Source organism: Erwinia sp. HR93 (assembly GCF_034555055.1).
Classification (GTDB): Bacteria; Pseudomonadota; Gammaproteobacteria; order Enterobacterales; family Enterobacteriaceae; genus Apirhabdus; species Apirhabdus apintestini.
The window spans coordinates 3,797,688-3,855,358 of the sequence record NZ_JAXUDP010000001.1 but is presented as its reverse complement, the minus strand read 5'-3'; the positions used below and the strand labels follow the sequence as shown (position 1 = coordinate 3,855,358).

General features: G+C 53.0%; 47 protein-coding genes, 7 tRNA genes, 2 other RNA genes and 5 pseudogenes (1 of these 61 only partly in view). 36 read left to right on the top strand and 25 right to left on the bottom strand.

Annotated features, from left to right (window positions below):
• The first annotated feature begins 210 nt into the window (after positions 1–210).
• The 8 genes and pseudogenes from SFA31_RS17940 to pdxK all read left to right on the top strand — a co-directional run bounded on the left by SFA31_RS17940 (position 211) and on the right by pdxK (position 7,980).
• Positions 211–1,110: a Dyp-type peroxidase gene (locus SFA31_RS17940; protein ID WP_322839204.1), complete on the top strand. Its 900-nt coding sequence runs from the start codon at positions 211–213 to the stop codon at positions 1,108–1,110.
• A gap of 193 nt (positions 1,111–1,303) precedes the next feature.
• A pseudogene (locus tag SFA31_RS17935) lies at positions 1,304–1,438 on the top strand (transposase); the annotation flags it as partial.
• Between the two features lie 535 nt (positions 1,439–1,973).
• Positions 1,974–3,014: pseudogene (gene cysP / locus SFA31_RS17930) on the top strand (thiosulfate ABC transporter substrate-binding protein CysP).
• A pseudogene (cysT, locus tag SFA31_RS17925) lies at positions 3,014–3,846 on the top strand (sulfate/thiosulfate ABC transporter permease CysT). Before cysP ends, cysT begins: the two co-directional pseudogenes overlap by 1 nt.
• Entirely contained in the window at positions 3,846–4,718 is an 873-nt protein-coding gene (gene cysW, locus SFA31_RS17920) for a sulfate/thiosulfate ABC transporter permease CysW (protein WP_322839203.1), read from the top strand. The pseudogene cysT and the gene cysW overlap by 1 nt, the downstream one beginning before the upstream one ends.
• A complete protein-coding gene (cysA, locus tag SFA31_RS17915) occupies positions 4,708–5,793 on the top strand; it encodes a sulfate/thiosulfate ABC transporter ATP-binding protein CysA (protein WP_322839202.1) in 1,086 nt (361 codons plus the stop codon). Before cysW ends, cysA begins: the two co-directional genes overlap by 11 nt.
• 112 nt (positions 5,794–5,905) lie before the next feature.
• Positions 5,906–6,817 (top strand): cysteine synthase CysM, encoded by a 912-nt coding sequence (cysM, locus tag SFA31_RS17910; protein WP_322839411.1) that lies wholly within the window; start codon positions 5,906–5,908, stop codon positions 6,815–6,817.
• A 296-nt stretch (positions 6,818–7,113) separates the two neighbouring features.
• A complete protein-coding gene (gene pdxK / locus SFA31_RS17905) occupies positions 7,114–7,980 on the top strand; it encodes a pyridoxine/pyridoxal/pyridoxamine kinase (RefSeq protein ID WP_322839201.1) in 867 nt (288 codons plus the stop codon).
• A gap of 163 nt (positions 7,981–8,143) precedes the next feature.
• On the opposite strand, the gene crr is transcribed toward pdxK, so the two are convergent.
• The 5 genes from crr to cysZ all read right to left on the bottom strand — a co-directional run bounded on the left by crr (position 8,144) and on the right by cysZ (position 13,160).
• Positions 8,144–8,647: a PTS glucose transporter subunit IIA gene (gene crr, locus SFA31_RS17900; protein WP_322839200.1), complete on the bottom strand. Its 504-nt coding sequence runs from the start codon at positions 8,645–8,647 to the stop codon at positions 8,144–8,146.
• Between the two features lie 43 nt (positions 8,648–8,690).
• Positions 8,691–10,418: a phosphoenolpyruvate-protein phosphotransferase PtsI gene (ptsI, locus tag SFA31_RS17895; RefSeq protein ID WP_322839199.1), complete on the bottom strand. Its 1,728-nt coding sequence runs from the start codon at positions 10,416–10,418 to the stop codon at positions 8,691–8,693.
• 48 nt (positions 10,419–10,466) lie between these two features.
• Positions 10,467–10,724, bottom strand: a complete 258-nt coding sequence (gene ptsH, locus SFA31_RS17890) for a phosphocarrier protein Hpr (protein ID WP_058912663.1) — start codon at positions 10,722–10,724, stop codon at positions 10,467–10,469.
• A 374-nt stretch (positions 10,725–11,098) separates the two neighbouring features.
• Positions 11,099–12,070, bottom strand: a complete 972-nt coding sequence (gene cysK, locus SFA31_RS17885) for a cysteine synthase A (protein ID WP_322839198.1) — start codon at positions 12,068–12,070, stop codon at positions 11,099–11,101.
• Positions 12,071–12,389: 319 nt separating this feature from the next.
• Complete coding sequence (gene cysZ / locus SFA31_RS17880) at positions 12,390–13,160, bottom strand: sulfate transporter CysZ (protein WP_322839197.1); 771 nt, start codon at positions 13,158–13,160, stop codon at positions 12,390–12,392.
• Between the two features lie 232 nt (positions 13,161–13,392).
• On the opposite strand from cysZ, the gene zipA reads away from it, so the two are divergent.
• The 3 genes from zipA (at position 13,393) to SFA31_RS17865 (ending at position 16,698) form a co-directional block, all read left to right on the top strand.
• Complete coding sequence (zipA, locus tag SFA31_RS17875) at positions 13,393–14,388, top strand: cell division protein ZipA (protein ID WP_322839196.1); 996 nt, start codon at positions 13,393–13,395, stop codon at positions 14,386–14,388.
• A 74-nt stretch (positions 14,389–14,462) separates the two neighbouring features.
• A complete protein-coding gene (gene ligA / locus SFA31_RS17870) occupies positions 14,463–16,490 on the top strand; it encodes an NAD-dependent DNA ligase LigA (RefSeq protein ID WP_322839195.1) in 2,028 nt (675 codons plus the stop codon).
• On the top strand, positions 16,483–16,698 hold the full coding sequence (locus SFA31_RS17865) for a DUF3820 family protein (RefSeq protein WP_322839194.1): 216 nt from the start codon (positions 16,483–16,485) through the stop codon (positions 16,696–16,698). Before ligA ends, SFA31_RS17865 begins: the two co-directional genes overlap by 8 nt.
• 186 nt (positions 16,699–16,884) lie before the next feature.
• On the opposite strand, the gene SFA31_RS17860 is transcribed toward SFA31_RS17865, so the two are convergent.
• The 7 genes from SFA31_RS17860 to SFA31_RS17830 form a co-directional block, all read right to left on the bottom strand.
• Positions 16,885–17,865 carry a bile acid:sodium symporter family protein gene (locus tag SFA31_RS17860; protein ID WP_322839193.1) on the bottom strand — a complete coding sequence of 327 codons (981 nt, stop codon included), beginning with the start codon at positions 17,863–17,865 and terminating at the stop codon, positions 16,885–16,887.
• 604 nt (positions 17,866–18,469) lie between these two features.
• Positions 18,470–18,603, bottom strand: a non-coding RNA gene (locus tag SFA31_RS17855) — RtT sRNA.
• A 22-nt stretch (positions 18,604–18,625) separates the two neighbouring features.
• A non-coding RNA gene (locus tag SFA31_RS17850) (RtT sRNA) lies at positions 18,626–18,759 on the bottom strand.
• 22 nt (positions 18,760–18,781) lie between these two features.
• Positions 18,782–18,857, bottom strand: a tRNA-Lys gene (locus SFA31_RS17845).
• Positions 18,858–18,861: 4 nt separating this feature from the next.
• Positions 18,862–18,937 (bottom strand) — tRNA-Val (locus tag SFA31_RS17840).
• A 39-nt stretch (positions 18,938–18,976) separates the two neighbouring features.
• A tRNA-Val gene (locus tag SFA31_RS17835) sits at positions 18,977–19,052 on the bottom strand.
• A gap of 163 nt (positions 19,053–19,215) precedes the next feature.
• Positions 19,216–19,291: transfer RNA gene (locus SFA31_RS17830), tRNA-Val, on the bottom strand.
• A gap of 452 nt (positions 19,292–19,743) precedes the next feature.
• Here SFA31_RS17830 and gltX point away from each other — a divergent pair.
• A complete protein-coding gene (gltX, locus tag SFA31_RS17825) occupies positions 19,744–21,156 on the top strand; it encodes a glutamate--tRNA ligase (protein WP_322839192.1) in 1,413 nt (470 codons plus the stop codon).
• 74 nt (positions 21,157–21,230) lie between these two features.
• Here the strand turns inward: gltX and SFA31_RS17820 are convergent, their stop codons facing one another.
• Entirely contained in the window at positions 21,231–21,587 is a 357-nt protein-coding gene (locus tag SFA31_RS17820; protein ID WP_322839410.1) for a YfeC-like transcriptional regulator, read from the bottom strand.
• Positions 21,588–21,810: 223 nt separating this feature from the next.
• On the opposite strand from SFA31_RS17820, the gene SFA31_RS17815 reads away from it, so the two are divergent.
• The 3 genes from SFA31_RS17815 (at position 21,811) to SFA31_RS17805 (ending at position 24,373) form a co-directional block, all read left to right on the top strand.
• Positions 21,811–21,886, top strand: a tRNA-Ala gene (locus tag SFA31_RS17815).
• A 44-nt stretch (positions 21,887–21,930) separates the two neighbouring features.
• Positions 21,931–22,006: transfer RNA gene (locus SFA31_RS17810), tRNA-Ala, on the top strand.
• Between the two features lie 177 nt (positions 22,007–22,183).
• A complete protein-coding gene (locus tag SFA31_RS17805) occupies positions 22,184–24,373 on the top strand; it encodes an EAL domain-containing protein (protein ID WP_322839191.1) in 2,190 nt (729 codons plus the stop codon).
• A 253-nt stretch (positions 24,374–24,626) separates the two neighbouring features.
• Here SFA31_RS17805 and SFA31_RS17800 read toward each other — a convergent pair whose 3' ends face one another.
• Complete coding sequence (locus tag SFA31_RS17800) at positions 24,627–25,829, bottom strand: NupC/NupG family nucleoside CNT transporter (RefSeq protein ID WP_322839190.1); 1,203 nt, start codon at positions 25,827–25,829, stop codon at positions 24,627–24,629.
• Between the two features lie 357 nt (positions 25,830–26,186).
• Between SFA31_RS17800 and SFA31_RS17795 the strand changes: the two genes are divergently transcribed.
• The gene (locus tag SFA31_RS17795) at positions 26,187–27,422 is read left to right on the top strand and encodes an Nramp family divalent metal transporter (protein WP_322839189.1); all 1,236 of its coding nucleotides are present in this window, start codon (positions 26,187–26,189) and stop codon (positions 27,420–27,422) included.
• Between the two features lie 188 nt (positions 27,423–27,610).
• On the opposite strand, the gene SFA31_RS17790 is transcribed toward SFA31_RS17795, so the two are convergent.
• Both SFA31_RS17790 and SFA31_RS17785 read right to left on the bottom strand, forming a co-directional pair.
• Positions 27,611–27,937: a DUF2502 domain-containing protein gene (locus SFA31_RS17790; RefSeq protein WP_322839188.1), complete on the bottom strand. Its 327-nt coding sequence runs from the start codon at positions 27,935–27,937 to the stop codon at positions 27,611–27,613.
• A gap of 124 nt (positions 27,938–28,061) precedes the next feature.
• Positions 28,062–29,057 (bottom strand): aldo/keto reductase, encoded by a 996-nt coding sequence (locus tag SFA31_RS17785; RefSeq protein WP_322839187.1) that lies wholly within the window; start codon positions 29,055–29,057, stop codon positions 28,062–28,064.
• A gap of 181 nt (positions 29,058–29,238) precedes the next feature.
• Here SFA31_RS17785 and SFA31_RS17780 point away from each other — a divergent pair, with 181 nt between their 5' ends.
• Positions 29,239–30,876 (top strand): alpha-keto acid decarboxylase family protein, encoded by a 1,638-nt coding sequence (locus SFA31_RS17780; RefSeq protein ID WP_322839186.1) that lies wholly within the window; start codon positions 29,239–29,241, stop codon positions 30,874–30,876.
• 443 nt (positions 30,877–31,319) lie between these two features.
• Positions 31,320–32,285, top strand: coding sequence for a glucokinase (gene glk / locus SFA31_RS17775; RefSeq protein WP_322839185.1), 966 nt, complete (start codon positions 31,320–31,322; stop codon positions 32,283–32,285).
• Positions 32,286–32,312: 27 nt separating this feature from the next.
• Here the strand turns inward: glk and SFA31_RS17770 are convergent, their stop codons facing one another.
• From SFA31_RS17770 to SFA31_RS17745, 7 genes and pseudogenes are all read right to left on the bottom strand, one after another.
• A complete protein-coding gene (locus SFA31_RS17770) occupies positions 32,313–33,047 on the bottom strand; it encodes a LytTR family DNA-binding domain-containing protein (RefSeq protein ID WP_322839184.1) in 735 nt (244 codons plus the stop codon).
• Positions 33,028–34,743 carry a sensor histidine kinase gene (locus SFA31_RS17765; RefSeq protein WP_322839183.1) on the bottom strand — a complete coding sequence of 572 codons (1,716 nt, stop codon included), beginning with the start codon at positions 34,741–34,743 and terminating at the stop codon, positions 33,028–33,030. Before SFA31_RS17765 ends, SFA31_RS17770 begins: the two co-directional genes overlap by 20 nt.
• A 385-nt stretch (positions 34,744–35,128) precedes the next feature.
• A complete protein-coding gene (ypdK, locus tag SFA31_RS19120) occupies positions 35,129–35,203 on the bottom strand; it encodes a membrane protein YpdK (protein ID WP_416208362.1) in 75 nt (24 codons plus the stop codon).
• A 590-nt stretch (positions 35,204–35,793) separates the two neighbouring features.
• Entirely contained in the window at positions 35,794–36,486 is a 693-nt protein-coding gene (locus SFA31_RS17760) for a DUF1120 domain-containing protein (protein WP_322839182.1), read from the bottom strand.
• 308 nt (positions 36,487–36,794) lie between these two features.
• Positions 36,795–37,010, bottom strand: a pseudogene (locus SFA31_RS17755) (Arm DNA-binding domain-containing protein); the annotation flags it as partial.
• 149 nt (positions 37,011–37,159) lie between these two features.
• Positions 37,160–37,234, bottom strand: a tRNA-Arg gene (locus SFA31_RS17750).
• A gap of 84 nt (positions 37,235–37,318) precedes the next feature.
• A pseudogene (locus SFA31_RS17745) lies at positions 37,319–38,125 on the bottom strand (formate/nitrite transporter family protein); the annotation flags it as partial.
• Between the two features lie 213 nt (positions 38,126–38,338).
• Here SFA31_RS17745 and ccmA point away from each other — a divergent pair.
• From ccmA to mlaA, 10 genes are all read left to right on the top strand, one after another.
• Positions 38,339–38,959 (top strand): cytochrome c biogenesis heme-transporting ATPase CcmA, encoded by a 621-nt coding sequence (gene ccmA / locus SFA31_RS17740; RefSeq protein ID WP_322839181.1) that lies wholly within the window; start codon positions 38,339–38,341, stop codon positions 38,957–38,959.
• Positions 38,959–39,615: a heme exporter protein CcmB gene (ccmB, locus tag SFA31_RS17735; RefSeq protein ID WP_322839180.1), complete on the top strand. Its 657-nt coding sequence runs from the start codon at positions 38,959–38,961 to the stop codon at positions 39,613–39,615. The genes ccmA and ccmB overlap by 1 nt, the downstream gene beginning before the upstream one ends.
• 184 nt (positions 39,616–39,799) lie before the next feature.
• Entirely contained in the window at positions 39,800–40,540 is a 741-nt protein-coding gene (locus tag SFA31_RS17730) for a heme ABC transporter permease (RefSeq protein ID WP_322839179.1), read from the top strand.
• Positions 40,537–40,752, top strand: a complete 216-nt coding sequence (gene ccmD, locus SFA31_RS17725; RefSeq protein ID WP_322839178.1) for a heme exporter protein CcmD — start codon at positions 40,537–40,539, stop codon at positions 40,750–40,752. The genes SFA31_RS17730 and ccmD overlap by 4 nt, the downstream gene beginning before the upstream one ends.
• On the top strand, positions 40,753–41,229 hold the full coding sequence (gene ccmE, locus SFA31_RS17720; RefSeq protein ID WP_322839177.1) for a cytochrome c maturation protein CcmE: 477 nt from the start codon (positions 40,753–40,755) through the stop codon (positions 41,227–41,229).
• On the top strand, positions 41,229–43,178 hold the full coding sequence (locus SFA31_RS17715; protein WP_322839176.1) for a heme lyase CcmF/NrfE family subunit: 1,950 nt from the start codon (positions 41,229–41,231) through the stop codon (positions 43,176–43,178). The genes ccmE and SFA31_RS17715 overlap by 1 nt, the downstream gene beginning before the upstream one ends.
• Complete coding sequence (locus tag SFA31_RS17710; RefSeq protein ID WP_322839175.1) at positions 43,178–43,735, top strand: DsbE family thiol:disulfide interchange protein; 558 nt, start codon at positions 43,178–43,180, stop codon at positions 43,733–43,735. Before SFA31_RS17715 ends, SFA31_RS17710 begins: the two co-directional genes overlap by 1 nt.
• A complete protein-coding gene (locus SFA31_RS17705; RefSeq protein ID WP_322839174.1) occupies positions 43,732–44,199 on the top strand; it encodes a cytochrome c-type biogenesis protein in 468 nt (155 codons plus the stop codon). The genes SFA31_RS17710 and SFA31_RS17705 overlap by 4 nt, the downstream gene beginning before the upstream one ends.
• Positions 44,196–45,404 carry a c-type cytochrome biogenesis protein CcmI gene (ccmI, locus tag SFA31_RS17700; protein ID WP_322839173.1) on the top strand — a complete coding sequence of 403 codons (1,209 nt, stop codon included), beginning with the start codon at positions 44,196–44,198 and terminating at the stop codon, positions 45,402–45,404. Before SFA31_RS17705 ends, ccmI begins: the two co-directional genes overlap by 4 nt.
• 207 nt (positions 45,405–45,611) lie before the next feature.
• Positions 45,612–46,370, top strand: a complete 759-nt coding sequence (gene mlaA, locus SFA31_RS17695; protein WP_322839172.1) for a phospholipid-binding lipoprotein MlaA — start codon at positions 45,612–45,614, stop codon at positions 46,368–46,370.
• 459 nt (positions 46,371–46,829) lie between these two features.
• Here mlaA and fadL read toward each other — a convergent pair whose 3' ends face one another.
• The gene (gene fadL / locus SFA31_RS17690) at positions 46,830–48,152 is read right to left on the bottom strand and encodes a long-chain fatty acid transporter FadL (RefSeq protein WP_322839171.1); all 1,323 of its coding nucleotides are present in this window, start codon (positions 48,150–48,152) and stop codon (positions 46,830–46,832) included.
• 371 nt (positions 48,153–48,523) lie between these two features.
• Here fadL and SFA31_RS17685 point away from each other — a divergent pair, with 371 nt between their 5' ends.
• From SFA31_RS17685 to sixA, 4 genes are all read left to right on the top strand, one after another.
• Positions 48,524–48,808 carry a YfcZ/YiiS family protein gene (locus tag SFA31_RS17685; protein ID WP_322839170.1) on the top strand — a complete coding sequence of 95 codons (285 nt, stop codon included), beginning with the start codon at positions 48,524–48,526 and terminating at the stop codon, positions 48,806–48,808.
• Positions 48,809–49,133: 325 nt separating this feature from the next.
• Complete coding sequence (gene fadI / locus SFA31_RS17680) at positions 49,134–50,444, top strand: acetyl-CoA C-acyltransferase FadI (protein ID WP_322839169.1); 1,311 nt, start codon at positions 49,134–49,136, stop codon at positions 50,442–50,444.
• Positions 50,445–52,631 (top strand): fatty acid oxidation complex subunit alpha FadJ, encoded by a 2,187-nt coding sequence (fadJ, locus tag SFA31_RS17675; protein ID WP_322839168.1) that lies wholly within the window; start codon positions 50,445–50,447, stop codon positions 52,629–52,631. It begins immediately after the preceding gene.
• A 286-nt stretch (positions 52,632–52,917) separates the two neighbouring features.
• Positions 52,918–53,406, top strand: a complete 489-nt coding sequence (gene sixA / locus SFA31_RS17670) for a phosphohistidine phosphatase SixA (RefSeq protein WP_322839167.1) — start codon at positions 52,918–52,920, stop codon at positions 53,404–53,406.
• Positions 53,407–53,751: 345 nt separating this feature from the next.
• Here the strand turns inward: sixA and smrB are convergent, their stop codons facing one another.
• The gene (gene smrB / locus SFA31_RS17665) at positions 53,752–54,303 is read right to left on the bottom strand and encodes an endonuclease SmrB (RefSeq protein WP_322839166.1); all 552 of its coding nucleotides are present in this window, start codon (positions 54,301–54,303) and stop codon (positions 53,752–53,754) included.
• A gap of 172 nt (positions 54,304–54,475) precedes the next feature.
• Between smrB and prmB the strand changes: the two genes are divergently transcribed.
• The 4 genes from prmB to SFA31_RS17645 form a co-directional block, all read left to right on the top strand.
• Positions 54,476–55,408, top strand: a complete 933-nt coding sequence (prmB, locus tag SFA31_RS17660) for a 50S ribosomal protein L3 N(5)-glutamine methyltransferase (protein ID WP_322839165.1) — start codon at positions 54,476–54,478, stop codon at positions 55,406–55,408.
• Between the two features lie 70 nt (positions 55,409–55,478).
• Entirely contained in the window at positions 55,479–56,564 is a 1,086-nt protein-coding gene (gene aroC, locus SFA31_RS17655) for a chorismate synthase (RefSeq protein ID WP_322839164.1), read from the top strand.
• Positions 56,565–56,568: 4 nt separating this feature from the next.
• Positions 56,569–57,390, top strand: coding sequence for a penicillin-insensitive murein endopeptidase (gene mepA / locus SFA31_RS17650; RefSeq protein ID WP_322839163.1), 822 nt, complete (start codon positions 56,569–56,571; stop codon positions 57,388–57,390).
• Positions 57,391–57,420: 30 nt separating this feature from the next.
• Positions 57,421–57,671: the 5' portion of a sulfite exporter TauE/SafE family protein gene (locus SFA31_RS17645; protein ID WP_322839162.1), read on the top strand. 547 nt of this gene lie beyond the right edge of the window; 251 of the gene's 798 nt are visible here — the first part of the coding sequence; its start codon is at positions 57,421–57,423; its stop codon lies beyond the right edge, outside the window.

Below are 57,671 nucleotides of genomic sequence, written 5' to 3'. Positions count from 1 at the left end.
AGCGCTTGTTCACGCTTTATCGGCGAGCGGGCAATGTGTCGCTATCGAACCGACGAGATGTTACCAGTGATAAACCGGTGCCTTATCGCTAATAAAAAGAGTCGCCGAACTCGTTTTCTTCTTGCGCTGTAGCAAGTCGTCAGCCGCGAAAGTGGGTATGATAGCCTGATGTTTAAGCCACCGTGAGTGGTTGATGATTCAGGAGGAGTAATGTCCCGGGTGCAAAGCGGCATTTTGCCGGAACACTGCCGAGCCGCTATTTGGCTGGAGGCAAAACTAGAAGGTGATTTTACGGCGCTCAGTCAGGGCTGTAAGGCATTTTATCAACAATTAACCCGCCTGCAGGAAGCATGGCCTGACGCAAAACTGGGCGCGACAATCGCCTTTGCTGGTGCGCTTTGGCATGATTTACGCGGCGCGGAAAGCGCGCCAGAACTTAAAGCATTTACTCCGCTAGGAAAAGGGCTGGCTCCCGCGGTCCAGCGCGATGTGCTGATTCATATTCTTTCCCAGCGTCACGACGTTAATTTTAGTGCCGCTCAGGCCGCACTGGAGGCCTTTGGCGGTGCGCTGCGCATTGAAGAAGAGACTCACGGGTTCCGCTGGGTGGAAGAACGCGACCTGAGCGGCTTTGTTGATGGTACGGAAAACCCGAAAGGGGATGAAGTGCGTCGCGAAGTGGCGATAATCAACGGCGGCGTTGACGATGGCGGCAGCTATGTTTTCGTTCAGCGCTGGGAACATAATCTACAGCAGTTGAATCGAATGCCGGTGAACGAACAGGAAAAACTGTTTGGACGCACCAAGCAGGACAATGAAGAGATGCCCGGCGATCGGCGCCCGGATACCTCGCATCTTGGGCGCGTTGATTTGAAAGAAGACGGCAAAGGTCTGAAGATAGTGCGGCAAAGCCTGCCTTATGGCACCGCTAGCGGAACGCATGGTCTGTACTTCATCGCCTACTGCGCGCGTTTGCATAATATTGAACAGCAGCTTTTGAGTATGTTTGGCGAAACAGACGGTAAGCGCGACGCGATGCTGCGTTTCACGAAACCGGTCACCGGCGGCTATTATTTTGCGCCGTCGCTGGATACGCTGCTGGCGCTGTAATAGTCGCCAGCGCTAAGCGCTACAAAGTAGTGAAACATAACGCCCGGTATCAATTTCGATACCGGGCGTTTTTATTGTCACCCCTAAACCACCTTCCGGAGAGGCGGCGATCGTTCATGTGGGGCTTTGCCCACAGAATGTTCATGTTAAATACTGCCCCGGTTTGTTACCAGCGGATCAGGGCGTCAATAGCATGAGCAGACAAGGATGCGCTTGCCACGTATCCTGTTGCTGTCAGTATCATCTCGTATGGACCCCGAAGTACAGATACAAAATCCTCAACGGCAGTCCCGGTAACGGGCTTTACCGTAGTATTTACCTTTACTGCTAACTGAAACCACCTTCTGGGGGGATTGTCTGACCAGGCTTTGGATCTGCCTGTAAAAACTTACCTCTAAGCATCCAGAACAGCACGAGCAGGAAGAGAAGTCTTGTTACTTCATGAGGTGTGAAGAGGGCTCTTCACACCTGAGTTTAGCGCGCCTCTCTGGGGTGAAATCAAAGCCGCCCTCTATGAGGCGGATTGTTACTACAGGCCGCATCTTGCGGGCGCTATTGGTAACGCGTTCCCTCCTGGCTTATTTCTTAGCTTTAACTTAGCTCGCACCAGCGTGGCAGAAGGCGTCCGCTAATTCTCTGCCTGGATTATCTCTACGTTAGCTATCCATAACCCCCTTCAGGCTAGATGCGCCAGACACGCTGAGTTTAGATAGGCCAGCGGCGCGAAGCTCTGCGAAACAAGGCTGGACGCTTATTTCATTTTCAGCTTCTAAATCGCGAAACGGTATATAAAACCGTTATATGTTCTCGTCACGTTATAAATAAACTGGTTACAGAAACTTCATTCATTAAGAGGGCGCGTTATGGCCGTGACAGTGCGTCAAAACCTACCGCTGGCTGCCGTCATTTTTATGTTACAGGCTTCTCTGGCGCAGGCCACCACGCTGTTAAACAGTTCCTATGACGTTTCGCGAGAACTCTTCGCTGCGCTGAATCCGCCGTTTGAAGCGCAGTGGGCACGGTTGCATCCGGGCGATACGCTGACGATTAAGCAGTCTCACGCCGGTTCTTCGAAGCAGTCTCACGCCGGTTCTTCGAAGCAGGCGATGGCAATATTGCAGGGTTTAAAAGCTGATGTTGTGACCTATAACCAGGTGAGCGATGTCCAGATTTTGCATGACCGGGGGCATTTGATCCCAGCGGACTGGCAGCAGCGCTTGCCCAATCATAGCTCGCCGTTTTATTCGACGATGGCGTTTTTAGTGCGCAAAGGAAATCCGAAACGTATTCATCAGTGGCAAGACCTGGCGCGCCCGGATGTGAAAATCATTTTTCCGAATCCTAAAACTTCTGGCAACGGTCGCTATACCTAGCTGGCCGCCTGGGGGGCCGCGCAGCAGGCGAACGGCGGCGATAAATTGAAAACTGAACGCTTCATGGGGCAACTCCTGAAAAACGTGGAGGTTTCTGATACCGGCGGGCGCGGCGCGACGACCAGCTTTGTTGAACGCGGGCTGGGAGACGTATTAATCAGCTTTGAGTCTGAGGTGAATACCATTCGTCAGCGTTACGCGCAGGCCGGGTATGAGGTTGTGGTGCCGTCGGTCAATATTCTCGCTGAATTTCCTGTCACCTGGCTTGATAAAAATGTGAAGACGCGCAATACCGCGGCTGCGGCCAGCGCGTATCTGGAATATTTGTATACCCCGCAGGCGCAAAAAATTATCACCGATTACTACTACCGCGTACAAAACCCGACGCTGATGGCTCAGTATAAAGAGCGCTTCCCGCAAACCCGTCTGCTTCGCGTTGAGCAGCAGTTTGGCTCCTGGCCGCAGGTAATGAAGACTCATTTTGCCAGCGGTGGCGAGCTGGATAAATTGCAGGGGGCGGTGCATCAATGATATTCGCTTCAGCTTCTCGCCGCGTGCTGCCCGGTTTTACGCTAAGTATGGGCACTAGCCTGTTATTTATTTGCCTGATTTTACTGCTGCCGCTGAGCGCGCTGGCGATGCAGTTGGCTCAGATGAGTTTTGCGCAATATTGGGCGGTTGTGTCTCATCCGCAGATGATAGCGGCGTATAAAATTACGCTGCTTTCCGCCGCGCTGGCGGCGCTGTTCAACGGGGTATTCGGTCTGTTGATGGCGTGGATATTGACCCGCTATCGCTTTCCGGGCCGCGGGCTGCTGGATGCGCTGATGGATTTACCTTTTGCGCTGCCCACGGCGGTGGCGGGGCTTACTCTGGCGTCGCTGTTTTCGGTGAATGACTTTACGGCGCGCCGCTGGCGCTCCTGGGCATTAAGGTGACCTATACGTGGCTTGGGATCGCGGTCGCGATGGCGTTCACCAGCATTCCATTTGTGGTGCGCACCGTGCAGCCGGTGCTCGAAGAGCTGGGCGAGGAATATGAAGAGGCGGCTCAAACGCTGGGCGCGTCGCGTTTCCAGTGCTTCCGGCGCGTGATATTCCCGGAACTGGCGCCCGCGCTGCTGGCCGGCGTCGCGCTGTCGTTTACGCGCAGCATCGGGGAGTTCGGCGCAGTTATTTTTATTGCCGGGAATATTGCCTGGAAGACGGAAGTTACTTCACTGATGATTTTTATCCGGCTTCAGGAGTTTGATTATCCAGCGGCCAGCGCGGTGGCATCGGTGATACTGGCGCTGTCGCTGCTGTTATTGTTTGGTATTAATACGCTGCAAAGCCGCTTTGGGCGGCGGGTGGAGGGGCTGTAATGGCCGATATGACGCCGCTTTACCAAACGCGCGGGCGCATTGAGTGGGGAAAATGGCTGCTGATCGGCACGGGAGCGCTGGCGTCGTTTTTATTATTAGTGATGCCGCTGCTTGCCATTTTTAAAGAAGCCTTCGCGAAGGGCGTGGTGCCGCTGCTGGAGAATTTTAAAGACCCCGACATGCTGCATGCGGTTTGGCTAACCTTATTGATAGCGCTAATCACCGTTCCGGTGAATCTGGTCTTCGGCACGCTTCTGGCCTGGCTGGTAACGCGCTTTCAGTTTCCCGGGCGGCAGCTGCTGCTAACGTTATTGGATATTCCTTTTGCCGTTTCTCCCGTGGTAGCCGGTCTGATTTATTTGCTGTTTTATGGCGCGAACGGGCCGCTGGGAGGCTGGCTGGAGGCGCACAATATACAGCTTATGTTCGCCTGGCCCGGTATGGCGCTGGCTACGCTGTTTGTGACCTGCCCGTTTGTGGTGCGAGAACTGGTTCCGGTAATGATGAGCCAGGGCAGCCAGGAAGATGAAGCCGCCGTATTGCTGGGCGCCTCCGGCTGGCAGATGTTCCGCCGGGTGACGCTGCCGAATATTCGCTGGGCGCTGCTGTATGGCGTGGTGCTGACCAACGCGCGCGCTATCGGTGAATTTGGCGCGGTATCGGTAGTGTCCGGCTCGATTCGCGGTGAAACGCTGACGCTGCCGCTGCAAATTGAGCTACTTGAGCAGGATTACAATACCGTAGGCGCATTTGGCGCGGCGGCGTTATTGACCGTTATCGCCCTGATTACACTGTTTTTGAAAAGTTTATTGCAGTGGCGGTTACAGCATCAGCAGGCGAATGAGCGCCAGGAGAAACATCATGAGTATTGAGATTGCCCGCATTAATAAAGCGTTTGGCCGCACTCGGGTGCTGAGCGATATTTCGCTGGAAATTCCGTCGGGGAAAATGGTGGCGCTGCTGGGGCCGTCCGGCTCGGGCAAGACTACGCTGTTGCGAATTATCGCCGGGCTGGAGACGCAGAGTAGCGGCAGTATCCGCTTTCACGGGCAGGATGTGAGCAGGCTGCACGCGCGCGAGCGCCGCGTTGGCTTTGTGTTTCAGCATTATGCGCTGTTTCGCCATATGTCCGTTTTTGAAAATGTGGCGTTTGGGTTAACCGTGCTGCCGCGCCGCCAGCGCCCGGATCCGGCAGCGCTGCGACATAAAGTGACCGCGCTATTGGAGATGGTTCAACTGGCGCATCTGGCATCGCGTTTCCCGGCTCAGCTTTCCGGCGGTCAGAAGCAGCGCGTGGCGCTGGCCAGAGCGCTGGCCGTGGAGCCGCAAATCCTGTTACTGGATGAGCCATTCGGCGCGCTGGATGCTCAGGTGCGTAAAGAGCTGCGGCGCTGGCTGCGCGATTTGCATGAGGAACTGAAGTTCACCAGTGTTTTTGTGACGCACGATCAGGATGAGGCATCGGAAGTTGCCGATCGACTGGTGGTAATGAGTCAGGGGCATATCGAGCAGATTGGCGCGCCGGAACAGGTTTGGCGTGAACCTGCGTCGCGCTTTGTGCTGGAGTTTCTCGGTGAGGTTAATCATTTGCGCGGCGAACTTCGCGGCGGGCATTTCCACGTTGGGGCGCACCGCTGGCCTCTTGGCTTTACGCCGGCTTTTCAGGGGGAAGTCGATCTGTTTTTGCGTCCGTGGGAAGTCGATGTAAGCCGTTTTGCAAGCCTGGATGCTCCGCTGGCGGCGAAAGTGCTGGAGGCAAGCCCCCAGGGCCATTATACCCGGCTTACGGTGCAGCCCCAGGGCTGGGGTGGTGAGCCATTAAACGTTGTGTTAGCGAATAACACGCCGCCGCAGCGGGGAGAGCGGATATTTATTGGATTACGCCAGGCGCGGCTTTATCACGGCGACACCCCGCTGCAGCCCGCGGCGCTGGCACATAGTGCATAAACGTTGGCCGTTTTCTGGCATTCGCTTGCCGGTTAGCCGTCGTTGGATTATTTTTGAGATAATAAACGTATCAAAGCGGCGTGAGCCGCTTTTTTTCTGTCCGGATATCATGATAAACACCCTGGAAAATACAATTGGTAATACGCCGCTGGTGCGCCTGCAGCGCCTTTCTCCCGATAATGGCAGCGAAATCTGGGTAAAGCTGGAGGGGAATAATCCCGGTGGCTCCGTGAAAGATCGTGCGGCGTTATCAATGATCGCCTGCGCTGAAGCGCGGGGGGATATTTCTCCGGGTGATACGCTGATTGAGGCGACAAGCGGTAATACCGGCATTGCGCTGGCGATGATCGCGGCGCTAAAAGGATATCGGCTGAAGTTACTCATGCCGGACAATATGAGCCTTGAGCGCCGGGCTGCGATGCAGGCCTACGGGGCGGAGCTGGTGCTGGTGAGTCAGTCACAGGGAATGGAAGGCGCGCGGGATTTGGCTTGCGCGATGGCGGCGCGCGGCGAAGGCTTTGTGCTGGATCAGTTTAATAACCCGGATAACCCGTTAGCGCATTATCAGACCACCGGGCCGGAAATCTGGCGCCAGAGCAGCGGTCGCATCACCCATTTGGTCTCCAGCATGGGAACCACGGGAACAATTACCGGTACGGCGCGCTTTTTGCGCGAGCAGTCTGATTCCATCACCATTGTTGGCCTACAGCCGGAAGAGGGCAGCAGTATTCCCGGCATTCGCCGCTGGCCGCAGGCGTATATGCCGGGAATTTACCGCGCAAATTTGGTCGATAAGGTGGTGAATATAGCGCAGCACAGTGCGGAGGCAACGATGCGCGCGCTGGCCCGGCGAGAGGGCATTTTTTGCGGCGTGAGTTCAGGCGGCGCGGTCGTCGGCGCGCTGCAAATTGCGCAGGAAAACCCCGGCGCAGTTGTGGTGGCGATTATCTGCGATCGCGGCGATCGCTATTTATCCACCGGGGTATTTAGCGATGAGTGTTTTGCGCAGGGAGCGGGTATTTAATCCGCCTGGTCTCAGGAAATTAGCGCATGGCAGCATGCTTATGGAGGTAACCCTGGCTGGCTGCGCCACTGCGGATATAACGATGAGCCTCGGCCGCCGTATCCGTCATTTATCTCTTTGTTCGGGCTTTACCGGGCCCGGCGCGGTGAATATAGGCAGGCGGGCGCGCTGTTTTATCAGCCTGCATCAGGCGTTAAAAGATGCGTTTAAGACCGGAAGCTCATGTGTTTTAAACCGCCATCGTGACAGCGGAAAAGGGCGTATGATGAGGGACGGTTACTGAACAGGAGTTAGGTGTGGACGGCGTATTATTTGATGAAAAGAGCAGGGCGCGGCAGGCAGATATCGTCGCCGTTCAGTCGCAGGTGATTTATGGAAGCGTAGGCAACAGTATTGCAGTTCCTGCTATTCAGCGACATGGGTTAAATGTGATTGCCGTGCCTACCGTGCTATTTAGCAATACCCCGCATTACGAGACATTTTACGGGGGAAGTATTCCCGATGCGTGGTTTAGCGGTTATCTTCAGGCGCTGGAAGAGCGGGGTGCGCTTCGGCGCATTAAAGCAGTAACCAGTGGATATATGGGCAGTGCCTCGCAGATCCAAATTTTTGCGGACTGGCTGAAGGACATCCGCAGGCGGCATCCTGAGCTAATCATTCTTATCGATCCGGTAATTGGCGATACCGATAGCGGTATTTATGTTCAGCCCGAGTTGCCTGACGCCTACCGTCTCTTTTTATTGCCGCTTGCACAGGGTATTACACCTAATATCTTCGAGCTTGAAATACTAAGCGGCCAGCGCTGCCAGGATGTACAAAGCGCGATTGACGCCGCACGCGGCCTGCTTACGGAAACTTTAAAATGGGTCGTGGTGACCAGCGCGGGGAGTACCGCGCAGGAGATACAGCTACTTATCGTCACCGCTGATGCGACGGAAATGGTTTCACATCCACGCACGCATACTGATTTAAAAGGGACGGGAGATCTCTTTTGCGCCGAGTTGGTAAGCGGGCTGGTATCCGGTGAGATATTGACATCAGCGGTTGCGACAGCGGCGGCCAGCGTGTATCAGGCGATGCAATTTACCCTGGCTTTAGGCGTTGATGAGCTGGTATTGCCCGCGGGAAAACAAGGTGAAAGCGCGTCCGTTAAGCGGGTGTAATAGGGGAAGAAGGAATATTGCGTTTACGATGTAACCCGTGGCCTTTAGCGCTAACGGCAATAACTCAAAGTCTGTATTGATGATAGCCTGTGCCACGGAGCATGGTTTTATTTAGCTATAAAAAATGGCGCCAGAGGGCGCCATTTTAGAGAGCGTGAACAAATTACTTTTTAATACGGATAACCGGCGTTTCGCCTACGGTAACGCTGCCGGAAAGCTTGGTAAGCTCTTTGATTTCATCCATATTTGAGATGACGACCGGTGTTAACGTGGACTTGGCTTTTTCTTCCAGTAGCGGCAGATCGAATTCGATCACAACATCGCCTTTCTTCACACGCTGGCCTTCTTCAGCGATGCGTGTGAAGCCTTCGCCTTTTAGCTCAACGGTATCAATACCGAAATGTACAAAAAGCTCAATGCCGCTATCCGATTCGATAGAGAAGGCGTGGTTGGTTTCAAAAATCTTACCAATGGTGCCATCTACCGGGGCGACCATTTTGTTACCGGTAGGTTTGATAGCGATTCCATCACCCACGATTTTTTCAGCAAACACGACATCAGGCACATCTTCGATGTTGACGATTTCGCCAGACAGCGGCGCGACAATCTCAATGGTTCCGGTGTCACTGTTACCTTTGTCACCGAACAGTTTACTAAATAACCCCATTAACCTTCTCTCCTAAGCAGTAATTTGGGCCGCATCCCTGGAATTAGCAGATCGTTTTTTCTTCAATAAACTTGTTAACCAGCGCCATTAACTCGTCCGTAGTCGGCTGAGCCAGCGCCTGTTCTGCTAAAACCTTCGCATCTTCGAAGTTCGTGTTACGAATAATTTTCTTAATGCGTGGAATAGAAATGGCGCTCATGCTGAATTCGTCCAGCCCCATTCCCAGCAACAGAAGTGTAGCACGTTCATCGCCAGCAAGCTCACCACACATACCGGTCCACTTACCTTCAGCATGAGATGCATCAATAACCTGCTTAATTAAGTTCAGGACCGACGGTGACATCGGCTGGTAAAGATGTGAAATCATATCATTACCACGGTCGACTGCCAGCGTATACTGTGTCAGATCGTTAGTCCCAATGCTAAAGAAGTCAACTTCTTTCGCTAAGTGGCGTGCAATAGTCGCTGCCGCCGGTGTTTCAACCATTACGCCGATTTCAATCTGCTCATCGAACGCTTTCCCTTCCTGGCGCAGTTCTGCTTTGAACTCTTCAATAGATTGCTTCAGAGAGCGCACTTCTTCTACGGAAATGATCATCGGGAACATGATGCGCAGCTTGCCGAAAGCGGAGGCGCGAAGGATGGCGCGCAGCTGATCGCGCAGGATTTCTTTGCGATCCATTGCGATACGAATGGCGCGCCAGCCCAGGAACGGGTTTTCTTCTTTCGGGAAGTTCATGTACGGCAGTTCTTTATCGCCGCCGATGTCCATGGTACGAACGATCACCGCCTGATCGCCACAGGCTTCCGCCACGGCTTTATAGGCTTCAAACTGCTCTTCTTCTGTCGGCAGTGCGTCGCGGTCCATAAACAGGAATTCTGTACGATATAAACCTACACCTTCAGCGCCGTTACGCTCCGCGCCTGCGATATCGCGCACGGTGCCGATATTGGCGCAAACTTCAACCTGATGGCCATCAAGGGTGATAGCGGGCAGATCTTTCAGTTTTGCCAGTTCGTTTTTCTCTTCGGCAACCTGCTTTTGCAGCGCGCGCTGCGCTTCAATAACGTCGTTGCTCGGATTAACAAATACCTGGTTATTCACGGCGTCGAGAATCAGATAATCATCATTCTTAACGCGTTTGGTAACATCGCCAGTACCCACAATCGCCGGCAATTCGAGAGAGCGCGCCATGATTGAGGTATGAGAAGTACGACCGCCAAGATCGGTGATAAAACCGAGCACTTTATTCAGGTTAAGCTGCGCGGTTTCTGACGGCGTGAGGTCTGCGGCAACCAGAATGACTTCATCCTGAATGGCGCTTAAATCGATAATAGCCAGACCCAGAATATTGCGCAGCAGGCGTTTGCCGATGTCGCGTACGTCGGCGGCGCGTTCTTTCAGATATTCGTCGTCAAGCTCTTCCAGGGCGGTGGCTTGGCCTTCGATAACCTCATGTGCGGCCGCGTCAGCCGTAATGAGTTTATCTTTTATCAGGGCTATGATTTCCTGCTCCAGCTCCTCATCTTCGAGTAGCATAATATGCCCTTCAAAGATGGCTTCTTTTTCTTCGCCGAAAGTCTCGCCTGCTTTTTCTTTGATAGCTTCAAGTTGCGCGGATGCTTTGGTGCGCCCGTTCATAAAGCGCTCAATTTCCTGCGGGACCTTGTCGGCAGAAATTTTTTTCCGGTCGATGACAATTTCATCTTCTTTCAACAGCAGTGCTTTGCCGAAAGCGATACCCGGGGATGCTAAAATGCCTGAAATCATAACCCTTACCTTACTTGTGACTGATATATGTTCGACCTCGAATATGATTTATTCGAGTTCCGCCATCAGTTTGACCAGATGTTCAACTGCCTGCTGTTCATCTTCACCTTCAGCGGAGAGGGTTACAACTGTACCCTGAGTCAGGCCCAGTGTTTGCAGTTTGAACAGGCTTTTCGCACTAGCGCTCTTACCGTTGGAGGTTACGGTGATTTCAGACGTAAAGCCTTTAGCTTCTTTTACGAACTGGGCGGCAGGGCGAGTGTGCAGGCCATTTGGCGCAGTAATGGTAACTTCTTGCTGGAACATTCTATTTCCCCAACTTTATAGGTTTAATCTAGCGGTACTAAAGCTTAGCTTGAGGCAATGGCTTTAGCCGGTATGAATTAGCACATGCGACAAGCGTAACGCGGTGCCTGATGCTAAGAGACGCGAAACGTGCTGATGTTTCGCGCTTCGCTCGACATTAACCATTATGCAGCGGAATGGTCACTGATACCAAATCGTTAAAACGATTCAGCTACAGGATTACGCCCTGATTAATTTCGCGCATCGAAATAATGAGCAGGTTAAATACCAGAGCGGAAGGGTGTAAGCAATAACGCTGAGGGTGAAAGTTTGATGAAGGCCACAAAAAAGCACCGGCGAAGGTGCTTTTTTGTTCAAAAAAACGAAGTGTGGCATTATTGTTGCAATTCTTTTTCACTAAAAAGATCGGCAAATAGCGCCGTGCTGAGATAACGCTCACCGGATGAGGGAAGGATGACTACCATTGTCTTTTCCGCGAAAGCCGCATCTTGCTGGAGCTTTAACGCCGCAGCAACCGCGGCGCCCGAGGATATTCCCGCCAGAATCCCTTCTTCCTCCATTAAGCGGCGTGCGGTAGATATCGCTTCTTCATTCGTTATGCCGATGACTTTATCAACCAGATTTAAGTCAAGGTTATCAGGGATAAAGCCCGCGCCGATGCCCTGAATTTTATGTGGCCCTGGCTTGAGCTCTTTTCCCGCTAGCGCTTGGGCAATTACCGGTGAATCGGTGGGTTCGACGGCCACGCTGATGAGAGATTTTTTACCTTTACTATTTTTAAGATAACGAGACACGCCGGTTAGCGTTCCGCCAGTGCCCACGCCCGCGATAAATACATCCACCTCGCCGTCGGTATCATCCCAGATTTCAGGGCCGGTAGTTTTTTCATGAATCTCAGGATTTGCGGGGTTGCTGAACTGTTGCAGCAGGAGGTATTTTTCCGGGGCGCTGGCGACAATTTCTTCCGCCTTTTTAATTGCGCCTTTCATCCCACTGGCGCCGTCGGTTAGCACCAGGTGCGCGCCTAGCGCTTTCAATAGCTTGCGGCGTTCAATACTCATAGTTTCCGGCATAGTGAGCGTTAACTTATATCCCCTGGCTGCCGCAACATATGCAAGGGCTATGCCCGTATTGCCGCTGGTGGGCTCAACCAGTTCCATGCCGGGTTTAAGAAGGCCACGTTTTTCTGCATCCCAAATCATATTGGCGCCGATACGGCATTTTACGCTAAAGCTCGGGTTGCGGGATTCAATTTTAGCCAGAATTCGTCCGTTGCCGATGCGATTCAGTCTCACCAGCGGCGTATGGCCAATGGTTAGCGAATTGTCTTCATAAATCTTACTCATAACCCGTCCTTAACTGTATGAAAATTGAGGATTGCTCCAGCATACTGACTTACTATACCCGCGGAAGTAAGGATTTTGCATAACGATATGCCCGGGCGATATAACTCGTCATAGTATGAAGCAATGCAGCAAATTTGCCCGCTTTCGACTGCGCGTTACCGTAAGCCGTTTTATGCGCAAAGGGCGGTTGATTGTCGATAATGTGAATACTTGCTGACCGTTGCTTGCTCTAATTTACCTTGCACGCATTTCAGTGAGGGCCTCTTTCCGCTAGCTGGCGGGAAGAGGCGTTTACAAAGGTGCTTTGCGTTGACGCCAGTTAGCGCATTTCAATGCCGTTTCGTAAATGCTGCCGATAACAATCCACCCATAATGCCGTAGCGCCGCATACCGCGACCGGCATAATGACTAGGTTAATCACCGGGATTAACGTGAATAGGTTAACCAGCACGCCAAACTGCAAGTGGGTGTATTTGCGTTGATGCAGAGCGACGCGCATCTCGGCAAACGGGACTTTATGATTATCGAACGGATAGTCACAGTACTGGATGGCCAGCATCCATGCGCTAAAGAGGAACCAAAGTACTGGCGCTATCGTTTGCCCAATTCCAGGGATAAAATAGAGAATCAGTAATCCCAGCGCGCGCGGCAAATACCAGATAAATTTTTGCCATTCCCGCTTCATTATTCGCGGAATATCTTTTATTAGCTCAAGAACGCCGGTTTCCGGCGGCACAGATCCGACAAGCCTCGCTTCAAGCTGCTCGGCCAGCAATCCATTAAACGGTGCCGCTATCCAGTTGGCGAGCGTGGAAAAGAAATAGCCAAAAATAAGCAACACAGAAATTACCGCCAGTGGCCAAAGTAAATAGTTAAGCCATTGAAGCCAGCCTGGCACATAAGCCATCAGCGCGGGTATCCAGGCGCTGAGGCGGGTAAATAACCACCAGAAAGCTCCGCCTAGGAGCAAAATATTGACCAGCAGAGGCAGGATGACGAAGCGCCGGATGCCTGGTTCTTTGATAAGCGCCCAGCCCCGGGAAAAATAGTGCAGACCGCTATGTGCGATGTTGCCAGTCTGTGAAACCATGTTAGGTGATGCTCCTTATAAAACAGCCGGTTTACTATTTGCCTATCATAGGCCGGTGTAAATGGGATAACCAATTCAGATATGGTCGAAAAAGAAGCAAAAAAGCGTTTTAATGCGATCTTTATGCTCTGAAAACCTTGCCTACACTTGCACTTAAGCAGATGGACCAATACTCTTAGTAAGTAAATGTTTGCCGTGGTGGCAAGGTGTTAGAACAACAGAGAATATAACGATGCAGGATTTGCGTCTGATATTAATCATTGTTGGCGCGATCGCTATAATTGCCTTACTTGTGCACGGCCTGTGGACCAGCCGTAAGGAACGTTCGGCCATTTTCCGCGATCGTCCGCTTAAGCGTATTAAGCCAAAATACGATGATGACATTGATGGGCTGAGCGATGACGCTGAAGAAGGTGTAGGAGAAGTGCGCGTGCGTCGCGTCACTCCGGCTACGCCGCCAGTAGAAGAATCATCAACGGTATCTCGCCAGTCATCGACTTTACGTGATAAGAGTCCGGTCGCGCCGCCGCGTCCTCAGGTGCAGGAGCCGCGCATCGCTCAATCCGAACCGATTCAGCAGTCAGATTCGTCGGCTAAGGTCGTTCAGGATGCTCCTGTTGCGCACGATGCAGGAAGTCATACGGCCCCGTTAGAGGGTGCTGCAGGCCAGTCCGGCGTTAGTCAATCTGACGCTGAATTACCGCACCACGAAAAGCGTGAAAGCTCATCGGCTGCATCGGCGCCAACTCCAGTGCCAGACACTATAGCAGCGGTGCCAGAAAAGGCGCCGGAAAAGCCTGTGCGTAAAGAGGCGGTGATTGTGATGAATGTCGCTGCCCATGCCGGGACTCAGCTCAGTGGCGATATTTTGTTGAGCAGTATCCAACAGGCTGGATTTAAATTCGGCGACATGAATATCTTTCATCGTCATCTTAGCCCAGACGGCAGCGGCCCCGTTTTATTTAGCCTGGCGAATATGGTAAAGCCTGGTTCATTCGATCCGGAAACAATGCACGATTTTATGACGCCAGGGGTGACTATTTTTATGCAGGTACCTTCTTACGGCGATGCCTTGCAAAACTTTAAGTTGATGCTGCAGTCTGCGCAGCATATCGCCGATGATGTCGGCGGCGTGGTGCTGGACGATCAGCGCCGTATGATGACGCCGCAGAAACTGCGCGAATATCAGGAAATCGTTCGTGAAGTGATAGGACACGCGAGCGTGTAACTTAACTTGCAGGACCCAAGTTTCGCTCTCAAAACCTCCGCCAGTCGGGGGTTTTTTATCGCAGATGGTATGCTATGAAAACTATTGATGAAAAATTAACGCAGCTGCGAACTACGCTTCGCCATCATGAATATTTGTATCACGTACTGGATACACCTGAAGTACCGGATGCGGAATACGATCGCCTAATGCGCGAGTTGCGCACGCTTGAGGAGGCGCATCCTGAATTAATTACGCCCGATTCGCCTACCCAGCGCGTAGGGGCGCAGCCGCTGAGCGCTTTTACTCAAGTGCGCCACGAAATTCCCATGCTTTCACTGGATAATGTATTTGATGAGGAGAGCTGGCGGGCCTTTTACAAACGCATTCGCGATCGTTTAAAAACCGCAGACGACATCACTTTTTGCTGTGAACTCAAGCTGGATGGCCTGGCGGTAAGTTTGCTTTATGAAGAAGGCGTTCTGGTGCGTGCGGCTACCCGGGGCGATGGTACGACAGGGGAAAACATTACCAGTAATGTCCGTACTATTCGGTCAATACCGCTTAAGCTACGGGGAGATAATATCCCCACGCGTCTTGAAGTGAGGGGCGAGGTATTTTTGCCGCAGGCCGGTTTTGAAAAAATTAATGAGGAGGCGCGGCGGCGCGGCGGGAAAGTTTTTGCGAATCCCCGCAATGCCGCTGCGGGTTCATTACGCCAGTTAGATCCCCGCATAACCGCACAGCGACCGTTAACGTTTTTTTGCTACGGCGTTGGGCTATTGGAAGGTGGCACTCTGCCAGATAGTCATATCGAACGGCTGGCGCGTTTTAAGACTTGGGGATTGCCGGTAAGTTCGCGCGTGCAGCTGTGTCGGGGCGAACAAGAGGTGCTGGATTTCTACCAGGCGGTTGAGCGCGATCGTCCTGGGCTGGGTTTTGATATCGACGGCGTAGTTATTAAGGTTGATTCGCTACCGTTACAGGAAGAGCTTGGTTATGTTGCCCGCGCGCCGCGCTGGGCTGTAGCCTTTAAGTTCCCGGCTCAGGAGCAGATGACAACGGTGCGCGATGTCGAGTTCCAGGTTGGGCGCACCGGCGCTATAACGCCCGTGGCGCGCCTGGAACCCGTTCAGGTTGCCGGCGCGCTGGTTAGCAATGCCACACTTCATAATGCGGATGAAATTGCGCGGCTTGGTTTACGCATTGGTGACACCGTCGTTGTTCGACGTGCGGGCGATGTGATACCGCAGGTGGTGAGCGTAGTGCTTTCTGCGCGTCCGCAAGAAACGCGTGAAATTGTTTTTCCTTCACACTGCCCGGTGTGTGGATCGGACGTGGAGCGCGTAGAGGGCGAAGCCGTAGCGCGCTGTACCGGCGGATTGATTTGCGGTGCACAGCGAAAAGAAGCTCTAAAGCACTTTGTTTCACGTCGCGCGATGGACGTTGACGGGCTGGGTGAAAAAATTATCGACCAATTAGTGGAGCGCGAATATGTGTCCACACCGGCAGATCTTTTCCGCCTATCGGCGGGTGCGCTAACCGGGCTCGATCGCATGGGGCCGAAATCGGCGCAAAATTTAGTCAATGCGCTAGAAACATCAAAACAGACGACTTTCGCACGCTTCCTGTATGCGTTAGGGATCCGTGAGGTCGGCGAAGCGACGGCTGCCGGGCTGGCTGCACACTATGGTTCATTAGATGCACTCATGGCGGCGGATGCGGATTCTTTGTGTCAAGTGCCGGACGTAGGGGCAATTGTCGCAGCTCACGTAGTGAATTTTTTTGAAGAAGAAAGCAATCGCGACGTAATTCGTGACCTGGTACAAAAGGTGGGTATTACCTGGCCCGCGCCGCAGGTGGTACGTGTAGATGAGATAGATAGCCCCTTTGCAGGAAAAACGGTGGTGCTTACCGGAACGTTAAGCCTGATGTCGCGTGATGATGCGAAAGCGAAACTGGTGGCTCTTGGCGCTAAAGTCAGCGGCAGCGTATCGAAAAAAACCGATATGGTTATCGCTGGTGAAGCGGCCGGTTCTAAATTGACTAAGGCCCAGGAACTTGGCGTTCGGGTCCTTTCCGAACAGGAGATGTTACAGTTGCTGGACAACCAACATGGATAAAACTCAGTTAGTACGTATTGCGAATACGGCGATGCCTTTTGGTAAATATCAGGGGCGGGCGCTCATTGATTTGCCGGAAGAGTATCTACTGTGGTTTCAGCGCAAAGGGGAGTTCCCGAAGGGAGCGCTGGGAGAACTTATGGCGCTAACGCTGGCAATAAAGATTGAAGGGCTGGATGAGTTAGTGCGACCTTTAAAACAACAATGATTTGATATCACCAGCCGATGACCACGCCCGGTGGGCGTGGTGATTATCGGGCTCAGCGTTAATTTTGTTGAATTAACCCTTAACCGGCAGGCGGCAGTCTCTTTCACGAATTTACTACTACATCTGTAAGGGACGAAATCAGTGCCGCCTTCAATTCAGGCGTTTCTTTACTCTTCGCTAGCTGAATTATACCGCCCGATCGCCGTTTTCTTGCTGCCGCTTATAACGCTGAGCGAGGACGGCGCAAACCATTAACTGGATTTGGTGAAAAATCATAAGCGGTAGCACAATCATCCCTACGGCTGAAGTCGGAAATAAAATATTTGCCATTGGTATGCCATTGGCGAGGCTTTTCTTCGAACCGCAAAAAACGATTGTAATTTCATCAGCTTTATTAAAGCCCAAACGTCGCGCCATTAACGTATTAATAGCAATGACGATAGCTAATAGAATAACGCTGACCACTATGATAAAGAGCAGTGAGCCGGCACCGACCTTATGCCAGATACCGTGCGTTACCGCTTCACTAAAGGCGGTATAAACCACAAGGAGAATCGACGTCTGGTCCGTTTTACCAAGCCATTTTTTGTTGCGTTCAATCCAGCGCCCGGTGAGCGGGCGCGAGAGGTGGCCCAGCACAAAAGGCAGCAGGAGTTGTAGCATAATACTTCCGACCTGGCGCAGGCTATCGCCGCTGCTACCGTGTATGTGCATCAAGAGGTTAACCAGCAGCGGGGAGATAAATATGCCCAGCAGACTAGAGGCGGAGGCGGAACACACTGCGGCAGCGACGTTACCGCCGGCTAGCGATGTGAAGGCGATAGCCGATTGTACCGTGGCGGGCAAAATACAAAGATAAATGAAGCCAGCGTAGATTTCCGGACTCACATTTACCGGCGCCCACCGGGCAAAAAGCACCCCTAAAACAGGAAAAACGATAAAGGTGCTGCACATTACCCAGAGATGTAATCGCCAGTGACTACCCCCGGCAAGAATTGCTTCGCGGGATAATTTCGCCCCGTGCATAAAAAAGAGTACGGCGATAGCGATATTTGTCAGCCATGAAAAGTAAACGATGGCCTGCCCCTTTGCGGGTAAAAATGACGCCAGAAGAACAGTACCAATGAGTATCAGGGTAAATGGATCAAAAATACGTTGCAGTCTCATTCAGTTACCTCAAGTAGTGCATATCGATATTGTGCAGGGGCATGTTTAAGAAATGAAACGAATTTATTGTATTTATTTATGAAGCGCATCGGGTAACGCGGTGCAACTGCCGGTGAATATCTCTCTGGCGGGCTTAAGAATAGCGCCGTTGGCTTACTGCGCGTTAAGGGTGGGGAAGAGCCACCTTACACAAGGGAGATGGGTTATTTAAATGACAATTTCTGCAAGGGATGATGTACAGGATGGGCCTCATCTGCCCATATCACACACTAAAAATGTTAAGCACCTTAATCCTGCTAACTGCCTGAATTTAGACCGGTAAGTTTCAACCGCTCGGCGGGAGCGTCTGGCTGTGGATATTGAAGAGCCGTCTTGTTTAATAGGATAACAGGTGAATTATTAGGCTGAAGGCGTTATCAAATCCGTCCAGGAAGAGGAAAAGCGGATTTTGTACCGGCGACGATGTGAGAGGTTAGGGCGCATAGTTACCCAATAATCTCTTAACCACCGTAGTATATTGACTGGTGTTTATTCGGATGGCGAGCGTGTGTGGTATTAAGCGTTGCTGGATAGCAAAAAGCGCTTTTAGGGCGCTTTTTTACACTGGTGGAGCGTGCAGGATGACTCGCTGCGCTCGCCCTTCGGGCCGGCGCCGCAGGCGGCACCGTAGTCTCACTGCGTTCGACTCGAACCTGCTGCAGCTTCAGATCGTTACAAACTGCGCATAGCAAAAAAGCGCTTTTAGGGCGTTTTTTTTCACTGGTGGGTCGTGCAGGATGACTCGCGGTGCTCGCCCTTCGGGCCGGCGCTGCAGGCGGCACCGTAGTCTCACTGCGTTCGACCCGAACCTGCTGCAGTTTCGAATCGTTACAAACTGCGCATAGCAAAAAAGCGCCTTTAGGGCGCTTTTTTACATTGGTGGGTCGTGCAGGATTCGAACCTGCGACCAATTGATTAAAAGTCAACTGCTCTACCAACTGAGCTAACGACCCGAAGTGGTGGGTGATGACGGGATCGAACCGCCGCCCCCCTCCTTGTAAGGGAGGTGCTCTCCCGGCTGAGCTAATCACCCACTTCAGACTGCATAATAAGAAATTCGCTGGAGAGAAAGTGGTGGGTGATGACGGGATCGAACCGCCGACCCCCTCCTTGTAAGGGAGGTGCTCTCCCAGCTGAGCTAATCACCCACTTCTCAATTTCTTATCTAATCCGCTATTCCACGTTTTTACTGCGTTAGTGACTTTAACCACTTCTTCGCTTAGCTTAGCTTACCAGGCTCAAAAGTTTATTTAACTGCCACTACTAAAACACAAAGCATTGGATAACACGGCGGAGACAACATTAAGTTGTTGGTGGGTGATGACGGGATCGAACCGCCGACCCCCTCCTTGTAAGGGAGGTGCTCTCCCAGCTGAGCTAATCACCCCCGCTGTGTGGACTGGCATTATAGGGATAGCGCCAAATGAGTCAACGCCTTTTCCAAAGTTTTTGTTTATTCGTCGTAAAATTAGGCAAAACGTATCAAGGCTGAGTGGCGGGCCAGGTCAAAATAATTGCGATCGTTGATAGAAGCATGTGTGCTGAAACCAGGCAGGTAACACGTTTTGGCTTGCCTTGGTATGTTTGCATTTAAATATCCCGCTTTTTAAGGAGGAACGCTGTGCCCGGTGGAGCGGCAGCCAGGCCGCTTCATCGCAAGCAGATATTTTCATGTGTCGGCTAAATAAACCTCTAAGTGAGTGGGCATTGAAGTCTGTGATGATCACCCGTATTGATAGCCGCATTGAGGAATCGGCTCACAGTGATAGAATATTTGCCTACTTATTTTTTCAGGCTTGTCGGTTTCCGACTTGGTTACACACTATTTAAGGCCGTTTAATGAAAATTAAAACCCGCTTTGCTCCCAGCCCGACCGGTTATTTGCACGTTGGCGGCGCGCGTACCGCGCTTTATTCCTGGCTTTTTGCGCGCCATCACCACGGTGAATTTGTATTACGTATTGAAGATACCGATTTGGAGCGTTCAACGCAGCAGGCCATTGATGCCATTATGGACGGTATGAACTGGCTGGGGCTGGACTGGGATGAGGGGCCTTATTTTCAGACTAAACGCTTCGATCGCTATAACGGCGTCATTGATGAAATGCTGGCGGCGGGCACGGCTTATAAATGCTACTGCTCAAAAGAGCGCCTGGAAAAGTTGCGCGAAGAGCAGATGGCGAACGGTGAGAAGCCGCGCTATGACGGGCGCTGCCGCCATGATTGCCAGCACCATGCGGAAGATGAACCCTGCGTTGTGCGCTTTGCTAACCCGCAGGAAGGTTCGGTTATTTTTGACGATCAGATCCGTGGTCCGATTGAGTTTAGTAATCAGGAACTGGACGACTTAATTATTCGCCGTACCGATGGCTCTCCAACCTATAATTTTTGTGTGGTTGTTGATGACTGGGATATGGAAATTACGCATGTAGTGCGTGGCGAAGATCACATCAATAACACACCGCGTCAGATTAACATCCTGAAAGCGCTCGGCGCGCCGGTGCCGGTGTACGCTCATGTGTCAATGATTAACGGTGACGACGGTAAAAAGCTTTCTAAGCGTCACGGCGCCGTCAGCGTTATGCAGTATCGCGATGAAGGATATTTGCCGGAAGCGCTTCTTAACTACCTGGTGCGCTTAGGCTGGTCCCATGGCGATCAGGAGATATTTAGCCGCGATGAAATGATTAATTTATTTAGTCTGAATGCGGTAAGTAAATCAGCGAGTGCATTTAATACTGAAAAACTTCAATGGCTTAACCACCATTATATTAATCATTTACCGCCGGAATATGTGGCCACTCATCTGCAGTGGCATATAGAACAGGAAAATATCGACACGCATAATGGCCCCACACTGGCTGAATTAGTGACGCTATTAGGGGAACGTTGTAAGACGTTGAAAGAGATGGCGGCAAGCTGCCATTATTTTTACGAGGATTTTGCGGAGTTTGATGCTGACGCTGCGAAAAAACACCTGCGCCCCGCTGCGCGTCAGCCGCTGGAAGTGGTGCGCGACAGGTTGAGCGCACTGAATGACTGGACGGCGGAAAACATCCATCGGGCTATCCAGGATACTGCGGATAGTCTGGATGTTGGGATGGGTAAAGTTGGGATGCCGTTACGCGTTGCGGTAACCGGCGCCGGGCAATCACCGGGGCTGGATGTAACCGTGCACGCTATTGGTAAAACCCGTAGCCTGGAGCGTATTAATAAGGCACTGGCGTTTATCGCTGAACGCGAGCAGCAATAAATCAAACGGCGGCTATCCTGAACATCAGGTAAGCCGCCGTTAATAGACAGTAATTTTATCGCGTCGTCGGCTGGTTAATCATCTTCTCTGATCCCCAGCCTTTTTAACATCCCACCGATTCCATCTCGCAGCAATAATGACATGAGTTGTTTTCTTTCGGCTGGCTGCATTTCTTTCAGTGAATTAAACATCAGGTTTTCCAGCGATGCACTGCCTGGCTTATACTCTACGCTTGTTTCTGCTGAACGTTTGGTGCTTAAAATAAAGGCTTGTACACGTTCATCAACGTGAATCAAACGCGCTTTACCACCCTGAATACCGGGACGCGGTGATGTTTCCCAACCCTCTTTACGGACCCATTTATTAATGGTCTGACGGCTGTATCCCGTTAATTCTGCCAGTTCTTCTGGCGTCATTCTCTCCCTGAACACGGTAGGTTCCTTCATGATCTTTGGCTGAAATAATCTCATTAGTAGTTCATCTTACTATAACCTGTTACAAGATTCTGTGACGAGTTTAACTCCCGTGTTCTTACGCAAGTTGCGATATCTGCTGGCTTTTTCAGCGGTTGGGCGGGGAGGCGAAATTTGGCGTTGACACCTGAGATGGGAATTCATATCATGCCGCCCGTCAGGACGACATGACATTTGCGTTGGGGCTATAGCTCAGCTGGGAGAGCGCCTGCATGGCATGCAGGAGGTCAGCGGTTCGATCCCGCTTAGCTCCACCACCTTTCTTTGGAGAAAGGTTTGGGTAGCAAATGTTTCTATTTTAGGGGCTATAGCTCAGCTGGGAGAGCGCCTGCATGGCATGCAGGAGGTCAGCGGTTCGATCCCGCTTAGCTCCACCATATAAATGAAAAACCTCGCTTATGCGGGGTTTTTTCGTCTTAATGTCTTATAGAAGGTGAACCAGTTTCTGATTTAGCCATTTGAGTATTTCTCCTTACTTTGCTTAGGTTACACAATCGGCTATCCTTTTTCTTAAACGGTTACGTCCATTACAAAATAAGGGGCGATGCAGCCCGATGAAATCTCTTTTTCCACCGGCATTAAGTAAATTTTTGCTTGCCGGGGCGCTATTTTTGCTTCTCCTTCCTTTATCGCGTGTAATTTCGCCTCAGGCGGTAATTGATGGCAGCGATATTTTTCTGGCCTGGCTGCCGCTTAGCGTAATGCTGGCCATGTTAATGCTTTTTGGCCGTTCAGCGGTATTACCGCTTATCGTCTCCCAATTCATTTTCTTTTCGTGGCTATTTAATCTGTCCTTTTGGCCCCTTATCGCCTTTATTGCCAGTATTACGCTTCCGGTACTGGGCTCGTGCGGCATTGCTCGCATAATGCTCGGGCGCCGCTGGCGCTTTTCGCTTTCCGGCCCGGGAATTGGTATCCGATTATTTTGGTTGAGTTTTTTTACTCCCTGCGCGATTAAAGCCAGCATGTTTTTTGTGGGACATCTGGCTGATTTCCCTCCTTCTTTATCTCGCTACTTTGGCTTGACCGGCTCATTATTTGACGTGGTTGATGTTTTAGGAATGATGGCCGCCGCGTTGATTTTTACCCGGCTGTTTTATTATGCGCTGCGTATGATTTTGAACCCGTACTTTGCGCGTACATTTTGGCGCTATTGCATTGCTCCATCGTTTGTCGCCGGGCGGCGCTGTTATGCTATCGGGTGGCTATTGCTATTAGGTGCTCTGTTAACAATTTTATGCTGGCCTACAGATCGCCTTATTGTTTCAGGTTATCTGATTCCCGTTATATTTATCGTGTTTACCATGGGGATTCGTCAGTTTGAGCCACGCGTGCTGCATGTGCTTTGGGCATTGTCCGCCTGGATATTACTCATGCTCAGCGGCAATGTATTTTATGGCGTAAGTACGGGGCTGGCGCTCTCTTTTATTCTGTCTGTGTTTATATCATTTACCGTTTGCCTGTTGTACATGCTCAAAATTAATCAAAAAAGCGAGCGGGTGCAGCGTATTTATTTTGCTCAGGCGCTGACCGATCCTTTAACTCAGCTACCGAATCTGCGCGCTCTGGAAAACCATCTTATTCTTTTTCCTCAGGGAACACTTTGTTGTCTGCGTTTAGCTAACCTTGAATTTTTGAGTCGTTACTACGGAATGCTTATGCGCATCCACTGTAAACGCACGATAACGCGACAACTGCAGCCGCTGCTACAGGCAGGGGAAAGTATTTTCCAGTTCCCGGGGAGTGAATTACTCATTTTTTTAAGAGGCCCTGAGCCGCAGTCGCGGCTTACCTATATGGTAAATCAGCTTAATAATCAGAAGATCGACTGGAACGGTGTCACTATGGACCTTGAATATGGTGCCTCGTGGGGAACAGTTCGTGAGATTGAGCCGGAAGATTTACAGCGCGTTCTGGGGCAACTGAGCTGGCTTGCAGAACAGGCGAGCGTTGATAATGAGGTATTAGGGCTGGCACTCATGCAGGAATCGGTGCTGGAAGAAGCATCAGAGCGGGTGCAAATGCTGCATAAAGTGAGACTGGCTATCGATGAAGAGCAATTGCAGCTTTATGCTCAGCCTATTCAGGACAGCCAGGGCAGGGGCTATGCCGAGATTTTATGTCGCCTGATTGATGATGATGGCAAGCTCGTCATGCCAGATCGGTTCATGGGGCTGGTCGCGGAATTTAACTTAAGTGCGCGCTTTGATATGCAAATCTTAACCCGGCTTTTGGACTGGCTAAAGCGGCATCCGCAGCCGGGGGACGCCGTGCGTTTTTCCGTAAATTTAATGCCTCTTACGCTTATGCAGCATAATATTGCGCAGCAGATCGTGAGTTTATTTAAACGCTATTCCGTCTCTCCCTGCAGTGTAGTGATTGAAATTACAGAAGCGCAGGCATTTTCTGATTCCGGTGTTAGCCTGCGTAATATTGCCCTGCTGCGCGATGAAGGCTTTCGTATCGCCATTGATGATTTTGGCACCGGGTATGCTAATTATGAACGACTAAAAAATTTGCAGGCGGATATCATCAAGATAGACGGCTATTTCGTGCGCGATATTCTGCATAACCCGATGGATGCCCTGATTGTTAAATCTATCTGTGAACTTGCGCGGGCGCGGAATTTAACCGTGGTAGCTGAGTATGTTGAAACTGCGGAACAGCGCGATATGTTGCTGTCCCTCGGCGTGCAGTATTTGCAGGGCTGGCTGATTGGAAAACCTGAGCCACTGCCCGCCTGATTCCAGGGGTGTTTGCACCTGAGGAAACCTGATTTATTTTTGGTACTTCTCGCAGGGGCTTAGAAATATAGGTCCACAAAGCGTTTAATAGACCCTGGATAAAAAAGAAGCCAGCGCCGGGTAGTGGATGTTTAGAAACAGGACGAGACAGGCTTTGGCAGGATGCAGCCACCCGTCTGCGGTGGCCTGATTGCGCTTTCATGATGTAAAAAAACCGGCACTTGCCGGTTTTTTTACTGGTTACTGGGAACGGTTAAATCACCAGGGCGGCAATTGCTGCCGATAGCACGCTTACCAGCGTAGAGCCATAAACCAGTTTAAGACCAAACCGAGAAACCACGTTACCCTGCTCTTCATTCAGGCCTTTTATTGCACCGGCGATAATCCCGATAGAAGAGAAGTTAGCGAAGGAGACCAGGAAGATAGATAAAATTCCTTCTGCGCGCGGGGAAAAGGTTCCGGAAACTTTCTGAAGCTCCATCATGGCAACAAACTCATTAGACACCAGCTTCGTGGCCATAATACTGCCAGCCTGCAGCGCTTCGCCGGCGGGAATTCCCATTACCCACGCAACCGGCCAGAAAATATAGCCTAAAATACCCTGGAAGGAGATGCTATGTCCAAACCAGCCAGTGACCGTAGCAAATAACGCATTGAGCGCGGAAATCAGCGCGATAAAACCAATCAGCATGGCTGCAACGATGATAGCCACTTTAAAGCCAGCCAGAATATACTCCCCCAGCATTTCGAAGAAACTTTGCCCTGCATGCAAATTGCTCATCTGCAAATTGGCTTCTTCTCCCTCAACCCGGTAGGGATTGATTAGTGATAGTACAATAAAGGTACTGAACATATTAAGTACCAGCGCTGCGACAACATACTGTGGCTGTAACATGGTCATATAGGCGCCCACGATGGACATCGAGACTGTAGACATTGCCGTTGCCGCCATGGTGTACATACGATTGCGCGACATTTTCCCGAGAATATCTTTATAGGCGATAAAATTCTCCGATTGGCCAAGAATCAGCGAACTGACGGCGTTAAATGATTCCAGTTTACCCATACCGTTAATTTTAGAAAGCAGCGTACCGATAAAGCGGATGACTACGGGTAGCACGCGGATATGCTGTAAAATACCAATCAGCGCTGAGACGAAAACAATAGGACACAGCACTTTCAGGAAGAAGAAAGCCAGCCCTTCGTCGCTCATTTTCCCAAAGACAAAGTTCGTCCCTTCACCCGCGAATCCAAGTAGTTTCTCAAACATCTCAGAAAAGCCTTTCACGAAGCCAAGACCAATTTCTGAATGCAGGAAAAACCAGGCCAGTAAAATCTCAATCACTAAAAGCTGAATAACAAAACGAATACGAATATTTTTGCGATTATGGCTAACCAGCAACGCGAGCAGCGCAACCACGATAAGCGCTAAGGCAAAGTGAAGAACGCGGAACATGTTGGCTCCAAATATGAGGCGAATTTCATTTCGTTGCACATTCTATGTAACAAGGAATAATAAAACGAGAGAAATGTCACTCATTAAGAATGTTATGTGAACTCAGGCGAAAAGCACATTCCGTTATTTATTTCTGTAATGTTAATTTTGCGATGACAACGCTCCGGCTTTTGCTAAAATCGTAACAGTTTTTAAATTGTTTTAGCTTTTACATCACATCAAATGAGTTAAGCGCCAGCCGCAACTATCGTTTATTTCTATTGAAATCATCAGAATATGACTCAATAAGTTTTATTGATAATAATTCTCATTTTGGTAGCATAAAACATAGCAAAGGCTATGTTTGTTGAGGCACTAATGACAATGAGTCGCGTTGAAAAAAGAAGCGGGCGCTCTGCGCGCAAGATGAGGCTGGCACTAATGGGGCCCGCTTTTATTGCCGCTATTGGCTATATTGACCCGGGGAATTTTGCAACTAATATCCAGGCCGGCGCGAGCTTTGGCTATCAGCTTTTATGGGTTGTGGTATGGGCTAATTTAATGGCGATGGTTATCCAGGTATTGTCTGCCAAACTGGGGATAGCTACCGGTAAAAACCTTGCTGAGCATATTCGCGACAGATATCCCCGGCCGCTGGTCTGGTTCTGGTGGATTCAGGCGGAAGTCATTGCTATGGCGACCGATCTTGCGGAATTCATCGGCGCTGCCATCGGTTTTAAGCTTCTGCTCGGTGTTTCTTTACTGCAAGGCGCTGTATTAACCGGCGTAGCGACTTACCTGATATTGATGCTTCAGCGGCGCGGGCAAAAACCGCTGGAGAAAGTTATCGGCGGTTTGCTGCTATTTGTCGCCGCTGCCTATATTATTGAACTCATTTTTTCTCAGCCTCAGCTCTCCGCGTTAGGAAAAGGCATGCTACTTCCGACGCTTCCTAATTCTGAGGCGATTTTTCTCGCGGCCGGTGTGTTAGGGGCGACCATCATGCCGCACGTCATTTACCTGCATTCTTCACTTACGCAAAACCTCCATGACGGAAATGCTAAAGAACGCTACAGCGCGACGCGCTGGGATGTGGCGATTGCCATGACTATCGCCGGGTTTGTTAATCTGGCGATGATGGCGACGGCGGCCGCGGCGTTTCATTTTAGTGGGCATACCGGTGTTACAGATTTGGATGAGGCTTACCTGACTCTGGAGCCGCTACTTAGCCACGCTGCGGCCACTATCTTTGGGCTTAGCCTGGTAGCCGCCGGGCTGTCCTCTACCGTGGTTGGCACCCTGGCCGGGCAGGTGGTAATGCAGGGGTTTGTGCACTTTTATATCCCTCTTTGGCTACGCCGCGCGATTACCATGGCACCCTCATTTATCGTTATTCTTATGGGGTGGGACCCTACGCGAATTCTTATCATGAGTCAGGTGCTATTGAGTTTCGGCATTGCGCTTGCGTTGGTACCATTGCTGTGTTTTACCAGCGATGCCCGGCTGATGGGCGAGCTAGTCAACCGTCGGTCAGTTAAATATCTCGGCTGGTTGATCGTCGCGATAGTCATCACGTTGAATCTTTGGCTGTTAATAGGCATGGTTCAGGGATAAAAACAGCGGGTGATGCGGTACCGTGATGGTTTTATGCCCGATGGCGAGGATATACGTTCTGCCACCTGACCTGGCAGCCGTTCTTTTCTGAGAAGAAATGAGCACAGATAAGAGGTCGTTGAGCGTCGATTGTTAATGGCGTGCAGATGATGGCTACGGCCGCCCCGATATCAACATCGGGGCCAGGATTAATGATGATGGTGCCGTTGGTGCCTATCGTGGTGATGATTGTGGTGACGATGATGGTGGTCCCGATGGCGATCGTCCCGATAATCGCGCCCCCATCCACGCTCATAGCCGTTATGACGCTGCCAGTGACCACCGTGCCATCTCCAGTGGCGGTGCCAGTCGTTATTATCGCGCCAGCGCCCGCCGTCCCAAAAGTTTCCGTAGTCGTCGCGATCGCCTAATTTTAGCTTTACGCCCGGTAGTAGCGAAATATCATGACTGGCGAATGCCGTAAGCGGTGCCGCCATCACAATGATCGCGGCTAGCAAGACAGATCTAATTACCATAAAACTTCCCCTTACAATCTAACCAGTTAAGGTCTGTTAATGTAAGTTTAACGAGAAGTAACAGCGTGTTTCATCGCCTAAAGTCTGAAACCAATCCACGGCGCACTATTTGTCAAAAATTTCCTCAGGCCGTTTGCAGGATGTGGTCTATTTCCTCGCGCTCTTTTGGGCTAAAGGCATTATGTGCCAGCGCGGCAACGGCATCATCCAGTTGCTCAATATGGCTTGCGCCAATCAGCGCGGAGGTGATATCGCCGTTACGAAATAGCCATGATAGCGCCATTTGCGAAAGCTTTTGCCCGCGCTGAAGCGCCAGTTCATTAAGCCTGCGGATTTGGGCCACTACCTGCGGGGTCAGGCGATCGGCGGTTAAAAAACGGCTGCCGCTGGCGATACGCGAATCTTCAGGAATACCGTTCAGGTAACGGTCGGTCAGCAGGCCGCCGGCAAGTGGAGAGAAAGCTATGCAGCCGACGCGGCGCTGTGTGAGCATAGGCAGTAGAGCCTGCTCAGGCTGGCGAACAAACATAGAGTACTTTGTTTGATGAATAATGCAGGGCGTTCCCAATTCGCGCAGCAGGCAAAATGCGCGCTCTGCCAGCTCGGCCGGATAATTGGATAATCCCACATATAGCGCCTTACCCTGCCGGACGGTACTATCCAGCGCCTGCATAGTTTCTTCCAGCGGCGTTTCAGGATCCGGGCGATGATGATAAAAAATATCAACGTAATCCAGCCCCAGCCGTCGCAGGCTTTGATCCAGGCTGGAAATCAAATATTTGCGTGAACCCCAATCACCGTACGGGCCATCCCACATGGTATAGCCGGCCTTGGTTGCGATCAGCAGTTCATCGCGCAGCCCCAAAAAATCCTGTTTCAGGATTTCTCCCAAGCGTTGCTCTGCTGCGCCGGGAGGCGGGCCATAATTATTGCCTAAATCAAAATGCGTGATGCCTAAATCGAAGGCGCGATGAATAAGTTTTTGGCTCTGAGCATAGGGCGTGTTTTGACCGAAATTATGCCAAAGCCCCAGGGAAATAGCGGGTAGTTTGAGACCACTATTCCCACAGCGATGATAGGTCATGGTGTGATAACGCTGCGCATCAGGCTGATAAGGCATGTTAATTTCCTTTAGGCGGACATAGGTTAAATGGGTGTATGCGTTTACATTTTAGTCACAAATGCGTCGCGTATACCTCTCTCGGTTGTAAAGTTTTATTTCCATGCGCGGTATAGATAGCCGCTGGACATCGGGGGCGACTCTTTAATACTCAATAAGGATATGGGCATGGAGAATACAGATGAATACATCTTATAGCGTTGCTGACTATTTATTGGATCGGCTTGCAGAATGCGGCATTACGCATTTATTCGGAGTGCCGGGCGATTATAATTTACGCTTTCTGGATAATGTACTCGCCCATCGTCAAGTTTCGTGGGTGGGCTGCGCAAATGAGCTCAATGCCGCCTATGCCGCAGACGGTTATGCGCGCTGTCTTGGCGCCGGAGCATTATTAACCACTTTTGGCGTAGGTGAGTTAAGCGCGTTAAACGGCATTGCGGGGAGTTATGCAGAACGTGTACCAGTGATACATATCGTGGGCGCACCGGAGCAGAGCGCGCAGCAGCAGGGCGCATTACTTCATCATTCGCTAGGCGACGGTGATTTTCGCCATTTTTACCGCATGAGCGCCGAAGTCTCCGCCGCACAGGCCGCGCTCACCCCGCAAAACGCCTGTATAGAAATCGACAGAGTACTGAAAACCGCGCTGGCGCAGCGGCGGCCGGGATACCTGCTATTGCCTTCCGACGTTGCCCGCACCGCCGTGATAGCGCCGGAACCGGCGCTTTTGCATTCGGATGAAGAAGCCTGCCCGGCCCGTGCCGAGGCGTTTCGTCAGTGTGCGCAACAGGCATTGAAGGCGTGTCGGCGTATTTCACTATTGGCAGATTTCCTTGCCGACCGTTTCGGCGTAAGCCAGGTGCTGCACCAGTGGATGCAGGAGGCGCCTTTACCGCATGCTACGCTGCTAATGGGGAAGGGGCTTTTTGATGAAACCCAGCCTGGCTTTGTGGGTACCTACAGCGGAGCGGCCAGTGAAGATAGCGTGCGACGCGCCGTTGAGGAGGCTGACATGATTCTCTGCGTTGGCGTTTGTTTTACGGATACCATTACTTCCGGATTTACACAGAATGTGCCCGCCGCGCGAAGCATTGATATCCAGCCGCACGCCGCACGGGTGGGTGAACGCTGGTTTAGCGGCTTGCCGATGGCGCAAAGCGTGGCCATACTACGGGAACTGTGTCGGCAGATGCCGGATGCAGGTCAGATCCCAGCGCCGCCCCCGCTGTCAGCCAGTGAAGGGAATACATTGGATCAGCGCGCTTTTTGGCTTGCGCTGCAGGCCTTTTTGCGCCCCGGCGATATTGTGATTGCCGATCAGGGCACCGCCTGTTTTGGCGCCGCCGGGTTACGGCTACCCGCGCACACGACGTTTATCGTTCAGTCGCTGTGGGCATCGATAGGCTTCACCCTGCCAGCGGCGTTTGGCGCGCAAACGGCCGCGCCTGAGCGCAGAGTTATCCTTATCGTCGGCGACGGCGCGGCGCAGCTTAGCGCTCAGGAAATGGGGTCGATGCTGCGCGATGGGCAGCGCCCGATTATTTTATTACTCAATAACGACGGATATACGGTAGAGCGCGCAATTCACGGCGCTGACCAGCGCTATAACGACATCAGCCGCTGGCGCTGGACGCGCCTGCCTGAAGCCCTGTGTGCCGATGCTGAGGCTTATACGGTTTGCGTGCGCGACTCCGCCGGGCTGGCTTCTGCGCTTCGAGACGCCGCAGATGCACAGCGCTTATCGTTAATTGAAGTGATGTTGCCGCAAAACGATGTCCCGGACCTGCTGCAGGCGGTGTCAAAAACGCTGGGCTAGTAGACTTATTTGTGTTTGCTGCCTAAAACGTAGCGCAGATAGCCAAACCATGAACAGGCAGGGCTATCTGCCATTTCACATCCCGCATAACCAGACGCTCTGGGGGGAATTTAGAAGACGGCGCGCCGCGGATTTTTATCTCCACCCGCTAAAAAACACCGACGTTGATTTATCCGGCTATCCCGGCGGACTTTGCTATTGCGGCATGGGCGGCTAAGCCGCAATAGCAATGTCGCTCGTAGTCGCGGCGTTTAAATGGCTATCTATAACCAGAGGCAGGAAGTACTCTGGAGCGGTTTGTAACCAGGTTAACCGGCGGTAACATAATTAGGGATAATTATATTACCGAGTTCGATATTATCAGGCCGCCTGTGCTATGGTCCTGCAGTTACGATAAAGTGTGAAATGCACAAATCCTGTTTTTTTAGCGGAGCATCAGACGAATGACCCACTATGCGCTGGTCGGCGACGTTGGCGGTACCAATACCCGTCTTGCGTTGTGCGATTTGAAAAACGGCGACATCTCCCGCGCCAAAACTTACTCCGGGCTGGATTTCCCAAGCCTTGAAGCCGTGGTCCATGCGTATCTGGCAGAACATCAGCAAAGCGTTGTGGGCGGCTGTATCGCCATTGCCTGCCCGATAACCGGGGATTGGGTTGCGATGACCAATCACACCTGGGCTTTTTCTATCGCCGAAATGAAAAAAAATCTGGGTTTTGAGCATCTGGAAATTATTAATGATTTTACCGCCGTATCAATGGCCATTCCGATGCTAAAGGCCGGGGATTTAATCCAGTTTGGTGGCGATAAGCCCGTACCGGAAAAGCCGATTGCGGTGTATGGCGCAGGCACCGGGCTTGGGGTCGCGCATTTGGTGCACGTTGACAGGCGCTGGGTCAGTTTGCCGGGAGAAGGCGGGCACGTGGATTTTGCTCCTAACAGCGAAGAAGAAGATTTAATTCTGACCCAGTTGCGCGATGAATTAGGGCACGTTTCCGCTGAGCGCGTGCTTTCGGGGCCGGGATTAGTCAATCTTTATCGGGCGATTGTAAAATCCGACGGTCGTCTGCCGGAAAATTTACAGCCTAAAGAGGTGACGGAGCGGGCACTGGCCGACAGTTGTATCGATTGCCGTCGGGCGCTGTCGCTGTTTTGTGTGATTATGGGGCGTTTCGGCGGTGATTTAGCGTTAACGCTGGGAACATTCGGCGGTGTTTATATCGCCGGTGGCATTGTGCCGCGCTTCCTGGACTTTTTTAAATCCTCTGGTTTTCGCGGCGGCTTTGAAGATAAAGGGCGCTTTAAAGCCTACGTTGAAAATATTCCGGTGTATTTGATTACGCATGAGCAGCCAGGCCTGCTTGGTGCCGGTGCGTATTTGCGTCAAATTATGGGGCAGACGCTGTAAGCTCTCGGGAATGCCCTGCGGGGCATTCTACAGGCGCATTAACTGACGAAAAGCTTTCACTTTGCTGCGGCTGACCGGCACCTGAAAATCCAGATCGCGCAAACGCAAAATATATGTATTGTTAAACCATGGCTCTATTTCGCGAATTTTGCTGATATTGACGCAAAACGAGCGATGGCAGCGGAAAAAACGCGATTCCGGTAGCCGGCTACAAAATTCGGTAATGTTCATTGGCATGATGTACGTTTCGCGTCGCGTATAGACAAACGTCATTTTCTCATGCGCCTCGGCGTAATAAATATCATCGACGTCGGTAACGATAATACGCTCATCTTTAATGAGGTTGATGGTATTGCTTTCCCGGGGTTCGCTGGTGCCAGCGCTTTGCGGCATACAGCGCTGTAGCCACGCCGCGTACAGCTTATTGAGCATGTTAAGAATACGCGATTCTTCATAGGGCTTCAGAATATAGTCAAATGCCTCCAGTTCAAAAGCTTCAACCGCGTGCTCTTTCCAGGCGGTGATAAAGACAATAAACGGCTTACTGGCAAATTTGCTGATATTTTGCGCCAGTAACACACCGTCCAGCGACGGGATATTAATATCCAGGAAGATTGCATCAACTTCATGATCTTGCAGGTATTTCAATACATCCAGCCCGTCGTCAAAGGTACCGACGATGTTCATTTTTCCATGAGATTTAATTAACCAGCTAAGCTCCTGCTGCGCCAGCACTTCGTCTTCAACGATGATGACTTTCATTGGCTTTTTCTCTGCCCGGATGACCGGTTGTTTCAGGGGTAGCGGGAACATAAAAATAGATTTCGGTACCCGGCTCTAGACGCCGGATGTGCAATCCATGACCGTATAACAGCGACACGCGGTGGTGAACATTGAGTAAACCGATTTTATTACCGGGCATTTCGTTACGTTCAACGCGGGCAATAATCGCAGGATCGATGCCAGGGCCCGTATCGCGCACGGCAATTCGAGTCTGGCTGCCGCATTCTGCAACGCTAATTGTGACGACCCCTTTCCCTTTACAGGGCTGAATGCCGTGCACAATCGCATTTTCTACCAGAGGCTGAATCAGCAGGCTTGGAATGCGGCAGTTCACATTTTCATCAATGTCGTAAATCACCGTCAGTTTATCGCCGAAGCGCGCCTGCTCAATAGCGATATAGTCCTTAATTTGGTAAAGCTCGCGCTTGATATCAATCGGTTCGTCGTCGTTCAATTCAAGGTTATAGCGCAGATAACGCGACAAATTGAAAATAAGCTGACGCGCGGTGTCCGGGTTTAAACGGATAGACGACGAAATTGCGTTTAGCGCGTTAAATAAGAAGTGGGGGTTAATTTTACTCTGCAGCGCGCGTAATTCCGCTTTATCCGCCATTTCGCGCAATTGCTCGGCGCGTGACACCTCAAGCTGGGTCGAAATAATTTGCGACAAACCGACGGCCATCTCCTGTAGGGAAGAGGTTATCTGGTGGGCGTGGCAGTAATAAATTTTCAGCGTGCCGGTAACCTCACCTTTCTCCCACAGCGGGATCACCAGCATAGAATGGATTTCCGGAGTGCGATAAGCCTCATCGTTATTTTTGATAATGATTTTCCCGCTCTGCAGCGCCTCGCGGGTGACAGGGCTGATATTAGCGTCCCGCTCCCGATAATTATCTTCACCAATTCCCGTATAGGCGAGCACCTCTGAGGTATTGGTAATCGCTACGGCGTCGGCGCTGATATCGCGTCGAATAATGTCACAAATCTGGCGCAGCGAGCTATCGTTAACGCTGCGAAATAGCGGCAGCGTTTTGTTGGCGATATCCAGCGCCAGCTTGGCCTGGCGTGCAGCGCTAGCCTCTTTCTCTCCTTCGACGCTGCGCACCAGCAGTACGATAAACCCAATGCATACGCTTCCGAGGATCATTGGAATACCGATTTTCGAGACAATATCCAGCCCCAGTGCAGTATTAGGCGCTAATGCCACCACCAGAATCATGGTCAGTGATTCACACAGCATGCCGCCAAGAATCCCTGCTTTCCAGTGCTGTGCCTTAGGGACGCATCGACAGATCCAGCCGGAGGCGAAGCCTGCGATAACGCTGGTTATCAGGCAGGGGATTGCTGTTATCCCATTTATATCAATGAGATAACGGTGAAGCCCGGCAATGATGCCGGTAATAATGCCGACCCACGGCCCAAACAGAATGCCGCCGGACATGACGGCAATGACGCGCACATTCACCAGCGAGCCTTCAACCGGTACGCCTGACCAGGTGCTGAACAGCGCAAACATTGAAAACAGCGCGGTCACTGCGAGCAGCTCTTTCGGTGTATGGGCGCTTTTATGCAGTAACTGGCGAAACAAACGGATGCGGATCAGGAAAAACAGGCAAATTAGCATCAGCGCCGCGCGATCAAAAACCGCCAGCAGCATATTAAAAATATCGTGCACGGAAGACTCACAGAATCAGACATGAGCGCTAAGGATAAGAAATCTGGCGGCTAAAGGCCAGCTACCGGCATAGGTTTATGTATCAGAGCGTTCGACATTGCGCGGTCATAAAAATGGAACTGTGGGAGCGCAGGATTAAATTTAAAGATAGTGCAACAGGCGAATGGGACACAAAATGTACGGACAGCAAATAAGAATGGCTGAGAGTTACGACAGACCCTGATTGGCGCGCCATTACGCTCTCATCGGGCGGCATATAGAGCCATCAGGCGCATAATTAATTGTGGCATAGCCAGTAGCAGCGCTGGCCTTAGCCGCATTTAATGAGTCATTGATGTCCTGCGGGAACATAGCGGAACGCGGCGTTATGATTCAACGCGATGATTTAGTTCAACATGAAGAGGAAAGTGCCAACCCAAAGGATTAAGATCACTGAAATGCCCATCAGAAAATATTTCACGTTGTTTCACTCCACACTGCTTTTGCTCTGAAAATCTCGGTTGCGTTCACCGGTTATCATATAACCCGCTTTGCCTGATATTGCCGCACTCCGGCGCGGCGGCTAATGTAGCGCTAAAACCAGGGGTAAACAAGATAGTAGAAATAAATGAATAAGTTATGCGTGTGTTAAATCCGATGGTCAAGGGAACTTAGTGGCTGCCGGGTAGTAACTTAATGAGAGTAAAGAAGAAATGCTTTTATAAAAGAGCCCTCTATTTTTAACCGGTTAGCCATAGAGCTGCCCGGCATTATCATTACAGGCCAATTATTTTGTCTCTGTTAATTTGCGCCGTTATTTTAAGAAATTAGCGTAAAAATACGCATTGATATTTATTGTTTCATCTCAATTATTTACACTCAAAACCAATTGCTCAGAAACGATCCGCGCACGCCGTAAGCGACGGCAATCTATTTCGCTGGCTATATGCTGCTCCGGTGCCTCTGCAGAAAATTTCCATCCCAAAATTTTCTTTGCCTCATTACGCGTAAAAAAGCCCTCAAATGAGGGCAGTAGCGTAGTAAGGAATGATTAAGGAATTAGCAATTTAATTACAGATAATACAGTTCGATGGTGGACATCCCGTCGAGGTGAACTGCTTTAGTGAGGTCCAGCTCAGAGCCTTTGTTAATAGCGGCCTGTACGTCCAGGGTGCCGGTTAATGTAGTAAAGGCTACTGGCGTTAAACTGCCCGCCGCTGCAAACGAATAAAGCCAGCTATGGGTACCGCCTATCCATGCTCCTTCCGCTAGAGTTCCGTTTTTCACCCACGTTGTAGCCATGTCTTTTGAAAGAATACTGTCAACGCCGGTGGTGGCCCCATCGAGCGTAACTGACGCTGTTTTCAGTATCGCAGTATAAGCGCCAATTTTTTTACTATCGGCCAAACCCAGCCCGGATACGGCTGTGCTGTCACCAATGGTAGTACCGTTAAGTTTCACTCCCACTGGCTTGGCTTCAGTTCCCTGGCGCACATCTATAGATTTAAGCGCGACTTTTGCAGGCGCATCGCAGTTGATGGAGAAGTTCAGGCTTTTTACCGGCAGCACAGTATAGTCGTCCTGAGCAATAGCGCTGGCTTTAATGGTGCCGTAATCGATGGTGGCACCGCCGGATAGCGCGGGCTTGCACGCCGCCGGAACGATGGTGCCGATAACCTTAACGTCAACGCTATCAGCGGCCATCGCAGAGTTGACTGCCAGTGCCATAGCGGCGGCGGCGATAATTTTCCCTTTATTAAACATCTTAATTTCCTGTTTTCTTTGTATTTATTCCATGGGTATAAAACAGGGGCTACCTTCATTGCCCGTGCGAGCTGAGATAATACTCACCAGGTTAAAAATGAGAATATCGAGTGAAATCTTTGAGAAAATTCACGCTGATGTCAAAACTGTAAAGTTATGTTTTTAAAATAAAAAAATCGTCAGATGAGTATTCTTAAATTTATTTTTGGCTCATTTTCGCAGGTTACCTATCTATCAAACACAGGCCGCAGCCAGGCAATGTTAAGCGTCTATTAAAAGCCTATTAAAAGCTGTGTATGGCTGCATACCTTTCTTGCCAACTCGGCTTTGTCGCGAGCCTCCTGCAAAGACACAAGATAATATTTACCCACGGTTAAAATTCTCTCTTTACCGCTCAGTTTGAAGCGTAGATGCCACACCTTTTCTCAGGCGTAGACATACAAAGGTGTACAGCCCGTTGCTATCAAGCAGGCGGTAGGGCTTGCCTTTGGGTTTACTGCTTCAATCTGTTTAACCGCGAGCATGGGTAAAATTCCGGTAGGTAAAACGCTTTACTCGCTAAACAGTTCGGCTATCAACTATCTAAAGCGAACGTTAGCGAACAGTAATTATGTGTGATTGCTGATGTGGCGGGGATTTAACGAACTTCTGCGGATGCTGGCGAACGGTGTAATGGCGTCCCCTGCAGGAATCGAACCTACAACTAGCCCTTAGGAGGGGCTCGTTATATCCATTTAACTAAGGGGACGGCGACGGCTAGTATACCCGTTTTTCGCCTCAGGTTAAGTCCGCGTCGCCCGTTTGCTTAAACTGTCGCCACCTGCGGGGTGAATCATTCTTTCTCGTCAACGCGTTCTTTATTCCGCTGGCTCATATCATTGCGGATCTGCGCGTGGCTTATCAGCGCAAAAATAAACGTACCGCCGATGATATTTCCTGCAAGCGTTGGCAGGGCAAAAGGCCAGATAAATGCGCTCCATGGCAGCTCGCCGTTAAACACCAGCCACAGCACCTCTATCGAACCAACCACGATGTGGGTGGTATCGGCAATGGCAATGAGCCACGTCATAAGGATAATCACCGGCAGCTTCATGCTGCCTGCGGCGGGAAACATCCATACCATGGTGGCGATAAGCCAGCCGGAGATAATCGCCCGGCAAAACATCTCAGCGGCGCTATTTTTCATCACGGCCTGGCCCAACTCACTGAATGCGTCGCGCGTTTCATTATCGAAGGCCGGTAAATAGCTTAACGCCAGAGCCGCCAGGGCGCATCCAATCAGATTGCCGAATAGCACCAGCCCCCACAGGCGCAATAATAGCCAGCCATTTTTTCCGGTAGGGTGATGCATAAACGGCAGTACTGCCGTTACCGTATTTTCCGTAAACAGCTGCTGGCGCGCCATAATAACGATAACAAAGCCGAAGGTGTAACCCAGTCCTTCCAGCAAAAATCCGGCGGGCAGGGCGGATAAATGTACGTGAAAAATGCCCTTCGCCAGCAGTGACGCACCCATCGACAGGCCGGCGGCGATGGCGGACCACAGCAGCGCCATCCCATCACGCTCCAGCTCCTGCTGTCCTTCTTCCCTTAAGTGCTCGTGCGTTGCTACCGCGCGCGACGGTAGAGCGCGCAAATCCTCTTGCTGTGTTTCCTGCTGTTTCATCCGACATTCCCGCTATGAAATTTGTTAAAGCGTAGCGCGTTTTGCTGCGGGTATAGGCCGTATTTCATTTTTATCGCTATGTATTTATTTACAACTAAAGGAGTAACAGAAACCGTCCGGGACTTAGAGCCGGATAAGGGCTGTGATATGCTATGCGCCTTTTCTCAGTGACGGAGCCACTGCCCGATGCTCGACGCCCAAAACCTGTCCTGTATTCGCGATGACCGCACCTTGTTTGACGGGCTCTCATTTTCCGTCAGCCCGGGCGAAATGGTGCAGATCGCCGGCGCAAACGGCGCGGGAAAGACGTCATTATTACGTATCCTCAGTGGATTAGCGCTGCCCGCCCGGGGGCAAGTTCTTTGGAATGATAGACCTCTGCGCCGCTGCGGGGAGTCTTATCATCGGGAATTACTGTGGCTAGGCCATCAGCCGGGGGTGAAAAGCGCATTGACCGGGGATGAAAATTTGCGCTTTTTCCATCCGCAAAGTAACCAGCAGGCGCGCTGGGCAGCGCTGGAAGAAGTCGGGCTGGTCGGGTATGAAGATTTGCCTGTGGCGCAGTTGTCCGCCGGTCAGCAGCGGCGAGTAGCGCTGGCGCGTTTATGGTTAAGCCATGCAATGCTGTGGATTCTGGATGAACCTTTTACCGCTCTGGATGTGTCCGGAGTTGAGCAGCTCACCCGGCGCTGCGAGGCGCACGCGCAGCAGGGGGGAAGCGTGGTGTTGACCACGCACCAGCCGCTGCGTCCACTTGCCTGCCCGTTTCGCGCGATTACGCTGAAGCCGCAGGTGGAGATAGCCTGATGCGTTACATCTTTTGGCGCGAGCTGCGCATCGCATTTCGGCACAGCGCCGAAATTGTCAATCCACTCTGGTTTTTTCTGATTGTTATTGCTCTATTTCCGTTAGGAATAGGCCCGGAACCGCAAATACTGGCGCGTATCGCTCCCGGCGTTATCTGGATTGCCGCGCTGCTTTCTTCTCTGCTCGCTATGGAGCGGCTGTTTCGCGACGACTGGCTGGATGGCAGCCTGGATCAACTCATGCTACTGCCGCTACCGCTCTCTGCCATTGTCTTCATGAAAGTACTTGCGCACTGGAGCGTAACGGGGCTGCCGCTTTTGATTTTATCGCCGCTGGTGGCGCTGCTATTAGGGCTGGATATATATAGCTGGTACGTCATGGCGCTGACATTACTCATAGGTACGCCAACCCTCAGCTTCCTCGGGGCGATTGGGGTGGGGCTGACCGTGGGATTACGTCGCGGCGGCGTGCTATTAAGCCTGGTCATATTACCTTTAACCATCCCGTTATTGATTTTCGCCACTGCGGCGCTGGACGCCGCATCAATGGGGCTGCCGGTTAACGGTTATTTCGCTATTTTAGGCGCATTTCTGGCCGCCAGCGCGACGCTCAGCCCGTTTGCAACAGCGGCGGCGCTGCGGGTTAGCGTGCAATAGCGACGGCCCGCTGGCAAAGGAAGGGCAATCGTTCCCGATGCGCGCATCCCACGCTTAATGGCCGTGCCTGAAAGGGGAATTTCAGGGCGCAGCAGGATGATTGCCGGTAGCGCAATAAGCTGCATTTAAAACCAATAATATGTTCGATTCGACCCACGGGTCGATGTTTGTGTGAGTAGAAACCATGTGGAAAAAATTACACCAACTGGCAAAGCCTGAGCGCCTTTACACGATCTGCGGGCGCTTTATCCCCTGGCTGGGGCTACTCAGCGGCATCCTGCTGCTGCTGGGGCTTCTTTGGGGATTTGTGTACGCCCCGGCCGATTATCAGCAGGGGCAAAGCTACCGCATTATGTATATTCATGTGCCTGTCGCAATGTGGTCGATGGGGATCTATGCCTCAATGGCAGTCGCCGCCTTTATTGGTCTGGTCTGGCAGATGAAAATGGCCGATCTCGCCGTTGCCGCGATGGCGCCGATAGGCGCGGTGTATACTTTTATCGCGCTGGTTAGCGGTTCCGCGTGGGGCAAGCCTATGTGGGGTACCTGGTGGATTTGGGATGCCCGCCTGACCTCAGAGCTGGTGTTACTGTTTTTATACGTTGGCGTTATAGCGCTCTATAACGCTTTTGACGATCGGCGCCTGGCGGGGCGCGCTGCCGGGATTCTGGTACTGGTGGGCGTCGTCAACCTACCCATTATTCATTTTTCCGTGGAATGGTGGAACACCCTGCATCAGGGGTCGACCAATATGCAAAAAACTATCGACCCTTCAATGCGTCAGCCCCTGCGCTGGTGCATTCTGGGATTTCTGCTGCTGTTTGTTACGCTGACGCTGATGCGCCTGCGGAATCTCATGTTACTACAAGAACGGCGTCGCCCGTGGGTAGCGGCGCTGGCGCAGAAAAAAGGAGGCAGCGCATGAGCCGGGCATTTGATAGCTGGCAGGCTTTTTGGGCGATGGGCGGCTATGCCTTTTATGTGTGGCTTGCCGTGACGGTGACGCTGCTCTCCTTAGGCGCGCTGGTGGCGCATACCTGGTGGCACCAGCGCGCGCTGTTAAACGATGTTCGTCGCCAACAGGCCCGCGAGCGGCGGATTCGCGCGGCGCAAAGTAAAAAAACGGGAGAAGTTTAAGTGAATTCACGTCGCAAAATGCGTTTGTGGCTGGCGCTTGCCGTTCTGGCGGGGCTGGCGCTTACCGTCACGCTGGTGCTCTATGCGCTGCGCGCAAACATTGATCTTTTTTATACCCCGGGTGAAATCCTTTATGGCAAAGGTGAGAGCCTGCAAAAACCTGCGCCGGGGCAGCGTTTGCGCGTTGGGGGCATGGTGATGCCGGGCAGCGTAAAACGCGATAGCCAAAGCCTGAAGGTCACCTTCAAACTGTACGACGCGCGCGGCGTCATTGACGTCAGCTATGAGGGAATTCTGCCGGACTTATTCCGGGAAGGGCAGGGCGTTGTTGCCCAGGGCGTGCTGGGCGATGAACATCGCGTTATCGCGAAAGAGGTGTTAGCGAAACATGATGAAAACTATACCCCGCCGGAAGTGGAGGCTGCGATGCAGCAAAATCACCATCGACCGCCGCAGGCCTATAAGGATAACTCCTGATGATGCCGGAAATTGGTAACTATCTGCTGTGCCTGGCGTTAGGCATTGCGCTGGTGCTCACTCTGTGGCCTGTCTGGGGCATCTCCCGGCAAAATGCGCGTTTAATAGCGCTGGCAAGGCCGCTCGCCTGGGCGCTGTTCCTGGCAATACTCGGCGCTTTTATTACGCTGGTGTACGCGTTTGTGGTCAATGATTTCACCGTTCAGTATGTCGCAGGCAATTCAAATACCGCGCTACCCGTCTGGTATCGGGTAGCCGCGACGTGGGGCGCGCATGAAGGCTCCCTGCTGCTTTGGGTCTTGCTAATGAGCGGCTGGACCTGCGCCGTGGCGGCGTTAAGCCGGCGCATGCCCGTGGAGTCCGTTGCCCGCGTGCTGGCAGTGATGGGCATGATCAATTTTGGCTTTCTCCTGTTCATTTTATTCACCTCAAACCCGTTCACGCGCACGCTGCCTGCCTTTCCGATTGAGGGGCGGGAGCTTAATCCGCTGCTGCAGGATATCGGGCTTATTTTCCACCCGCCGCTGCTTTACATGGGGTATGTCGGATTCTCGGTCGCTTTCGCATTTGCTATTGCCTCGTTAATGGCCGGTCGGCTGGATACCGCCTGGGCGCGCTGGTCGCGGCCGTGGACCCAGGCGGCGTGGGTTTTCCTGACTATCGGCATTGTGCTTGGCTCGGCCTGGGCTTATTACGAACTGGGCTGGGGCGGCTGGTGGTTCTGGGACCCGGTAGAAAACGCCTCGCTGATGCCCTGGCTGGCTGGCACCGCGCTGATGCATTCGCTGGCAGTGACGGAAAAGCGCGGCAGCTTCCGCGCCTGGACGGTATTACTGGCGATTACCGCATTCTCTTTATGCCTGTTAGGCACGTTTCTGGTGCGCTCCGGCGTGCTGGTGTCGGTGCATGCGTTCGCGTCCGATCCTTCGCGTGGAATGTTTATTCTGGCGCTGTTAGTGATTGTGATCGGTGGTTCGCTGCTGCTGTACGCCGTGAAGGGCAACAGCGTGCGCGCCAGAGTCAATAATGCGCTATGGTCGCGAGAGTCTTTCCTGTTAGGTAACAACGTCCTGCTGATGGCGGGCGTGCTGGTGGTATTGCTGGGCACTCTGCTGCCGCTGGTGCATAAACAGCTTGGGCTGGGCAGTATCTCAATCGGCGAGCCGTTTTTTAATACTATGTTCAGCCTGCTGATGGCCCCCTTTGCTCTGCTGCTCGGGATTGGACCACTGGTGCGCTGGCGTCGCGATGAGCCGCATAAATTACGTCGTCGCCTGCTTCTGGCGCTGGTGGTGACTGTGGCGCTGTCTCTGCTACTGCCGTGGCTACTTCAGGATAGCATTGCCGGTATGACGGTGGTGGGGCTACTGATGGCGCTTTGGGTGTTTGTGCTGGCGTTAAGCGAAGTGTTTGACCGGGCCACCGATCGCCATACTTTGTGGCGCGGTCTGACAAAACTATCGCGCAGCCACTGGGGTATGGTGCTGGGTCACGTCGGGGTGGCGATAACGGTGGTAGGCATTGCCTTTAGCCAGAATTACAGCGTTGAACGCGATGTGCGCATGAAGCCCGGCGACAGTGTGACTATTCATCAATACCGTTTTACCTTTCGGCAGGTGCGTAACATCAACGGCCCCAACTATAGCGGCGGCGCGGGGATCATTGACGTCACCCGCAGCGGGCGTCCCGAAGCCACGCTGCGTGCGGAAAAACGCTTTTATACCGCCAGCCGCATGATGATGACCGAAGCCGCGATCGACGGCGGGTTAACTCGGGATCTGTATGCGGCGCTGGGCGAAGAGCTGGATGACGGAAGCTGGGCCGTGCGCCTTTACTATAAGCCGTTCGTGCGCTGGATTTGGTACGGTGGCCTGTTCATGGCGCTGGGGGGCATATGTTGCATGCTCGATCCGCGCTATCGTACCCGTAAAGCGTTAAAGGAGGCGTAGTGAAACGCAACCTGTTTATTATCCCGTTGATCCTGTTCTTATTACTGGCCGGGGCACTTTTATGGCAACTGATGCGCAACGCGGATGGCGACGACCCGACCCGGCTGGAATCGGCGCTGATCGGCAAGCCGGTGCCAGTCTTCCGGCTGGCGTCGCTGGAAGACCCACATAAAATCTATGACAGACAGGTACTGGTAGACGGAAAACCGCTGTTGCTAAACGTATGGGCGACCTGGTGCCCGACCTGCCGGGCGGAGCATCAGTATCTGAATACGCTTTCTGCTCAGGGCGTGCGCGTTGTGGGAATGAACTATAAAGACGATCGCCTGAAAGCGGTGCAGTGGCTGAACAATTTGGGCAACCCTTACTCTCTCAGCCTGTTCGACGGTGATGGGATGCTGGGGCTGGACTTAGGCGTCTATGGCGCGCCGGAGACCTTTCTTATCGACGGGCAGGGCATCATTCGCTACCGGCACGCGGGCGATCTTAACGATCGAGTATGGCGTCAGGAACTGCAGCCGCTATGGGAAAAATACAGCCGGGAGGCACAACGGTGAAACGCGTGATAATAGGACTGCTGGCGCTACTGTGCGCTGTGGGTGCGCGAGCGGCTATTGATACCTGGCAGTTTAAAGATGAAGCGCAGGAACAGCAGTTTCGCCAGCTTACCGCAGAGCTGCGCTGCCCTAAATGCCAGAATAATAGCATTGCGGATTCTAATGCGATGATTGCCGCCGACATGCGCCAGAAAGTGTATGACCTGATGCTGCAGGGAGAGAGCAAGCAGCAGATTATTGATTATATGGTGGCGCGCTATGGGAGTTTTGTCACCTACGAGCCGCCGCTGACGCCCGCGACGCTGGCGCTGTGGCTATTGCCGGCGCTGTTTGTGATAGGTGGAGGCTGGGTTATCGTTATGCGCTCCCGGCGACGGGAGACTGTCTCAGAGCCACAGACACTCAATGACGATGATCGTCGGCGCCTTGATGGGTTGCTGAATGAAAAAAGGAAAACGTCATGATGCCGCTGTTAATCACGATAGCTATTTTGCTGGTTGCGGTGTCGGCGCTGCTGGTTTTCCCGTGGAAAACGGGAAAAACTGCGGATCGAGCCGCCCTCAATCGCGCATTTTACCAGGCACGCCTGCGCGAGCTGGAGCAGGATAATGCGCCAGAGCAGGCTAAAGAACGCGAGCAAATGGTGGCCGAACTCCAGCACACGCTGCTGAATGATATTCCGGTGGAGGCACAGACGGATACCGGGAAAGCCTCCGGCACATACGGCCCTCTCATTCTCGCCATAGTGGCGCTAGCAGTAGTCAGCACGGGCGTTTATCTGAAAACCTCGGGGTTTTTACAGGTTCAGGCCTGGAAACGTGTTACGCGTGAAACGCCGCGCCTGCTGCAGCGCGTGATGGACCCGGCGGCGAGACCGCTCGGCGTTGAAGACCTGTCACGCTTAGGTTTAGGGCTGCGTACCCGGCTGCAGGACGATCCTGATAACGTTCAGGCCTGGCAAATGCTGGGGCGTATCGGCATGGTGCTAAATAATGCCGATACCGCGACTCAGGCCTTTGCCCGCGCCTGGGCGCTGGCGCCGCAAAATCGCGCCGTGGCGCAGGATTATGCCGAAGCGCTGACGCGCTCTGGCGATCCGGCGGACAACCAGCGCGGCGGCGAAATGCTGCGCGAACTGCTGCGAGCCGATCATACGGATACCCGCACGCTGGGGCTGCTGGCATTTAATGCGTTTGAACAGCAGCGTTATCAGGAGGCCATCGGCGCCTGGCAAATTCTGCTGCGTTTACTTCCTGAAAACGACGATCGCCGGATGATTATTGAGCGCAGTATCGCTCAGGCGAAGGTTGACGCAGGTATGGACAGTGTGAAACTTACGGTTACAATTACGCTAGCGCCGGAGACACTGCGGGCATTGCCCGAACGCGGCGCGGTTTTTGTTTCTCTGATGGATGGCGATTCACCGGTACCGGTCGCCGTGAAAAAACTGCCGCTGGGCCACTTCCCGCTAACGGTGTCGCTGGACGACGCCAATGCCATGATGCCGGGTAAAACGCTGCTATCCGTGCGGCGGGGGCGCATTAAAGTGCGTGTGTCTCGCAGCGAAGATGCTGCACCGAAGCCAGGCGACTGGCTGGGTGAAAGTGAAATAATAAAACTTCCGGCGCAGCGGCCCGTGGTGGTTAAGGTTTCGCAGCGCCAGCCCTGATGGCGCGCTGCGCGCCATTTACAGTAGTATCATCAGGGCGCAGACAACGGCCCGTATGGCTGTTCGATTTAGACTGAGCGGGCGCGCAGAGGCAGATGCCATAGCGTACGCTATGCCCGGATGCGCTCGGGTGCGGTATACCAATACTTGACGGGCCGGGTCTGAAGGCGTTGCGCCCCGCTTATTCCTGCAAGGAGAGAATAAACTATGAGAATTCACCTGTCCGCGCTGGCGCTGGCGACAACCATGCTGGTAGGCTGCGCCGGTTCGCAGGGGAACGGGGAGCAGGGCCGCTCCGATCCGCTGGAAGGCTGGAACCGTACCATGTACAACTTTAACTTCAATGTACTGGACCCTTACATACTGCGCCCCGTAGCCGTCGCCTGGCGTGACTATGTGCCACAGCCTGCTCGCAACGGCCTGAGCAATTTCACCAGTAACCTGGAAGAGCCAGCGGTAATGGCAAACTATTTTATTCAGGGTAATCCCTATCAGGGCATGGTGCACTTCACGCGCTTTTTCCTGAATACCTTGCTGGGGCTGGGCGGTTTTATTGATGTGGCCGGAGCGGCTAACCCGAAACTACAGCGCGTGGAGCCGCATCGTTTTGGTAGTACGCTGGGCCACTACGGGGTGGGCTATGGCCCCTATGTCCAGTTGCCGGTGTATGGAAGCTTTACGCTGCGCGAAGATGGCGGCGACGTGGTAGATACGCTTTATCCCGTGCTTTCTTGGCTCACCTGGCCGATGTCGATTGGGAAATGGACGCTGGAAGGTATTGAGACGCGCGCCCAGCTTCTGGACTCCGACGGGCTATTGCGTCAGTCTTCCGATCCGTATGTGATGGTGCGTGAGGCGTATTTCCAGCGCCACGATTTTATTGCCAACGGCGGTAAACTGAAGCCGGAAGAGAACCCCAATGCTCAGGCTATTCAGGATTCTTTGCAGGATATCGACGCCGAATAACCTCTGATACGATGCGCTCGCTTATTATTGGGGCGCATATTGTCTTAAAGTCTCGCGATCCCGCACTTACTCTGCAATTTACCTCTCGGAGTCGTTTGACGCTTATCCGTTCCGTAACTCTCCTTGCCCGGTAGCGTAACCACGGCCGTTGGTTTCAACCGTGAGAAGTTATGGCATTTAATCCGGGGGGCAGGCCGTGCTCAGCGGCCAGCTGCCGCTTAAAGCGACGATTTTGGTCGGTCCATGGGTGAGCTGCAGCGTTCCTGAAACGCCTCTTTTCCTGGCGTATAGGCAGTCAACCCAAAGTTACATAAACCCAATCTCGTTGAGGAGCACGTCTGCGGGGGAGGTGGCTAATAAAAACGCGCCGGTGCGGCGCGCTATTAAAATCGACCCAATTTGCCGGATGCTGGCAAACTCATGCCAACACCCACGCCTGCTGATTAAAGCAGCGCTTTATTAGAACGCGTAGTTGAAGTTCGCGCCGTACAGCCAGGCTTTCCCTTCAGACTTAAAGCTGTACGGACCTTCGTCAATGCTAACTTTCTGGCCGTGCATGTAAGAAACGCCGAGGTCGACAGAGGCGCTATCGTTAAACGCATAGGTGGTGCCGAGGCTTAGCCATAAACGATCCTGATCCGGGATTGAAATCGAGCGGGAATCGGCGGGAACCGGGCTATCATCAAACGCGATGCCGCCGCGGAAAGTCCAGTTATCGTCCATATAGTACGTGGTACCGAGCGCAATCCGAAGGGCGTCTTTAAAGCCTTCGTGCTTATAAAATAGCGTTTCGTTGGCGCTATTTTTGGCCTTCAGCTCCTGGAACTGGCTCCAGCTTGTATAAGCGAGGCTATAGTGGATCGCCCACTTAGGCGCCACTTTGTTATAGCTTGACAGTTCCCACATTTCTGGCAGATCAAGCGAGAGTGAGCCGCCAACCGTGCTGCCGCTGGTGCCGGCCGGCAGCCCGAAGTTGCCAAGGATCTGATTATAGGCGGAAGGGAGCATGCTGCGATAGGCGCCGTCGAAATCCACCTTCACTTCTGAACGATAGGTAAAGCCGTAGCGATTATCTTTATCCAGCTCATATAAGATACCGGCGTTCCAGCCGAAGCCCCATTCATTGCCCTTCAGGCGCGCAATTTGCGTATCGGCTGGCAGATTAGCCACCTGGCCCGCCAGCGCAGGCGGTAGCATACCGGAGCCTGCGACAATTTGACCTAAATCGCCCGCGTAGCGCTCAATTTTGGCGCGGGCATAGACGGCGTCAAAACCCAGCCCGAAACTCCAGTTCTGATTTAGACGATAAGCGCCGCTCAGATTGAGGTTCATGGTTTCCAGGTCGGTTTTGCCTGCCATCGAACCCGCGGCATAGCTGTTGTTAAATTCGGTAGCCAGCCCATAATTCGAGGTAACCGAGGCGCCCCAGCCAAAGTGTTCATTAATTGGCGCAACAAAATGGAGATTCGGCACCCATGCGGTAGGGGCGATATTGTCAGTATTAAGGCTATTGCCGGTGGGTGAACGGCCGGTAATGTCGACGCCGGGATCGACAAAAATCGCGCCACCTGAGAAAGAGGGGCGATCGAACATCATAATAGTCGCCGGGTTGCGGCTGGCTGAGCCTGCGTTATCAGCAACGGCGCCCTCGCCGGAATAGGCGCGGCCCAGCCCCGACGATGAAAATTCATTTAACTGGAAACCCGCAGACCACGCCTGCGAAGAGATGAGTGCCACTGCGATTGCGAGCGATGTTTTTGCAAACAGGTTTTTCTGGCTCATGACCAAAACCTCATTGAGTTATTTTTATTCAAATAATGTTACACCCGGTAACAGAGCGCGAAGTGTAGGGTTTCAGGGCTTGCCTGGAAATCAGACCAGTGGCGTGAGTATAGAACTGACCTGATATTCTGTTGCAACAATGTTTTTCACTTTTTTCAAATATGTTCTTGAAAACGCGATCTGTCCGGCAAAATTGCCGGGGATTAACGATACCTGGCGCCTCAATAATTGCTTTAGATCATTTTTAAACAGGTTTTCTATAGCTTTACCGCTAACGGCACAATCTCAACTGGAGAGGGGCGCGTGGGAGGCGTAAAATAGGGCAATAATTGTCGGCGCACCCGTCTGGTGCACAAACAGAGGAAATTACAATGAGTAAATGCAGTGCTGATGAAACCCCGGTTTGCTGCTGTGTGGATGTAGGTACCGTAATGGACAATACCGACTGTACAGCCTCTTATAGCCGCGTATTTGCCACTAAAGCGGAAGCTGAAGAGACGCTGGCGATGCTGAGTGCAAAAGCGCGCGCCGCAGAATCAGAGCCGTGCCAAATCACACCGCGCTACGTCGAAGAAGCAGACGGCGTGCGCATGGACATCGATTTTGTCTTTAGCTGCCAGGCTGAAGCATTAATTTTCCAGCTAGGTTTACGCTAATATTTGCATCCGGCCCCCGGTTCGCGGGGCCGCTTATTTCTCGTTTTCCCACATTTTCCCCGCCCCTTTCTTCGCGATTTTTACGCTGCCAGTCTGGTAAAATGTAAAAATATCGTTAAAAATAATCTCAGGTCTGACCACTTTATGCTATTAAGGCCATTCGTTTGGCATTTCGGGGATAAATCCCGCTTAGGTCCAGCAAGACGCCACGATGCGCCGCTCACTGGCTCTAAAACACCGGCTCATTGGCAAGGCATCTGATGTAATGCTGAACCAGGCCTCACCCAGCGGTTTGCCCGGCGACGAAAATGCGAAGAGGAAAAGTATGAACCAGATGGCTCCACTGATTACCCGCCGCGATCAACGTATCGCCTTTGTAGGCGGCCTGCGTACGCCTTTTGCGCGCCAAATGACCGCCTGGCGCGATGTGCCGGCCGTGGAGTTAGGGAAGCTCGTAGTATCGGAGCTTCTGACGCGCAGTGAACTGTCCGTTGATGACATTGAGCAGGTAGTATTTGGGCAAGTGGTGCAAATGCCGGAAGCGCCCAATATCGCCCGGGAAATTGTATTAGGAACCCGCATGAACGTTCATACTGACGCATACAGCGTGAGCCGCGCCTGCGCGACCAGTTTTCAGGCGGTAGCGAATATTGCGGAAAGTTTACTGGCAGGCACGATACGCGCGGGAATTGCGGGCGGTGCCGACTCGACGTCGGTATTACCGATAGGCGTAAGCAAAAAATTAGCCGGCACCCTGGTCGATATGAACAGAACGCGCGGCCTGGGGCCGCGCCTGAAACTCTTTTCTCGCCTGCGTCCTCGCGACCTGGTGCCGGTGCCGCCGGCGGTCGCCGAGTATTCAACCGGGCTGAGAATGGGCGATACGGCGGAACAAATGGCAAAAACCTTCGCTATTACTCGTGAAGAGCAGGATACCTTTGCGCTGCGTTCGCATCAGCGTGCAGCGCGGGCCTGGCAGGAAGGGCTACTCGACGATGAGGTGATGACGGCCTATGCGCCGCCGTTTCATTCAGCGATTCGACAGGATAATGTGATTCGCCCGCAGGCGACGCTGGAAGACTACGCAAAACTGCGCCCCGCCTTCGATAGACGCCACGGTACCGTAACGGCAGCGAACAGTACCCCGCTTACCGACGGCGCGGCGGCGGTGATTATGATGACGGAAAGCCGGGCGCGGGAACTGGGATTAACCCCGCTGGGTTACTTACGCAGCTACGCTTTTACGGCAATTGGCGTTCAACAAAATATGCTGCTTGGCCCGGCCTGGGCCACGCCGCTGGCGCTGGAGCGCGCCGGATTAACCCTTGCAGACTTAACGTTATTCGATATGCATGAAGCCTTTTCCGCGCAGGTATTAAGTAATCTGAAAATGCTGGCCAGTACGCGCTTTGCCAGGGAGCAACTGGGGCGCGAGCGGGCGACCGGTGATATCGATGAAACGACATTTAACGTACTGGGCGGTTCGATAGCTTATGGGCACCCTTTTGCCGCCACCGGCGCGCGCATGATAACCCAGACCCTGCGGGAGCTGCGGCGCCGAGGCGGCGGACTGGGGCTGGTCACCGCCTGTGCGGCGGGCGGGCTGGGCGCGGCAATGGTTCTGGAGGTGGAATAAATGACTGAAATAGCAGTGTTTTCTCTGGAGGTGCGCCCTGACAATATCGCCGTTATTACCGTGGATGTGCCCGGTGAGAAAGTGAACACGCTGCGCGCCTCTTTCGCACCGGAAATGTATGCCATCGTCAGGCGGCTGCGTGAAAACCGGGAGCTAGAAGGCGTCGTTATCATATCCGGTAAAGAGGACAATTTTATCGCCGGCGCGGATATTACGCAGATTGAAAACTGCCGTGACGCTCAGGAAGCTGAGGCGCTGGCGCGCCAGGGGCAGCAGATTATGGCGGAGATTGCCAGCCTGCCGGTGCCGGTGGTCGCTGCGATACACGGCGCCTGCCTGGGCGGCGGTCTTGAGCTGGCGCTGGCCTGCCACCGGCGTATTTGCAGCGACGATGCAAATACGCGGCTCGGCCTGCCGGAGGTGCAGCTAGGGCTGTTACCTGGCGCGGGAGGAACTCAGCGTCTCCCGCGTTTGATTGGTATTACCCGCGCGCTGGATATGATGTTAACCGGGCGTCAGTTGCGCGCTCGCCAGGCGCTCTCAGCGGGGCTGGTTGATGATGTCGTGCCGCAGTCCATTTTGCTGGACAGCGCCGTCGCACTGGCAAAATCACAGCGCCCGCGCCAGCGGCGGTTGCCCGTGCGCGATCGCATTTTAAGCGGGCCGCTGGCGCGCAGGTTAGTTATCTCCATGGCAACCAAAAAAATGCGGCACCAAACGCGCGGTAATTATCCTGCCCCTGAGCGCCTGCTTCACGTAGTGAGCGCGGGATTACGGCACGGTCGTAGCAGCGGCTACAGCGCAGAGGCACAGGCATTTGGCGAGCTGGCAATGACGCCTGAATCACGGGCGCTGCGTCAGATTTTTTTCGCCAGTACGGCGCTGAAGAAGGAGAGGGCCAAACCGACGCGCCCGGCGCGCAGGGTGGGCATTTTAGGCGGTGGACTGATGGGCGGCGGCATAGCCAGCGTAACGGCGCTAAAAGCAGGGTTGCCGGTACGCCTGCGCGATGTGCGTGAAGAAGGCGTTTGTCATGCGCTGGCGTATAGCTGGTCTCTCCTAACCCAGCGGGTGCACAAACGCCAAATCAGCGCGGCGGAGCGTGCGAAGCAAATGGCGCTGCTATCCGGAACCACGGACTATAGCGGCTTTCGCCAATGCGATGTGGTCCTTGAAGCGGTGTTTGAGGAGCTGGCGCTCAAACAGCGGATGGTTGAAGAGATTGAAAGCTATGGCGCATCCGATGCCGTATTCGCATCTAACACTTCATCGCTGCCGATTAGCGATATTGCAGCCCGGGCGCAGCGTCCACAGCAGGTCATTGGGCTGCATTATTTCAGCCCGGTGGATAAAATGCCGCTGGTTGAGGTTATCCCACATGCCACAACCAGCCCGGAAACCATTGCCCGGGTTCAGGATTTAGCCCTGCGCCAGGGGAAAACGCCGATAGTAGTCGCCGATCGCGCCGGATTTTATGTTAACCGTATTCTGGCACCGTATATCAATGAAGCGCTGTGGTGTCTGGTCGAGGGGGAACCCATCGAACATATTGATGCGGCGCTCCTGCAGGCCGGTTTTCCCGTGGGGCCGCTCCAGCTTCTGGATGAAGTGGGCATCGATGTGGGAACCAAAATTATTCCTATTCTTGAGCAGGCTTACGGGGCGCGCTTTCGCACGCCTGAACGCGTAGCCGCAATTTTAAGCGGGGATCGTAAAGGCAAAAAGAACGGCCGGGGGTTTTATCTTTATTCAGCCCAGGGGCGTAAAATAAAAAAAGGAGCGCCAAAGCAGGCAGATGCGGCGATTTATACCCTGTTACAAGTGACGCCGACGGCGCGCCAGCCCGCGAAGGATATTGCCAGCCGCTGTATGTTAATGATGATAAATGAAGCGGTACGCTGCCTGGATGAAAATGTGATTGCCAGCGCACGCGACGGGGATATCGGCGCAATATTCGGTATCGGCTTCCCGCCTTTTCTTGGCGGGCCGTTTCACTATCTTCAGCGGCAGGGGGCCGCCGGTATTGTGGAGCAACTGGAGCGTTTATCAGCGCGTTACGGCGAGCGCTTTACCCCCTGCGACGGTTTACGAGCCCGCGCCCGGGAGGTGCAGGGTAACCAACCGCAAAATAATAGCCATGAGCCTCCTGCTGGCGGCGATCCCGCTTTCAATGTCGAAATACATTGAAGGCAAAAGTCATTGATGATGCACGCCAGCGGCGGTGAAGTTTACCCCACGCGGCAGGGCTAAGCTGGCTACAGAATTGACTATTGCAAGTATCGGCGAGGGGCTCAGATAACCGGGTCGCCTCGCGCATTTTATGCGCGTATATTGACTATACTTACGGCGTTGAGGTAAAAAGCAACGTTCATTCGACAACCGGATCTGGCCCGAGTCGGGCAAAAGATAACGCCATGTATGCGTTTTACGTATACGGGCGTTTGGCTTTTCTGGTTAACAAAAGCGGTGCAATATGCAAGTTCTTATTATGCGTCACGGCGATGCGGCGCTCGAAGCCGCCAGCGATGCGGCTCGTCCTTTAACCGTTCGCGGTCGCGAAGAATCTCGCCAAATGGCGACCTGGCTGAAAGGGCAGGGAATTGATATCGAACGCGTGCTGGTCAGCCCTTATTTACGGGCGGAACAGACACTTGCGGTAGTGCGCGAAGCGTTGGCGCTGCCTGAAAGTGAAGAAGTCCTCCCAGAGTTAACGCCCTGCGGCGATGTCGGTGAAGTGAGCGCCTATCTGCAGGCGTTAGCCAGCAAGGGCATGAAGTCTGTGATGCTAATATCCCACCTGCCTCTGGTCGGCTATTTAGTGTCTGAATTGTGCCCGGGCGAAGCGCCGCCGATGTTTTCGACCTCCGGTATAGCGAGCGTTGTGCTGGATGCGGAAACGGGGCGCGGCCATTATGAATGGCAGATGGGGCCGTGCAATTTGAATGTGGCAAAAGCTATCTGACGTAATTACGGTTTTTACCGCTATGGCGCCCGGCATTTTCGCCGGGCGTTTTGCTATCAGCAAACTACTTTCACAGGTGTTTGTCACGTACCGTGCCGACGCCGGGCACCATGTTCGCGCGCTTTACCAGGCTGGTGCTGCGCTGTTCGTTGACGGGAGTTTTGCTGGAAACTGATTTATTACGCATTGTTATCATCCGCTTTTTTTGCCGGCAGGATGCGGGTTAGCTGCCTGTCTGTTTCTGTTTAGCCAATGCAGATGAAAAAAGACACGCTTTATAAGACTTGAATCCGGGGCGGTTTGTTCGGCTGCCAGTCAGGGAAAAGCCTCGCCGGGAGAGTCAGTTTACAGATGCGCCGGCGGCAGCCATTCTTCGACTTCAATCAAAATTAATAACGCCGCATCGCCGCCGTAAAGTTTAGGTGCCTGATGAAATGCCATCACATGCGGATGCTGTGCCAGCCACAGCGGCGTTTGCTGCTTAAGGATATTCTTGCCGTGCCCGTGCATTACGCAGGCGCAGTAAATATGCTCGCGGCGACAGGCCGCAATCAGAGCGCCTAACTCCTGTTTAGCCTGTTTTTGCGTTAGCCCGTGTAAATCGAGAAACAGATCCGGCGCATAATCGCCGCGCCGCAGCTTCTTTTGCTCAAAATGACTGACGTCCGGGCGAACATACCGTACCGGCCCCTCGCTCGCCAGCAGCGGTTGGAACTCATCGGAAAAGTAGTGGCTCGCGTCAGTTTGCTCCTGAAGTAGCCTTTTTTCCGGAATTTCACGACGAAGATTGCGCGGGGGACGATGTACCACGGTGTCGTGAGACAGGCGCCGGGCGCCGCTCGTCATCTCTCTAAATAGCGCTTTATCTTCGGCGCTAAGTGCGTTTTTTTTCTTCATCTTCGTCTCATAAGAAGGGGGATTAATGCCATGTTACCCGGATTGTCCGCCGCGATTATAGCAAAGCCGGCATTTTTGTACGGCGAGTGCGTGCTGCCTGCTGATTTGTCATGGCGATCGTGGCAAACTACTGCGCAGATTAATTCTATACGGCAGTCCTGCGGAGGGCATAGTGGATAAAATTTTCGTTGACGAAGCGGTGAATGAACTGCACACCATTCAGGATATGCTGCGCTGGGCCGTCAGCCGCTTCAGCGCGGCGAATATCTGGTATGGTCACGGCACCGATAACCCCTGGGATGAAGCCGTTCAATTGGTATTGCCCTCGCTGTATCTGCCGCTTGATATCCCCGAAGATATGCGCAGCGCGCGACTGACCCCCAGTGAGCGCCATCGTATCGTTGAGCGCGTTATTCGCCGCGTGAATGAACGTATTCCCGTGGCCTATCTGACCAATAAAGCCTGGTTTTGCGGGCATGAATTTTATGTGGATGAGCGGGTATTGGTGCCGCGCTCTCCGATTGGCGAGCTGATTAATCAGCATTTTGCCGGGCTTATTAGCGGCGAACCGCGCCATATTCTGGATATGTGCACCGGCAGCGGTTGTATCGCAATTGCCTGCGCTTATGCTTTCCCGAACGCGGAAGTGGACGCGGTGGACATCTCTGCCGACGCGCTGGCTGTGGCAGAGCAGAATATCGAAGAACACGGTCTGCTGCAGCAGGTAACGCCCATTCGCAGCGATCTTTTCCGCGCTTTACCGCAGGTTCAGTACGATCTCATCGTCACTAACCCGCCTTACGTTGATGCGGAAGATATGGATGATTTGCCCGGCGAATATCACTTTGAGCCGGAGCTGGGGCTTGCCGCAGGGCGAGATGGCCTGAAACTGGCGCGGCGTATCCTTGCCTGCGCGCCTGATTATTTGAGCGAACAGGGCGTGCTGATTTGCGAAGTGGGCAATAGTATGGTTCACCTGATAGAGCAGTATCCGCAGGTGCCGTTCACCTGGCTTGAGTTTGAGCACGGCGGTGACGGCGTCTTTATGCTCACGCGCGAGCAGCTGATCGCGGCGCAAGAGCATTTCAGCATCTATAAAGATTAATCCCGGATAGCGGTGGGGCTAAGTCCGGCCGTGAAATCTACTGTCACGACACTAACGGTAAGGAGCCGCAATGGCAGGGAACAGTATTGGACAACTTTTTCGCGTCACGACCTTTGGCGAGTCCCACGGTCCGGCTCTGGGGTGTATCGTTGACGGCGTTCCGGCGGGGCTGGCACTGAGTGAAGAGGATTTACAGCACGACCTGGATCGCCGCCGCCCGGGGACATCGCGTTATACCACCCAGCGTCGGGAGCCGGATCGGGTGCGCATTCTTTCCGGCGTGTTCAACGGTGTGACGACGGGCACCAGCATCGGGCTCATGATTGAAAACACCGATCAGCGCTCCCAGGATTACGGAGAGATTAAAGACCTGTTTCGCCCCGGGCACGCGGATTACACCTATGAGCAGAAATATGGGCTACGCGACTATCGCGGCGGCGGGCGTTCGTCCGCGCGTGAAACGGCAATGCGCGTAGCCGCGGGCGCGATTGCGAAAAAATTCCTCGCGCAGCGCTATCAGATACAAATTTGCGCCTGCCTGACGCAAATGGGCGATATTCCGCTGGCTATCAGGGATTGGGCGCAGGTTGAACAAAATCCCTTTTTCTGCCCGGACCCGGAGAAAATCACCGCGCTGGATGAATTGATGCGCGGGCTGAAAAAAGAGGGTGATTCTATCGGCGCGCGCGTCACGGTCATAGCCGATAATGTCCCGGCGGGGCTGGGCGAGCCGGTGTTTGACCGACTGGATGCCGACATTGCGCATGCTTTGATGAGCATTAACGCGGTGAAAGGCGTGGAAATTGGCGACGGGTTTGACGTAATCGCCCTGCGCGGCAGTGAAAATCGCGATGAAATTACCCGACAGGGTTTTCAGAGTAATCACGCGGGGGGGATTTTAGGCGGTATCAGTAGCGGACAGCAAATTATCGCCAGTATTGCCTTAAAGCCGACATCCAGTATTACGGTGCCCGGCAGAACTGTCACGCGCGACGGTGAGGAAACCGAGATGATCACGCGCGGCCGTCACGATCCCTGCGTGGGAATTCGCGCGGTGCCGATAGCGGAAGCGATGCTGGCGATTGTGCTGATGGATCATCTGCTCAGGCAGCGCGGGCAAAACGGTGAGCCGCTTTCTCATCTGACGGGACAATAAACTTATGCAACGTCTTTTCATCGCGTTACTGGCGCTTTGTACCAGCGTGAGCGCTTTCGCCGCCACGCCGTGGCAGACGATAACCCAGCCGGTACCCGGCAGTCCGCAGTCTATCGGCGCTTTTGCCAATGGCTGCATCGTTGGCGCGCAGCCACTGCCGCTTAACGCGGAAGATTATCAGGTAATGCGCACGGACCAGCGGCGCTACTTTGGCCACCCACAGCTCATAGCATTCATTCAGCGCTTAAGCGCCCAGGCGCATGGCGCAAACCTGGAGACGGTGTTAATCGGCGATATGGGCATGCCGGCCGGCGGGCGTTTTAACGGCGGCCATGCCAGCCATCAGTCCGGGCTGGACGTGGATATCTTTTTACAATTGCCGCGCGCGCGCTGGACGCAAACCCAGTTACTGCGCCCACAGGCGCTGGATTTAGTTTCCGGCGACGGCAAGCGCATAGTAGATTCACGCTGGCAGCCGGAGCTGGGAAGCTTGATTAAACGCGCTGCGCAGGACGAGGCGGTGGTGCGTATTTTTGTCAGCCCGGCGATTAAGCAGCGGCTGTGTGAAGATGCGGGTGCGGATCGCGCCTGGCTGCATAAAGTGCGCCCCTGGTTTGGCCACCGCGCGCATATGCACGTGCGATTGCGCTGCCCGGCTGACAGTCTGGAATGCGAAAATCAGGCGCCGCCACCGCCGGGTGACGGCTGTGGTTACGAATTACAAAGCTGGTTTGAACCGGCAAAACCCGGCAGTAAGCCGCCCGTGAAGAAAACGCCGCCGCTGCCGCCTTCCTGTCAGGCGCTGTTGGACCAACATCGTCTTTAAATGTAAGGGATGCCGCTACGGGGGGTAAGTATGGATTGGTTTATGGTTTCCCCACTGGTGTTGGCTACGCTATTTTTGGTGGCCCTGCTGGCCGGTTTTATTGATGCACTGGCGGGCGGGGGCGGGTTACTTACGGTGCCTGCCCTAATGGCTGCCGGAATGACGCCCGCGCAGGCGCTGGCGACCAATAAATTGCAGGCCTGCGGCGGTTCGCTGTCCGCCAGCCTCTATTTTATTCGTCAGGGGGTGGTAAATCTGCGCGAGCAAACGCTGAATATCGT

Coding starts and splice junctions, on each gene's coding strand:
- SFA31_RS17940 (WP_322839204.1), top strand. CDS start 211: ATGTCCCGGGTGCAAAGCGGCATTTTGCCGGAACACTGCCGAGCCGCT.
- cysW (WP_322839203.1), top strand. CDS start 3,846: ATGGCCGATATGACGCCGCTTTACCAAACGCGCGGGCGCATTGAGTGG.
- cysA (WP_322839202.1), top strand. CDS start 4,708: ATGAGTATTGAGATTGCCCGCATTAATAAAGCGTTTGGCCGCACTCGG.
- crr (WP_322839200.1), bottom strand. CDS start 8,647: ATGGGGTTATTTAGTAAACTGTTCGGTGACAAAGGTAACAGTGACACC.
- ptsI (WP_322839199.1), bottom strand. CDS start 10,418: ATGATTTCAGGCATTTTAGCATCCCCGGGTATCGCTTTCGGCAAAGCA.
- ptsH (WP_058912663.1), bottom strand. CDS start 10,724: ATGTTCCAGCAAGAAGTTACCATTACTGCGCCAAATGGCCTGCACACT.
- cysK (WP_322839198.1), bottom strand. CDS start 12,070: ATGAGTAAGATTTATGAAGACAATTCGCTAACCATTGGCCATACGCCG.
- cysZ (WP_322839197.1), bottom strand. CDS start 13,160: ATGGTTTCACAGACTGGCAACATCGCACATAGCGGTCTGCACTATTTT.
- zipA (WP_322839196.1), top strand. CDS start 13,393: ATGCAGGATTTGCGTCTGATATTAATCATTGTTGGCGCGATCGCTATA.
- ligA (WP_322839195.1), top strand. CDS start 14,463: ATGAAAACTATTGATGAAAAATTAACGCAGCTGCGAACTACGCTTCGC.
- SFA31_RS17865 (WP_322839194.1), top strand. CDS start 16,483: ATGGATAAAACTCAGTTAGTACGTATTGCGAATACGGCGATGCCTTTT.
- SFA31_RS17860 (WP_322839193.1), bottom strand. CDS start 17,865: ATGAGACTGCAACGTATTTTTGATCCATTTACCCTGATACTCATTGGT.
- gltX (WP_322839192.1), top strand. CDS start 19,744: ATGAAAATTAAAACCCGCTTTGCTCCCAGCCCGACCGGTTATTTGCAC.
- SFA31_RS17805 (WP_322839191.1), top strand. CDS start 22,184: ATGAAATCTCTTTTTCCACCGGCATTAAGTAAATTTTTGCTTGCCGGG.
- SFA31_RS17800 (WP_322839190.1), bottom strand. CDS start 25,829: ATGTTCCGCGTTCTTCACTTTGCCTTAGCGCTTATCGTGGTTGCGCTG.
- SFA31_RS17795 (WP_322839189.1), top strand. CDS start 26,187: ATGACAATGAGTCGCGTTGAAAAAAGAAGCGGGCGCTCTGCGCGCAAG.
- SFA31_RS17790 (WP_322839188.1), bottom strand. CDS start 27,937: ATGGTAATTAGATCTGTCTTGCTAGCCGCGATCATTGTGATGGCGGCA.
- SFA31_RS17785 (WP_322839187.1), bottom strand. CDS start 29,057: ATGCCTTATCAGCCTGATGCGCAGCGTTATCACACCATGACCTATCAT.
- SFA31_RS17780 (WP_322839186.1), top strand. CDS start 29,239: ATGAATACATCTTATAGCGTTGCTGACTATTTATTGGATCGGCTTGCA.
- glk (WP_322839185.1), top strand. CDS start 31,320: ATGACCCACTATGCGCTGGTCGGCGACGTTGGCGGTACCAATACCCGT.
- SFA31_RS17770 (WP_322839184.1), bottom strand. CDS start 33,047: ATGAAAGTCATCATCGTTGAAGACGAAGTGCTGGCGCAGCAGGAGCTT.
- SFA31_RS17760 (WP_322839182.1), bottom strand. CDS start 36,486: ATGTTTAATAAAGGGAAAATTATCGCCGCCGCCGCTATGGCACTGGCA.
- ccmA (WP_322839181.1), top strand. CDS start 38,339: ATGCTCGACGCCCAAAACCTGTCCTGTATTCGCGATGACCGCACCTTG.
- ccmB (WP_322839180.1), top strand. CDS start 38,959: ATGCGTTACATCTTTTGGCGCGAGCTGCGCATCGCATTTCGGCACAGC.
- SFA31_RS17730 (WP_322839179.1), top strand. CDS start 39,800: ATGTGGAAAAAATTACACCAACTGGCAAAGCCTGAGCGCCTTTACACG.
- ccmD (WP_322839178.1), top strand. CDS start 40,537: ATGAGCCGGGCATTTGATAGCTGGCAGGCTTTTTGGGCGATGGGCGGC.
- SFA31_RS17715 (WP_322839176.1), top strand. CDS start 41,229: ATGATGCCGGAAATTGGTAACTATCTGCTGTGCCTGGCGTTAGGCATT.
- ccmI (WP_322839173.1), top strand. CDS start 44,196: ATGATGCCGCTGTTAATCACGATAGCTATTTTGCTGGTTGCGGTGTCG.
- mlaA (WP_322839172.1), top strand. CDS start 45,612: ATGAGAATTCACCTGTCCGCGCTGGCGCTGGCGACAACCATGCTGGTA.
- fadL (WP_322839171.1), bottom strand. CDS start 48,152: ATGAGCCAGAAAAACCTGTTTGCAAAAACATCGCTCGCAATCGCAGTG.
- SFA31_RS17685 (WP_322839170.1), top strand. CDS start 48,524: ATGAGTAAATGCAGTGCTGATGAAACCCCGGTTTGCTGCTGTGTGGAT.
- fadI (WP_322839169.1), top strand. CDS start 49,134: ATGAACCAGATGGCTCCACTGATTACCCGCCGCGATCAACGTATCGCC.
- fadJ (WP_322839168.1), top strand. CDS start 50,445: ATGACTGAAATAGCAGTGTTTTCTCTGGAGGTGCGCCCTGACAATATC.
- sixA (WP_322839167.1), top strand. CDS start 52,918: ATGCAAGTTCTTATTATGCGTCACGGCGATGCGGCGCTCGAAGCCGCC.
- smrB (WP_322839166.1), bottom strand. CDS start 54,303: ATGAAGAAAAAAAACGCACTTAGCGCCGAAGATAAAGCGCTATTTAGA.
- aroC (WP_322839164.1), top strand. CDS start 55,479: ATGGCAGGGAACAGTATTGGACAACTTTTTCGCGTCACGACCTTTGGC.
- mepA (WP_322839163.1), top strand. CDS start 56,569: ATGCAACGTCTTTTCATCGCGTTACTGGCGCTTTGTACCAGCGTGAGC.